Source organism: Paenibacillus sp. DCT19 (assembly GCF_003268635.1).
In the GTDB taxonomy this organism is placed as follows: domain Bacteria; phylum Bacillota; class Bacilli; order Paenibacillales; family Paenibacillaceae; genus Paenibacillus.
The window spans coordinates 262,844-310,000 of the sequence record NZ_CP029639.1; the positions used below are offsets into that span (position 1 = coordinate 262,844).

Sequence of the window (47,157 nt, forward strand, 5' to 3'; positions counted from 1 at the left end):
GTAATTGAATGCATATAGAGGAGGGCACTCCATGAAACGTCTGGAGAACTCACAGAAATTTTTGACCAAGATGATACCTGTGCTACGCACAACGGCAATTAGTTCGCTTCGAATGGATGACGTGGCCAGGCATATGGATATCAGCAAGGCAACGCTATATAAATACTTCTCTTCCAAAGAGGAAATTATCCAGAATATTTTGGAGGACTACATCGCAGAGATTCATGATTCCAGAGCTATGATGATGGATGACTCGATTCCATTCGAACGTCGCTTCCAGATTGCGTACCAGCATTCCATCTCACATGTGTTATATCTGCCTGAATTTTTCTGGAGTGATGTGAAGAAGCTGTATCCAGCAATTTTTGAGGGTTTTTCGACTGCATTGCGCCATCATAGTGAGCAGTTATGTCACTTTTTTGAAGAGGGAATGGATCGACGTGTATTTAATCGAATTAATCCCATTCTGTACATGATTCAGGATGAGGCAGTCATTCGAAAAGTGGCCGAGCCAACATTTTCAATTATGTATGATATGACCATTCGCCAGGCGCTGTATGATTATTATCTGATGAAGAAGAACCAGTTATTGAATCCAGAGCGCATTGCATCTCTCGATGATCAGCCTGTAAAAGCACATATTCACGAGTTGATTCAACAGCTATCACGAACGATGTAATACGGGGATTTAGGTAACCAATTGGGTTGAAATATATCTGAAAATGTAAGTACAGGATGGTTACGGGATAGGTTGATCCAAACATTTTAAATTTAATTTTAAATGGATTGTACAACTAGGTCTTTTGATATAGAATATCGGAGAAAACCGTACTATATTGGTACATATTACATATCCAATCGGAGGACAACAGATGAAACGGACTGGCAAATTCTTCACTTCGACAATGGTTGCTGCTATTGCAGCAGTATCGATCGTTGGCTCGGCTTCGGCGAGCGCAGTTTTTAACTCGAACACTTCGAGCATTAATGCGATCGACATCAGCAAAATGGACATCGAGACTGCGCTGATGATGGTTCAGCAAGAACGTACTAAATTACTGGATGCTCAATTGCAGATGCAAATTCAGGAAGTTCAGAAACGCAATCAACAGATTGCAGACTTGAACGCACAATTACACGTTGCTCAACAAAATGGTGATGAGGCTTTGGCTCAGCAGTTGAAGAACCAAATTGATGCAGCAAGTAATTCACAGCAAATGGACATGCTTCGTTTGCAGTCCATGTCGAACAAGCGCAATGAGGCTTTTGATCTGATGACTAATTTTGTGAAGAAAATGCAAGATTCCAGATCCTCCATCATCGGTAACATGCGATAAGCGCAACCGCAACCGCATTATAATCTATAACTAGGTAGGTTGGAGAATTCGAAGACCGGTTCTGGTTATAACCCAAAAGAGCGAAGCACGGAACTTAAGTTCCATGCTTCGCTCTTTTATTTGCATATATTCACCATGGTGAATGCTTTATCTTCTTATCACTACATGTTACATCACGGTGAAGGTGCATATGTTCTATATCCCATCGTCAGATGTGATACGAAATGAACATGACGGATCGGTTATCCTGACCAGTCCCGCCGACGTGTGAATAGATCTGTCAGCTCATCTGTCGAGAGCTCTGTTATCCAGTTCTCGGAGCTGGTAATGATATTGTCGCTAAGCTGTTGCTTGCTCTCCAGCATCTCGTCGATGCGCTCCTCCAGTGTGCCCAGGGAGATAAATTTGTGCACCTGAACATCCTTGGTCTGACCCATCCGATAAGCCCGATCAGTGGCTTGGTTTTCCACGGCAGGGTTCCACCAACGGTCAAAATGGAATACGTGATTGGCGGCTGTCAGATTAAGACCCACACCGCCAGCTTTAATCGAAAGAATAAAGACAGATGGCTGTTCTGCTGCAGGAAGTGTCCGTGACTGGAACTGATCGATCATGCGATCTCGTCCTGTTTTGGAAGTCCCACCATGCAGATACAACACAGGTTCTTGCAGTTCTTGTTGCAGCACTTGTTGTAACATCTGCCCCATACCAATGTATTGGGTAAAGATAAGGCAGCGCTCGCCCTCTTCTCGCAACTCACGGACAAGCTCCATCAACCGTTCCAGTTTAGCAGATCGGCTAACGAGCATTGCCATGTCTTGTGGGCTGTACACGTCGTACGTTGCACCTGAGTCCTCCGATGTCACGGTCTCTGGAAGAGCTTCCTTGGTCAGCAGCAGTGGATGATCGCAGAGCTGCTTCAATTGCGTCAGTGCAGAGAGGATCGCACCTTTGCGCTTAATACCTTCTAGCTCTTTCATCTTATCCATCAGAGCTTGAACGGATTGGTCATATAGAGCACTTTGTTCACCGGTAAGGTGAATGTAGGTTTTCATCTCGTTTTTGTCCGGCAGATCAAGCTGGATATTCGGATCTTTTTTCTTGCGGCGCAGCATGAACGGCTTCACTAATTGCTGCAGGTCCTGCATACGCTGCTCATCCTTATCCTTTTCAATAGCACTGATAAATCGGGTTTGGAATGCTCGTGCACTGCCCAGATAACCCGGATTAATAAAGTCATAGATGGACCATAGCTCAGCCAATCGATTTTCGATCGGTGTACCCGTCAATGCGATTCGGTGTTTCGCAGGGAAACTGCGAACGGCCATCGATTGCTTCGTTTGGGCATTTTTAATATTTTGTGCTTCATCAAGGCAGATGGATGCCCAGGTATAGGACTGCAGCATCTCTTGATCGAGCGTTGCCGTTGCATAGGATGTAATAATGATATCCACCTGCTCTGTAGCTGAGCGGAATGCTTCTTCGCTAAGTCGTTTGGCTCCATAATGCAGCATCACGTTTATGGAAGGTGCGAATCGGCTAATCTCTTTCTGCCAGTTGCCTAGTACGGATGTTGGACAGATGAGAAGCGCTGGTGCTTGCCCTGGGGAACGTGTTTCATTTTCCTTCAGATGCAGCAGATATGTGATGAACTGGATCGTCTTACCGAGTCCCATATCATCGGCAAGGCATGCACCGAGTCCGAACCGGCGCAAGAATCCGAGCCATGCAAAGCCTTCCTTCTGATAGGAACGAAGCTCAGCTTGTAGCCCTTCCGGAATAGGTAGGGAAGGTGCACCACCTTGTCCGCCTCCGAGCTGTGCAATCACCCTGTGTAGATGTTCATTCAGCTCTACCTCCAGCTGGATGTTTTCATTCGCTTGTGGCTGCTCTTCTTCCTCGGCTTGCTGCCCTTCCTTCCATTTCTGGTTGCGATATTCCCGTTGTTCATTGTGCAACAGATGCAGGTGCAGAATATCTTGGAAGGAGAGACCTTGCTCCCGATCCACGCCGCCCATCGCTCTTCGAATCTGCTCAAGCAGAGCAGGATCCAGAGGAACCCATTCTCCGCGAAAACGAACGAGCCGTTCATTACGAGCCACTAGATCAGCAAATTCCTCTTCCGTCAGATCTGAGTCGCCAATAGCTATGCGCCAGTCAAAATGAATGATGGAGTCCAGTCCGAAGAAGGACTGTCCGCGTTCACTGCCTTCCTCCGGCTTAACCTTCGCACGCAGCTTCGGCTTTTTCTTCCGTGCAGCTTCCCACCAGCCTGGCAGCAATACTTGCCAGCCTGACTCCAGTAGTCGTCCGCTGTCAATCGTGAGAAACTGCCACGCCTCCTGATCTCCTAGCGGATCGCTGAGTACATCACGGCTACCACTGACCTCACGGCTAATGCGTGGGAGATGTGCCCGCAATTGTTCCAGCCATGCGGCAGATCGATCTATAATGAAGGCTGTCCAGCCTTCAGGCCATTCCCCCTCTAGCCGGCCACGCGAATCCAGTCGCACTGGAATGAGTGAAGAGGCATCCAGCTTGTTTTGCAGCACCAATCGTAATCGCCATGAAGGCTCATCATCGTCTGGTTCCAGCAATTGTAGAAGTGGCCGGAAGGGAGCGGCATCTGCTTTCCAGCCGATAGAGACGAGCCATGATTGGGCATCCATGCCAAATGTCCGCGGAGGTTCGCCATTCTGCGGGAATAGCTGCGGGAACTCGCGTCTCAGATCTGTGGCTGCTTCCTCCGTGCTGTACCATCGCTGGAATACGGAAGCGGAGTAGGCAGCACCTAGACCTTCGGTATAGCTCTCATCGGTTTGCTCGATGGCTTTGGTCAGCGCGGCCCGATCCTGTTGCTTCAACCGGTCTAGATCCCAGATCCATTGCAATTGCCCTGTGCGATGAGCCGCAAAGCTAGGAATATATTTACGATCTTCAATCGTGGAAGCCAGCACTGGAGCAAGCTGAATCAGATGGGCAGCCTGCTCATCCCATCTCCATTCAATATGCAGTAAGGTGTGCATATCTGCGAAGAAAGGGATCACTTCTTCTGCGGGCAGCACGACAAGTTCAATGTCTTCAAGCTGGCGGATTTCGAGCTCCGTACCATAGAACGAAGGAGCATGCCAAGCGAATAACCGTTGCTTGAGTGATTGTCCGGATACAAAGTGGTGGGTATTGAGTGCGCCATAAAACAGGGCATCCCCGTATCCCGTTAAGGCAACGTGAACTTCAATCGTTTCGGTGTAAGGATGGTTAAGGCTCATGAGATTAATTTACCTTTCCGAAGCTCTTCCTGCAGCGCACGCAGTCTGCTATTGCGAACCGCGAGAGCCGTGATGAACTGCTCCCAGCGTTCTTCTTGCTTCAATTTTTTGTATAGTTTCGCCAGTCGTTTTAACAGCTTAACTGCTGCTTTGTACCCGTCTCTGTTTTTGTGTCCAATATAACGTTCGACGGCCTGATGGTAGAAAGGTAGAAGCAGTTCGGGTGCATCTTTCTCGATGGGTTGAAGTACAGCGACACGGAATTCGAGTGGCTCCGCCCCCGTACTAAGTTGAAAATCGATCCAACGCCGCCACTGGCTGCGACGATGAAGTGCATCCTCATAGGCAGGCCGAGAATGGGGCAACATGCTAACTAACGTGTTCCACATCGTATCTTCTGTTTCGGGAAGCTCCTGAATAACAGTGTCCCAGAGTTGCATGTAATCATGCAATGGATCATTGCGACGATTCGCGAGCAACGGTCCGAGCTCCGCCAGCCACTGTCCAAGCCTGTTCCAATCCAGTTGCTCAACCAGTACGTGCAGGAAGTGCAGTACATGCTCTGGTGGAATGCCATAGGCTGAGCTTCCGCTCGTTAAGATCTGCCAAGCTTCGGCATCCCGTTTCAGATGGAAGCAAATCCAGCCCTGTGCTAACACCAAAGGTAGTGGAAGCGAGGGTGGTCTTCTTTTCGTTATGCTGGTTCCTGTGCCTGAACTATTAGGGTTCATATTTAGTACACTGCCAGGAGTTGTACTAGTAGAAACGGAGTTATCACTTAATTTATGTTCAAGTTCGCGTAGAGTTGTCAATTCAGCTTCTAGCTCATCTTGTTGGTGTAGGTGAGGCACTAGCCAGTTTAACCACAAGTCGCGATAGATGGATGTAAATACCATGATGCTGGACGTTTCAGACATCATCTGCTTACGGAGATAAGTCACCGTTTCTTCAAGCCGTTTCCAATGCTCTGCATGCTGCTCCTCATCCAGATTGGATAGGTCAAGTGGGCGATTGAGCTCCTGTTCTATATTTCTCTGAAGGGTATCTACAGCAAGCTGTGCAGGATAACTAAGATAGACAGGCGAATTGGTGTTCGGATTACGGCCAGGAATACAGAAGCGCATAAGGTACATATGCACGTGTAGGTCAAATAGTTGATCCATGCCTGGAGACAGCTTGGGTTTAATCGCATAGAGCTCGTCCGTAGCTGCCTGTATATAGCTTGTATTTGCCGTGCCTATCCCTAGACGGCTGAGACAGCTTCGAAACAGTTTATGCCATTCCGGAATAGGTAGCTGAGCAAGATCCATAGCTTGTTCCTTTATTTGGCTGTACAGATTGTCTGGTGTCTCAAGCTCCTGTGCACGAGTTTCAAAATCCGAGCGCACCGATGATATAGCAGGGGTAGGCTTCACGGATTGTTTCAGTGCGGTGCTCGAATGTGCGTTCACAAGGGCATGAACAGGACGTCCCGTGCTTTCAGCGTAACTCATAAGAACAGCGATCATATGTTTACAAGAGGAATGTACTGGGCAAGAACAATCGCTTGTCGGTAAGGACTGCATACTCAGCAGCACTTCATATTCTTCAGTACCTTGAACCATGGCATGAATGCCTTGCTGTTCAGTAAATGTTAATGGGCCAACACGTTTCTGTTTATAATATTGGAATCCGCGCATAATGGTCAGGTTATCGAAATGATCCGCAATTTCACGAATCAATTGTTGCCACTGTGCATCATCCATGATCATTTCATTGGGTATGTTCATCATTCCATCTCCTGGGGAAATCATAGGTTCATCATTCAACGCGTTCTGACGTTAAAGGTGTGAATTTAATGTATATATCATATCAGTTATAGGACAATCCGTGCAGGAGTTCTGTAAATGAAACAGATATTTGGTGAATTCATTTCTCCGTAAAGACAAGTTCATCGTAGCCATATGTATGCGAAACTTGTGTGTATTGTGTATGCTTAGGGTATGTATTCTACTGAGGAACCATGCAGGAACAGACGATACCTAACATTAAAAGATCAGGCAGGAGAGAGCTTATGAAAATACTTACCTTAAACGCACACGCTTGGGCAGAAGAAAATCAATTGAACAAGATTAGCCAATTGGCTGAATTTATTAATACACATCAGTTTGACATCATCTCCATGCAGGAGGTCAATCAACCGATTCAGGAAGAAGCGTTAACTGCGGCAGAGCTGGAGCATTATTTTCGCATAGATTCGGACACCGTGGTCAAAAAAGACAATTATGCTTATGTGCTGTTAACACAATTATCTGAAACGTATTACTGGACCTGGATTCCTACGCATGTCGGATTCCGCACATATGATGAAGGACTGGCGATTCTGAGCCGAACGCCAATTACACAGGCTTTTGGGGAATATGTATCCCACATACAGGATTACAACAACTACCGAACACGCAAAATCGTTGGCATTCAGACGGTGGCTGATGGAGAAGAGGCGTGGTTCGTCAATGGACATTACAACTGGTGGGATGATGACCAGGAGCCTTTCAAAGGCCAATGGGATCTGACCGAGAGCAAACTTGCGCCATATATGAATGAACCTTTGTATATGATGGGGGATTTCAATAATGTAGCGGAGATCCGGGAACAGGGGTATGACTATATGATGAGTCATGGCTGGCATGATCTCTATACCATGGCAAAACAGAAGGACGATGGCGCAACAGTTGTGAAAGCCATTGCTGGATGGGCGAATAACAGTCAGCCACTGCGTATTGATTATATTTTCTCGAATCGTCCTGTTCAGGCGAAGTCTTCAACGGTTGTGCTTAACGGTAAGAACGGGCCTGTTGTATCTGACCATTATGGTGTTGCGGTCGAAATTGACATGAATAACTAAGGTAAACCAAGCAAAAAGCCTCCGCTGACTTCCAAATAAGGAATGGCAGGACGGAGGCTCTTTGGCGTCTAAGCATATATGTACATATAACTTCAAGGGTATCTTGCATGTTAAAACTGAGGTTATTCGAGCGATAACATCTTATGCACGAATGTTTTGAGATCTGCGCTGGTGTGGCTCAGCTTATCAATACTTTCCATGAACTCACTTACGAGCTGTGCTTGATCTACCGTTGCCGTTGTAATCTGACCAATCTCTTGTTCCATATGTTTCATAGAGTCCTGAACACTCCCGAGGGAGGTTTCAATATCGGCTGCCGCTTGTTTCGTATGATCGGACAATTTGCGGACTTCGCTCGCAACGACCCCGAAGCCACTACCCAGATCACCTACGCGAGCAGCTTCAATCATCGCATTCAAGCCAAGCAGGTTCGTTTGTTCGGATACTTCACGGATCACGTTGGTTACTTTGGTTACACTTACCGAATTCTCTACCGCTTGCTTGGAGTTACGCAGAATCTCTTCTGATGTCGCAGATAGCTCTTCTGAATGTGCAGCGATTTGTTGAATGCCACCAACGAGGGCGTTAATTGTACTTTCATTTTCACTAATTAGCGACTCTAGCGTCATGTGATTATCCAGTGCATAGTTTACACCCAGAATACCTACAACCTGATCATTTTCTTTAATGGGAATGAGAATGGCATCGAATGGTCTACCTTGCAGATCGCCAGGCATCCGTGCCACGGTACGTGTATCTTTGTTAACTAACATTTTGAAATTCTTATAGTCATCATGCAGCTCATCGCCGACTTTTACACCGATCTCCAGACTTTTTGCTTCGGAAAAATATAAAACTTTCTCATGATCATTAATAGAGATGGATACATCATCACGGAACATTTGACTGACAAAAGGCATTGCATTTACCAAAGATTCAAGCGTATTCAAATTTCATCTTTCCTTTCCAATACAAAAAGTGGAATTTCCAGTCTAATACCTATATCGGCAAGGCATTCCTTTTTTTAAACCATTGTTTAAATATTTGTAGAGGTTGTTCAAAAAGTTCGCTTTTGATTACGAAGGATGCACGAGCAGCATCTCAGTACCGAGAAGATGGAATTCAGCCGAAATGTCCGTTGCTCACGTAGTCCTGCCTACGCTCTGCTACTCCATTTCTATCTTCATCCCATCTTCTCGGTACTGAAAACCGCCCTTTTTGAACATGCACTTGTTAGGAAGTAATATTGTAAGCGTAAACAAAAATCTGTAGCCATGAGCAAACATGTCAGGTATACTGGGTGTAATATTGACCGATCACAAAACGATAAAGCAATCTATTGTATCGATAATTAAGGGGATATCCTACTTAGGTTAAGCGCTATACTTAATGGTTTTTCCCCCAGCATATTTATTATTTTATTCCACGGGAGAGGAAAGTGGGGATTTCATGACAACCTATTTCAGTGAACCACAGAGCATGTACTATCGTTTCGGGGATGATCAGGATCAGGTATTGAAGGTACTGGCTGAGCGATATATCGGAGCCAATGCCCAAGCTGATTTCGTATATCGTTTATTTCAGAAGTCGGGCATTATGCAGAATGACAAAGGCTTGTATGATCTGAATTTAGGTAAACGCTTTCCAGAAGCTGAGAAAGGGCAGATCGTCTACGCGGCAGCGCTGGTCTGGGGGGATGAACACCGTAACCTGGATGTACTTATCCGCTGTTATGGCCCTGTTCGATTTTATTTTAACGAGCAACTCGTGTACCGCTCTACAGTTATAGATGAGATTACCCCAGATGCAACGGTGAAATTGGGAATTGATATTAAACCAGGCTGGAATACGCTGCTGTTACAAATGAGCTGTACTCCTGCTGGCTTTGGATGTCAGTTTGGATCTGACGAGGGTAAGGTTCGCATTTTGAATGTGCTCTCTCCTTTTGAAGATAGACTGGGGCAGGCAGGCTGGGTTTATTCCAATCTCTCAAACCAAGATATTTCGTTAACACTCCATCCCTCCGGTGGTGGACAAACTGCGCTGAATTTAATAGGAAAAGAACAGGATACTGGGCTGACATGGTTCCCTAACCCAGAATGGTCAGAAGCACAACAAGCCATGCCTGCTCTGGAGCGCATATATGGACATCTTCCTGGTCACCGGGTGTATGCAAGAACTCATCTGAACAATAGTGATGCGACAGGGGCGAAGGTTCAACTATCTGGAGCCTGCTCTGGTCCGCTTCAAGTATGGTACCAAGGTGAGGAAGTGATCCGGCTCTCCGAAGCAGGTTCATTTAAGGAGGAAGTGGATGCTTCTTTTGGACGGAGCGAATTGTTGGTGTGCAGTGAATGTAGCGATGCTGAGACGCCATGGCAATTTACATTAACTGCCTCGGTAAATGGAAAAGAATTAAAGTTCGAACTGCCGCAGCGCGTACACGGTGTATCCGGAGAATCATGGTTATATGCTGGGCCGTTCAAGACTGGAGCTGAACCGGCGGCGCAGGATATGAACCGATTCGACAAGGTGTACGCAACGGGGGCATCCCCATCCGATCGTTTATCAGAGGAGAAAACGTATTGGCGACTGGATCGTCCAGATGCTTGGGTACGTCCGTACTATGAGAATGCGATGCTTAGTAACAAGTGGACGGTAGGTAGCGTGACCAACTATGGACGTTGGGATTATCCACTCGGTGTAACCGTATATGGCTTGTTACAGGCTGGTCGTCATTTACAGCGACCGGATATTACGCGGTATGCGGCTGAACATGTACAGACATGTACTCGAATGTACGAATATTCGTTGTGGGATCGTGAGCAATATGGATTCCCGGCGGTAAACCAGCAGCTCGTAATGCTCAAGATGTTGGACAATTGTGGTTCGTTTGGCTCAGCGATGCTGGAAGCGTATTCAGAGCATAGGGAACCGACAGCCCTCCCGATTGCGGCGCGGATTGCTGACTTTATGTTATCTCGCTTGGAACGCCGGGAGGATGGTGCTTTTTACCGCGAGTGCACTGGGGAGTATGCTGAGAACACGATGTGGGCGGACGATCTGTATATGAGCACACCGTTTCTGGTTCGTTATGCCCGTTTGACGGGAAATACAGCGGCTCTGGATGAGGCAGCAAGACAGTTTTTGTTATATCGTAAGTATCTATTTATGTCTGATTACAAGATCATGGCCCATGTATATGACTTCAAATATGGGCAAGCGACACGAGTACCGTGGGGACGGGGAAATGGTTGGACGCTATTCTCGTTAACGGAGGTGCTGGAGGCTCTTCCTGAAGGACATACGGATCGCCCAGCGTTGATTGATTTTTATAATGAACTGTGTGAGGGGTATGCTGCACTTCAAGACCCGAGTGGGTTATGGCACCAGGTACTAAATGATGCAGGTACGTACCTGGAGGCGTCATGTACAGCCATGTTTGCTTATGGATTTTCCCGAGGTGTTCGATTTGGATGGTTCCATCATCCCGAACGTTATATTCTAGCGGCGCAGAAGGCGTGGAATGGATTAACGAAGTATGCGATTGACCGCCAAGGTAATGTTCATGGGGTATGTAGTGGATCGAGATACGCATTCACAGCAGAATATTACAACAAGGATTTACTGACCGTCACCAACGACAACCACGGGATTGGAATTATGATGCTGGCGGGTACAGAGCTTGCTCGAATGAAAGGGCATTTAAGTCAATCTGCTGCGAGTCAGACCAAGACCGCACTGCATTCCTAGTTTGTTGAAGTGATACGTGGTATGTATCTCTGGGTACTATCTCAGTTTATGTGCTCCGTGTAGCTCTATATGTTCTATCTAGCCTGGTTACGGATTCTCTATTGGAGATCGGTGACAAGGCTATTTTTATAAAATAATTGACAAATTGTTCCATGGGTTGATATGATGCTTCCAACACGATTTAGATTTATAAATCGATTTAAACGCTGATTTAATTACTATATAGATTGACTAGACATTTACACAAGAACGAAGAGGACGGAAATAACGTGAAGAAGCGGAGCGTTCGTCTTTATCCCCGGATTTTACCCTTTGGAAAAGGGAATCAGAAAAATCTGGGGATAACAGCGATCGGAAGGTTGTTCTGTCATCGGAGTGGTCAGTGTGAATCTTTTTAGTTCAATTTATATAGTTTAATTACTGCTTTAATTTTCACATTATGAAAGTTATAGAGGTGAACGACTATGTCAGACGAAACATTGCAGCCGATGGATATCACGTTGGAGCAACAGAAGATTATTTCGCATCCGTTCCGGGTCGAGATCATTATTTTGTTATCTGAGCAGCCGATGACGTCCAAGCAGGTGGCAGACCGGTTGGATAAAGACCCCGGTACAACGTATTATCACATCCAGCAATTGTTTAAGCATGAGATTTTGGAGCTGGTACATACGGAGGTTTCGAGAGGAATCGTTGAGAAATTTTACAGAGCCAAAGCGACGTTGTTTCGAGTCAATGATTCAGAACTACAGGTGAAGAGACAATTTCGGGCTAAGCGTGATAACTACATCATGCTGTCAGAGGCAGAATTGGCTGCTTTAAGTGACGAAATCTCCGAGTTGTTCTACAAATATACACAGCAGTCACTAACGTCTAAACAAGACAGAACCGCATACCAGATCAGTTTTGAAGCCAAAGAGTATGATGAGGGGGAGATCACTTGAGTACGCGTTTGTTCAATCGGAATTTTAATATTCTATTGTCTGGTATGTTCGTTAAAGGCATTGGAACGGGTGTGTACGAGGTGGCTGGCATGCTGCTTGTCCTTGCGATCAGCGGCAATGTTTTTTATTCAGGATTAGCCTATTTTGCGATCAGTGCTGCGGATTGTTTAGGCTTCCTGATTGCCCCCTTTGCCAATTACGTATCGTACAAAAAAAGTCTCGTGTTCTGTGAATTTCTAAAGTCAGCCTTATTGTTCTCGATTCCGCTCTTTGCTGTATTATTTGGATTGAACGTATTTTACTGCATTCTCGTATTGTTTATCGTTGCTATGATCTCACAGTTTACCTACCCCGTAGAATCTACAGTCATCCCCAGTATCGTACCTCAGGACAGTCTGGTACAGGCTAACTCATATCTGAACACTCTCCGGGAAAGTATGAACATTGTATTTCTCGCTGTTGCGGGCATCGTGGTTGCATTCATCGGCCCCGTGCAAGCCATTCTTATTACGGCAATATGTCATTTGTGTACGTCCTTAATCTACACCCTGTATCGTTTTGATTTTCAAAATACCGATGAGAAGGAGCAGCCTGAGATCAGTAAATGGCTCCAAAATTACAAGCAAGACTTTATGGCTGGAATCCGTTATATCACCGGTTCATCGATTATCCCTCATCTGGTCGTGGCCTGCTTCTTTGTTAACTTTTTCATTGCTGCGATGTTCGCCACACTTCCGGCATTCGCCTTGATGCAAGGTGGGAGTGAATCCTACTATGGATATTATATGGCGGCAATGTCCGTTGGGCTGTTATGTGGAGCCATTATTACACCGCGTGTTGGTAAATTCCCTTTTGGCAAGCTGACGGTGCTTTGCGGCGTATCTTCAGGGTTATTATGGGTCGGTGCAAGCCTATTGCCAGTGATTCCATCCATCGCACTTTATGGTGCAGGGTTTGTAACGATTGGAATTTTCAATGTACTGATGTTCTCCGCCATTCAAAGACAGATTGAGACCTCTATGATTGGTAGAGTCATTACCGTTGTATCCAGTGCCGCAGCGTTTAGTATGCCAATTGGAGCTTTGGTGGGTGGAGCAATTGGTTCGATAAGCCCGCTGTATTCCATTTTACTTGGTGGCATTGCGATGGTGATCTTTGGTATGTATTGGCTCGTTAGCGGTGTGCTTCGGAAGTTACCGTCCATTGATCAGCTTGAATTATCAGAAACAGTCGCTACTCCAACCTCGTATCATGAACCTGTGAAGGATGCACATGCCTAATAAAGTCTACTTTCATCTATCTTCTTGGTACGAAAAAACGGGATGAATTGAACACGAATGATAAGTCAATTACGAGAAAAATGTAAAATTAAGTAATCAATATTATGAATTTGTAATTTCCTATTTCAATTATAGTAAAATATGGTTACAATAGGTCTTAAAGATATATTTGTATATTATTTCAAATAAATCTTATAGAGTACATCGCTGATGTACTCCGATGCATATGAATGTACCTATGAATACACTGATGAATGCACAAGGGTATTTTCGATGTTTCTGTAGAGTAGTCGTAGTCTTCGATGCTAAGTAGTCATGAATCACATAACTAGGTATGGTGAAGGGGAGAGATGTTTTTGTACACTCAACGTGAAATGCCAGATAAAGCCGCCCAGCACAGAAGACACTATCAGGAAGTCGAATTATGGGAGAACGTCGAAGAGAAGGACTGGAATGATTGGATATGGCAACTGACCAATACAATTAAAACTGTGGATCAACTCAAGAAAGTTATTCGTATAACACCGGATGAAGAAGAAGGTGTTCGGATTTCCGCTCAGACGATTCCACTCAATATTACGCCTTATTATGCTATGTTGATGGATCCAGATAACCCCGATTGCCCTATTCGTAAGCAGAGTGTTCCGATATCCCAAGAGATGAAGATGATGAGTTACGACCTCGAAGATCCTCTTGCGGAAGATGATGATTCACCAGTTCCAGGGTTAACCCATCGCTATCCTGACCGGGTGCTGTTCCTAATTACCAATCAATGCTCGATGTACTGCCGTTATTGCACACGAAGACGCTTCTCTGGTCAGATCGGAATGGGAGTTCCCAAGAAACAGATGGAAGATGCGATTGCCTACATTCGTAACACACCAGCCGTGCGGGATGTGCTTCTATCTGGAGGCGACGGATTGCTGGTCAATGACAAGATTCTAGAGTACATCATCAGTGAGCTACGCAAAATTCCACATGTCGAGATCATCCGAATCGGCACGAGAGCCCCAGTTGTATTTCCACAACGCATTACCGAGAATCTGTGCAACATGCTTAAGAAATACCATCCCATCTGGCTTAACACCCACTTTAATACACCAATTGAAATTACAGACGAAGCCAGAAGAGCCTGTGAGATGTTAGCAGATGCAGGTGTTCCATTGGGCAATCAGTCGGTACTACTCAAAGGAATCAATGATAGCAGCCACATTATGAAGAAACTAAATTTGGACCTCGTCAAGATGCGAGTTCGTCCTTACTATATGTATCAATGCGACTTATCGGAGGGAATTGGTCACTTTCGGACAACGATCTCCAAAGGAATTGAGATTATGGAGTCTCTCAGAGGACATACTTCGGGTTATTCCGTACCTACCTTTGTGGTGGATGCTCCAGGCGGTGGGGGCAAAATTCCGGTTCAGCCTAACTACATCGTTTCTCAATCACCTGGCAAAACCATTCTACGGAACTTTGAAGGTGTAATTACAGCCTACCCTGAGCCTCGCAACTATGAAGAGGGTACAGCAGATCGCTACTTCGATGCATATTATGGCAATTCAGTTGCCTATCGAACGACAGGCGTCTCTAGCTTCTACAACGGGGATGAACAGGAAAGTCTCGTTCCGGATGAGCTTGAGAGATATTCCAAGAGGGAAGCCTTCAGAAATAGTGGAGCTGAGACCTTGAAGGATAAACGGGAGAATCGTGATCGACTTAAGGAAAAGAAAATGAATAAAGATCTTCGTCCATCAGGCGAACATATCCTTGCTGATTAATGTCGGTAGATTTCAATGAGACAGATACCTCCATTCGTGTAATGGATCATCATAGTCAAGGGAGCGGATAGAGTTGATTTATTCTGAACGGAGCATCTCCTTTCTGGATGTGGATCATTCATTAATACAAGAGCTGCGGGGGATATGCCAGGCACAGGATACCTCTATGAGCATGATGATACTAGCAGCTGTACAGGTTCTCTTACATCGATATTCCGGTAAGGATGAGGTGGATATCGCTCTCGTTTTCCCGCGGGATGAAGCAACGGATTACACCTCGTATTCTGGAGACGATCTGAAGAATATGATTTCGGTAAACACCGTTTTTACAACAGACATCTCCTTTTCGAAGTTATTAACTCAGATTAATGAACGGTTTAGAAAGATTGCTGAACAAGCTAGCCTGTGTCTGGAGTCTTGGACAGAGGGGAATGCCACAACGGAGAAGTGTTCTGATACTTTGACGATGCGAGTATTTTTCAACATTGAGGATGCGCTAGGGTTAGTCAGGAAAGAATCGAAGCCAGCCGAAGTTAATACGCGATTATCGCCTGCACATTCATTCTCTGCTGAGCTGATATGGAATGTGACAGAGGCTTCGTGTAACGTACAGCTATTAAATCATGGTAGTACGTTAGATGAGGACAAGATAAGCAGCATGCGTGAGCATCTTGTATCGTTGCTTGCTCAGATTGCTAAGCAGCCTGACCTGGATGTAGATACGGTATCTTTTTTGACTCCATACGAGAAAGAGCAGCTATTATCGGAGTGGTCTGCGCCGCACCTTGAGTTTCCTCAGGATCAATGTGTACATGAGCTTTTTGATCTTCAAGCCCAGAGTACACCGGATGCGATAGCAGTGGAGTCACTGGATGCCCGCTTGAGTTACCGTGAGCTTGCGGAAGCGTCTAACCAGCTGGCAAATTATTTGGAGACCAGGGGTGTGGTTCCTGGTGATCATGTTGGCATATATATGAGTCGGTCCATACATATGGCTGTGGCCAAGCTGGCTGTTCTGAAATGTGGTGGAGCCTATGTGCCACTTGATATCAGTTATCCTGTAAGTCGGCTGGAATATATGGCAGGGCAAGCGGAGCTAGGATTTTTAATTATAGATGAGGCAGACCTCGAACTGGGAAGTGACGTAACCAAGATTCATTTAAGGACAGAACAGGACAGTATTGCTTCTCAAGCTATGACCTACCAGCACAAGGCACACGCTGATCTGCTTGCTTATGTTATTTTCACATCGGGATCAACCGGATTTCCGAAGGGAGTAGCGATTCGTCACCGCTCATTGACCGGTTATCTGTACTCCATTATTCATGCCTTGGACATATCATCAGCGGATCGAGTTTTGCAGTTTGCACCGATTAGTTTTGATGCCACGATTGAAGAAATCTTTCCGTTCTGGCTGAGTGGTGCAACGGTTGTATTTGTCCCTGATCCATATCGATATCCAGATTCCGATTTTACGAACTATATCATTGAACAGCACATCAGCGTATTAAGCCTACCTACTGCGTTTTGGCATAGTTGGGTGGAGGACTGCGGAGAATTCGGATTTCCTTTGCCTGATAACCTGCGTATGGTGTTGCTTAATGCCGAACAACCTTCTATGGTCATTTACCAAAAGTGGCTTCAGCTAGCCGGAGATCAGATCCGGTTGATCAATACGTATGGTCCCACAGAAGCAACGGTTACGACCACATTGTTTGACATGAGCCAGATGAAAGAGGAATATGGCCGCATTCCAGCGGGATACGCTATCCCTAACGCTCGGATGTATGTACTTGATGAGCGCCAGCAACTTATGCCGCCTGGGTTTGCTGGGGAACTTTACATCGGTGGAGAAGGCGTGGCTTATGGATACTTGCAACAACCTGACTTGAATCGTTCCGTATTTTTGGACAACCCGTTTGAACCGGGGGCTCGTATGTACAAGACCGGTGATCTAGTACGTTATCATCACGATGGTTGCCTGGAGATCGTAGGTCGTATCGATAATCAGGTCAAAATCCGTGGATTCCGCATCGAGCTTGGTGAGATTGAAGCTTTATTATCCCAGCATCCCTTACTGAAAAATATCGTAGCAACGGTTCATGAATTTTCGCCGGATGACAAAAGGATAGTGCTCTATTATGTTCCCAAAATGCCTCGCACCGGTGCAGTGAGTACAGAGGAACTATATGCTTTTTTGAAAGATCGCTTACCTGAGTATATGATGCCTTCCTTCTGGATGGAGCTAGACAATATCCCATTGTTGCCTAATGGCAAGCTGGATCGAAAGTCTTTGCCTTTGCCTGAGAGAAAACATGAGGATTCCTTGAAGCGAAACCTCTCGGAATATCGGCCTACGGAGCGACAGGTGCTTGCTATATGGTCTGATGTCCTTGGACTGAGTGAGATTGGGCTACATGATTCGTTCTTCATGCTTGGTGGGCACTCTCTATTAGCTACAAGAATTATTGCTCGCATGCGACAGTCCTATCCTATTGATATGACGATTGCAGAGTTCTTTGAGCGACCAACCATTGCGGGCGTATCAGAGCTTATTGATGGCAGACTGTTGAATGGTAATGAATCGGAGTTGCGACCAGCGCTGCTAGCCCAATCTAATCTAGCGAAGCCAGAGCCTTCTTTTGCCCAAAAGCGCTTCTGGTTCACACATCAGCTTCATCAGGATTCCTACAGTGATCATATGCCCTATGTGTGGGATGTGAGGGGATCGCTGAATCTTGATGCACTGAAACGAGCAATTCATCAAATCCTATCACGGCATCATATCCTTCGGAGTAAGTATCCGAATATCGGCGGAGAACCTGGTTATGCAACTGTACCTATATCTGCTGACGATTCAATTCTTACGTATGAAGATAAAGTTGTTACTCATAGCGAAGCCCTACAATGGATGGAGCAGGAGGTAAAGCGCCCTTTCGATTTGACCTTAGGACAATTAGTTCGTTTGCGTTTGTTCCGATTAGGGGAAGAGGAGTACCTGCTGTTCCTCAACATGCATCACATTGTATCCGATGAATGGTCCGTTCAGCTATTTGTTAGGGAACTAGGCTTGCTGTACGGAGATTACCTGCTGGGCCGTCCTACGTCGCTTGAACCGTTAAAGGTGCAGTATGAAGACTATGCCCATATTCAGCGGCAATGGTTAAGTGGCGATGTTCTTCGCAGACATGAGGAATATTGGGTAAAGCAATTAGCTGATCTGACACCTTTATCCTTGCCTACAGATAGAAGTAAGTCTAAGCAGCAGAATAAGCGAAGTGGGAAAATAATTGCGTTTCATATAAGTGATTCATTAAACAACGATTTGAAGCGTGTATGTGAAACGGCAGAAACGACTTTGTATATGACGCTGTTATCTGCTTTCAATGTGTTGTTGTATCGCTACACCTATCAGGAGGATATTGCAGTCGGTTCTCCCATTACGAATCGAAACTGGCCTGAGACCGAAGAGCTCATCGGACTTTTTGTGAATACACTCGTTCTCCGTACACATGTCTCGCCAGAGCAATCATTCTTGGATCTGTTAGCACAGGTGAAGAAGGTATCCATTGAGGCTTATGCCCATCAGGAGTATCCATTCGAGCAATTAGTTGAGAAGCTGCAACCGGAACGGAAGAGAGAGACCTCACCGCTCTTTCAAGTGTTTTTTGCACTACATAACACGCCGGACGAAAAGGTGATTATGCCTCATCTCAATATGGAATTATGCGAGATCGATTATGGCATTGCTCAATTTGATCTATCCCTCACGTTTAAGGAAACCGAGCACGGATTGACGGGGGAATGGGTGTACGATACGGATCTGTTCCATGAAGCAACCATTGTAAGAATGAAGGATCATTTCGTAACACTACTGGAGACAGTTGTTGCACAACCTCAGCTTCAATTAAAAGATATTTCGATTCAGTCAGAGGCAGAGCATCAGCTTATGATTCAGGAGTGGAATCAGACGGAACGAATCTTCCCGGGAAGAGTTGCATTGCCGGAATTGGTCAGTTTGCAGGCTATGCAGACGCCAGCTCAGACTGCGCTCACCTTTGGAGAGGACGGTATATCCTATCAGCAATTAGAGAGCTGGAGTAATCAGCTAGCCTTTCGATTGCTTGAGCGTGTGCAGTCAGGTGGCTGTATCGCTCTCTATATGGAACGTTCCATGGAGATGATGGTTGGCATACTTGGCATTATGAAATCAGGTTGTGCTTATGTTCCTATTGATCCTGCCCTACCGGCAGATCGGATTAGCTATATGTTAAGCGACAGTGGAGCCAGTCTTGTTTTATGTGATGGTTCGATGCAGGTTCCACAGGATTACACAGGTCATGTTATGTCAGTGCCGCCTATGGAAACGAATCACCAGGATGAGGATCGTCTTTCATTCACGAACCTGCAGGATTTGGCCTATATCATGTATACCTCGGGTTCCACAGGCAGACCTAAGGGGGTGGAAATCACCCATGAAGCACTTGCTAACTTTGCCCATAGCATGATCCGACTGCTTGATTTCAAGACGGGCGATCGCATTGCTGCGCTAACAACCGTATCATTTGACATATTTGCTCTAGAGGCACTCGTACCCCTTATCGCTGGAATGGAAGTAGCCCTAGCTTCAGGTAGAGAGCAGACGGATATTCATGCGCTGAACCAGTTTCTAGCGCGTACGTCACCAGACTGGATGCAGCTTACGCCTTCACGTCTGCAACAGATATGGGTGGATGAGCAGATGGAGCAACGGTTAAGTGGAATGACCGGAATTATGTTAGGCGGGGAAGCACTACCGATGGCTCTGCTGCAACAATTACAAAGCCGATTCCAAGGGAAAATCTTCAACCTCTACGGTCCTACAGAAACCACCGTCTGGTCGCTTGCTCGAGATCTGACGCATGCAGATACCGTAGATTTGGGCCGGCCGATTGATAATACAGAACTGTATATTCTTGATCCATACTTGAATCCGGTTCCGATCGGAGTAGCTGGTGAGCTGCATATCGGCGGCAAAGGCCTTGCACGAGGGTATCACAACTTGGAGCAGCTCACATCGGAGAAGTTTATTACGCATCCTTATAGATCGGGAGAACGTGTCTACAAGACGGGAGACTTAGCCAAATATCGAGCAGACGGACATGTGGAGTATTTGGGGAGAGCCGATTATCAGGTGAAGGTCAGGGGCTTCCGCATTGAGCTGCATGAGATCGAGCAGTACATGCACCAGCATACTGCAGTGGATTCCATGGTGGTTACTGTGAACGAAGTGGTGCCTGGGGACAAACAGCTGGTAGGTTATTTTGTAGTCAAAAGTGGACTGCAGGTTACAGTGTCCGAACTAAGAGAGTTTGCACGCCAGTCGTTACCTTACTATATGATCCCAACACTTTGGGTCGAGCTGGACTCTATGCCGCTCTCGCCAAGTGGCAAAATCAATCGTAAAGCCTTGCCGGAACCTGATGAATCACATGTTACGCCTTCAAATGATTATGTTGAACCAACCACAGATTTGGAGGCATTGCTATGCCAGATATGTGCTAATGTGCTGTCACTGGAACAAGTGGGAATCCATGATCACTTTTTTGAGATCGGCGGACATTCGTTGAAGCTTACACAATTCCTGTTCCAGGTAGAGCAGGCTTGCCATATCTCAATTCCGTTGGGTGATATTTTTGACCATCCTACCGTTCATGAACTGGCAACATATATCGAGGAAACGCACCATGACTGGCAATTGACGTCAACACCGCTCACAGCAATCCAACGCGAACAGACTACGGATATCGTTGTGGATGCATTAACTGAGAAGGAAGTCGAGGAATTACTCGCAGCTCTATTAGAGGAGGATCAGCATCTTGGATAAAATTGAGACCTCAATGGAACAAAAGAGAGAACTACTCAAAGCGCTTTTGCAAAAGAAAGGTGAGAAGAAGTACTTCCCACTTTCATATACACAGCAGCGACTCTGGTTCATACATCAGTTCGATCCAGTGAATGTCGGTTATAACATTTCATTAAACTGGCGTATTCGTGGTTCATTGGATTGGCAAGTGCTTGAGCGGTGTTTTCAGGTGATTGTGGATCGTCATGATTCACTCCGCGCTACGTTTCACAATATGAATGGTCAAGTTGTTCAATCAATTCAGCCTCAGCTGCAGTTCAAGCTGGAACGGTTATCCCTGGATAAGGAACAAGAGGTTGAACAGGCGATTGTGGAGCGTGTGGAGCAGGAGAAGAATCGTGTCTTTGATCTTGGAAAAGGTCCGTTGTTCAGGGCTGCTGTTCTCCCGGTTGACGAGAATGATCATGTACTGCTCGTCAATATGCATCACATTATATCTGATGGCTGGTCGATCCGTCTGCTGTCCGAGGAGTTAACAACACTGTACTCCACGATGGTGAAGGGAAGCTCGTACACACTTGCACCGCTCGATATCAAATACAGTGATTATGTGGTGTGGCAACGAGACTGGCTACAGAGTGAGCAGGCAAGTGAACAGATGAAGTTCTGGAAGGAGCGGCTGGACGGTGTACAGATGCTGCAGCTTCCAACTGACTTCCCCCGGCCTTCTGTACAGACGTATCGGGGAGATCATGCTAGATTTAGCCTGTCATCTACACTGGAGAAGTCTCTCCAGCAATACAGTCGTGAGCATAAAGTGACACTTTACATGATCTTTCTATCTGCGTTCAAAACCCTAATGTACCGTTACAGCCAGCAGGAGGACATTGCTGTAGGTACACCTATTGCCAATCGGGTACGACAGGAAGTCACACCTCTCATTGGATCGTTTGTGAATACACTTGTGATGCGAACTTCGCTTCAGGGAAATACAAGTTTTGCTGAAGTGGTGCAGAAGGTTAAGAACGAGGCAATGTTAGCATACAAAAATCAGGATCTACCGTTCGAGAAGCTGGTCGAGGAGCTTCAGCCCGATCGAGATCCGGGTGTGTCGCCACTATTTCAAGTGTTGTTCACGATGGAAGAGAACGATGATGTCACTCTACAGTTGGACACGCTTGAGATGGGAGCAATAGAGGTGGATTGGAGAACATCTTTGTTCGACCTGTCGCTGACGATGGAGCAGAATCACGACGGACTTCGTGGCTTATTCGAATATAATACCGACCTGTTTCACGAAGAAACGGTGGCTCGCATGGTAGGTCATTTCCAGCGGCTTCTTGAACAGGCCATGGCTAATCCAGAGCAGACTTTGGATCAATTTGAGCTATTGTCTGCCCCAGAACGCCACCAACTACTGGTCGATTGGAATGAGACGGATCAAGCCTATGATTGGAGCTGTCTTGTACATCAGCTGGTAGAAGAGCAAGCAGCTAGAGCGCCCGAAGCACTCGCTGCAACGGACAAGGATCGGCAGATCACGTATGGTGAGCTGAACGAACGGGCGAATGTCTTGGCGCATACTCTCCGTAAGCGGGGAGCGCATCCGGGGAGTTATGTGGGAGTCTGCACGGAGCGTTCTGTTGACTGGTTGGTTGGCATGCTTGGCGTGTTCAAATCAGGAGCCTGCTATGTGCCGCTCGACCCGACCTATCCAGAGGAACGACTGGCTTGTATGATGGCGGATGCCAATGTCCCGCTGTTGGTGACCCATTCGCAAGTGCTGAACCGGTTGACTATAGAGCCATCGGTAGAGGTACTCTGTTTGGATCGGGAATCGGATTGGGAAACGTGGGATAGCGGCGAGAATCTTGAGAGCAGTAAAAACAGTGATTACAGTGAGTACAGAGCTAATCCAGAGCCATGGTCAACTGCGCAAGATCCAGCCTATGTGATCTATACATCGGGTTCTACAGGACAGCCTAAGGGCGCAATCCTTCGTCATCAAGGCTTGCTGAATGTTGTTTTGTGGCACCAGGGTCGGTTTGGGACAAGCCCGGCAGACCGCGGCGCTCAGATCGCGCGGATGGGCTTTGACGCTTCCTTGCTGGAAACTTGGCCGTTGCTCTGCTCCGGAGGCAGTGTGCACCTGATGGAGCAAGAGATTGTGCTGAACCCGGAGGGATTGCAACACTGGTTGCTGGATCACCAGATCACACTGAGCTGCTTCCTGCCTCCAGTGGTCGCAGAGCAACTGCTGCCGCTTACCTGGCCGCAGGATGGGGCATTGCGAGCACTGCTCGCAGGTGGTGAACGATTGCAAATGCGTCCACCCGCGCATCTCACCTTTGATTACGTGAACATCTATGGACCAACGGAGTGTACGATTCTCAGTACTGTTTCTACGGTGGAGGCAGAGGATGGCAGCTTTACCCCTCCATCGATTGGCGGTGCGCTCCCGAATACACAGTTGTATGTGTTAGATGCTTACCAGAATCCAGTACCTCGGGGTGTGCCCGGTGAGCTGTACATTGGTGGGGTTGGGGTCGCTATTGGGTACTTGAACCGGGAGGAGCTGAATGCCGAGAAGTTTGTGGCACATCCGTTCCGATCAGGAGAGCGCTTGTATCGAACCGGAGACTTGGTGAAATACAACGCGGATGCCACCTTGAGCTACATTGGTCGTGCGGATCATCAGGTGAAGATCCGGGGATTCCGCATCGAATTGGGTGAGATCGAGTCGGTTTTAGTGGGTCATCCAGCTGTACATAGCGTCATTGTGCAGGCACGGGAGATTGGTGAAACAGGGATGCAACTGGTTGCTTACATTGCAACTCAGCCGGAGTCCTCCCGTGGCAAAGCCACTGTCGTACTGGTCAACGAGCTACGTGAATATATGAAGCCGAAGCTGCCACAATTCATGTTGCCTGCGGCATGGGTCGTATTGGATCGATTCCCTGTAACACCAAACGGCAAGGTGGATCGTAAAGCCCTGCCCGAACCAACGCCGAGTGAGCTGTATGGCGCACAGGACTATGTGGCTCCGCGACATCCGGTGGAAGAGATGCTGGCGGGAATCTGGTCAGACGTGCTGGGGTTACAGCGGATTGGTGCGCATGATCATTTCTTTGAGCTTGGGGGTCATTCCCTTCTAGCCACACAGATTGTATCTCGGGTGAAGAAGCTGTTTGGCATCGAGTACCCACTTGCCCAAGTCTTTCAACGCCCGGTGCTTTCGCAGATGGCGAAGTCCATTCGTGAGATTCAGGAAATTCAGGAAGAACGAATTGCCCCTGAAGAGATTGTTAGGACTTCTCGGGAGCAGGAATTGCCATTGTCCTATGCACAGCAACGGATGTGGTTCTTTGAACAGATGTACCCAGGCAATCGCAGTTATCATATTCCTTCCCTTTGGCGAATTCATGGGCAGTTGCGGCCAGATCTGCTTGAGAATAGCTTAGCGAAATTGATACAGCGGCATGAGTCGCTCCGTACCTGCTTTTTATCTGGATCAAACGGAGATCCGGTGCAGCACATTTTACCGACGTTACCTTCTGTGTTTACTTATCTGGATTGGCAGGGTCATTCTAATCCGCTTGAACAGGCGCTTCACAGGATTGATGAAGATCGCGATCAAGCCTTTTCACTGCAGGAAGGCCCACTTCTGGGCGCATTGTTAATTCAGATTGCACCGCAAGAATATCTGTTTAGTGTGACGATGCATCATATTATATCGGATGGCTGGTCTATGAGTATTTTTGCCCGGGAATTGGGTGAATTGTATTCCGCTTTGGATGGTTCAGCTGTCATTGCTGATGAAATTGACGAAACTGGTGTATCTGCTGGATTGGATGGATCTACTGGATTGAGAAATGTAGCAGAACGGGTATTGCCAGAGCTACCTATTCATTATGCTGACTTCGCGGTGTGGCAACGAAAGTGGATTGCGGATGGAATATTGGAACAACAGATGCAGTACTGGAGGCAGCAATTACTGGGGGTATCGGTACTGCAGTTGCCGACGGATTACCCGCGTCCTGCTGTTCAGACATTTGATGGAGCTGCGGTACGTTTCACGCTAGCGCCTTCTCTACTCCAATCCTTGCAGCAGCTAAGCCGCCGTGAAGGAGTAACGTTATACATGCTGTTGCTGTCTGCGTGGAATGTGCTCTTATACCGTTATAGTCAGCAAGAGGATATTACGGTAGGTACACCGATTGCGAACCGGAACCAAGAAGCAACCGAGGGGCTGATCGGTTTCTTTGCGAATACACTCGTGATGCGCGCACACCTGTCGGATGATTTACATTTTCGAGAGTTGTTGTCCCAGGTGAAGGAAATGGCACTGGGTGCCTACATGCATCAAGATGTGCCGTTTGAGAAGCTCGTAAGCGAACTCCAGCCTGATCGTGAACCGAGCTACACTCCGCTGTTTCAAGTGTTTTTTGCATTACAGAATGCACCTGGAGATGATATTCGACTTCCGAACATAAAGGTGACTTCAGTAGAGCAGGCAAGCACAACTGCATTATTCGACCTGTCTCTGATTATGGAGGAAAGCGGCGAAGGTATATCGGGAGAATTGATATACAATACAGGATTGTTCGATCAGCAAAGCATCCAGCGGATGGTAGGGCATCTACACATTTTACTGGAAGGTATCTCAAGTGCGCCGGAACAGGTTATTAGCCATTTACCTTTGTTATCCAAGGAAGAAGAGAATCTTCTGTTAGTGGAATGGAATCGCACTGAGGGGGATTATTCCCTTGAGCAATGTGTACATGAACTATTCGAGATGCATGCGGCAAGTGCACCTAATCAACTGGCAGTAGCTTACTTGAATGAGCAGTTAAGTTATGGAGAGATGAACCGTAAAGCGAATCAACTGGCTCATGAGCTTCGCAGACGAGGCGTTGTTCCTGGTACCAATGTAGGTGTGTACATCGATCGTTCTCCTGAATGGCTGACTGCGATGGTTGCTGTATTTAAGTCCGGAGGATGTTACGTTCCACTCGATCCGAGTTATCCCGAAGGAAGACTGGAATATATGATGCAGGATGCTCGTGTTCCACTACTGATTACACAGTCTGTTCTGATGGATCGTTTGCAATGGACGGCAGAAACGATCTGTATTGATCAGGAGGAAACGTGGCTCAGGAGTGGTAATGACAACAATCCTTCGATAACGGCAACGCCGGACGATGCAGCCTATATCATCTACACATCAGGCTCGACGGGTCTGCCCAAAGGTGTTGTGCTCAAGCATCGCGGTCTCCTCAACGTTGCACGTTGGCATCACGAGCGGTATAACGTAACCCCACGTGATCGCGCTGCACAAGCTGCACGGATGGGCTTCGATGCCTCGATTCTAGAGGTGTGGCCATTCCTAAGTGCTGGGGCGAGTATTCATATTTGGGAGCAGGATATCGTTGCGGATGCAGAGGCGATTCGAGAGCGGATTAACGCCGAAGGTATTACCCGTTGCTTCTTATCTCCTATTATTGCAGAACAGCTCTTGGATCAACGCTGGCCGTCCGATGGATCACTGCGCACAATGATGACTGGTGGAGATCGGCTTCAGGTTCAACCGCCAGCTGGTTTGCCTTTTGAATATACGAACCATTATGGTCCAACAGAATATACCATTCTCTGTACAGCAGGAACGGTAGCCCCGAAGAAGGCAGATACGCTGAATGTGGCTCCTTCCATCGGGAGTGTTCTGCCCAATACCGAGTTATACGTGCTGGATCGTCAGCGTAATCTGGTACCGGTTGGTGTACCGGGTGAATTGTATATCGGTGGTGTAGGACTGGCTGTTGGTTATCTTAACCGCGAAGAGCTAACAGCTGAGGCATTCATTCCACATCCGTTCAAGGCTGGAGAGCGTCTGTATCGAACGGGGGATCTGGTTCGTTATCGAACAGATGCTACATTGGAATTTGTTGGACGAGCAGATCATCAGGTGAAGCTTCGTGGCTTCCGAATTGAACTGGGTGAGGTTGAGTCCGTGTTGGCAGGGCATCCAGCCGTGAATTCTGCCATCGTTCAGGTAAGAGAGACTGCAGGTACAGGCAGACAATTGGTCGCTTATTTTACATTACAGGGTGAGCAGGAGCAGATGGTGTCAGAGCTTCGGAGCTATATGAAGCAAAAGCTGCCACAGTATATGATCCCAGCCGCTTGGGTTCATCTTGATGAGTTGCCTCTTACACCGAATGGAAAGGTAGACCGCAAAGCATTACCTGAACCGAATACACAAGAGAATGACAATAAGGAGAATCATGTAACGCCTCGTACACCTGTTGAAGAAGTGCTGTGTGAGATCTGGAGTGAGGTTCTGGGGTTACACAGATCGGTGTGGCAGATAATTTCTTCGAGCTAGGCGGCGACTCTATTGTCAGTATCCAGATGATTTTCAAAGCGAATGAGCGTGGCATTGCTCTCAAAAATCAACAGGTCTTCCTCTATCCTACCATCGCCGAACTTGCTGTTCGGGCTGGAGAGGTACGGAGCTTAAATGAAGATCAGGGATCGGTGACTGGTACAGCGCCGCTAACTCCGATCCAGGAATGGTTTTTTGCACAACAACATGCGAGCCCGAATCACTGGAATCAGTCCGTAGTGATCAAGGTAGGAGAGCCACTGCAGCTGGATATCCTGCACCAGTCGCTAGAGCTGCTGGAGTCTCATCACGATGCATTGCGTATGACGTTTAGCCTGGACAACCAACAACAAGCATGGACGCAGACCTGTCGTGACTCAGGTACCGAGGTACAACTTACGATTCGTGATTTATCTCATGTACAGGATGCGGATATCCAAGCGACAGTAACGTCTGAATTGAATCAGATTCAGTCCAGTTTGGATATTGAAGCAGGCCCATTGTGGCATTCCCTTTACATGCGTATGGGTTCCACACGGCCAGATCTACTGGCAATCGTAATTCACCATCTGGTCGTGGACAGTGTATCGTGGCGAATTGTAATGGAGGATCTGGAGAATATCTACATGAAGCTGGCGTCCCAGCAGAAAGTTCGTCTTCCGTTAAAAACGACGTCGTACCTGAAATGGTCAGAGCGACTGGCTGACTATGCAAGCCATAACATTCCCGAACAAGTTGAGCAGTACTGGACACATGTCAGTGAGCAGATTAAATGGCATGAATTCCAGCTTAAATTAGACGATGCACAAGGTAGCAATCAGGTAGTAGATACGGCAGTTGTCCTCAGAACGTTGAAGGTGGAGCCAACGACTGTATTGCGAGAGGAAGTTACTCGGCAGTTGCATGTTCAGGTTAATGAGGTCTTATTTGCTGCTTTTGCCAGCACGTTAGCGAATTGGAGTGCAAGCGACCATGTATGGATTCATCTTGAAGGGCATGGCCGTGAAGAGATCGCTGAGGATCTGAACCTGAACCGTACGATTGGATGGTTTACCAGTATGTATCCTGTGTACGTCAATCTCAGTGGTGTTCATCAAGTAGACGGACTGATCAAGCATGTTCAGGAGCAGCTTCTCCGTATTCCGAACAAAGGCATGGATTATGGCATTTTGCGCTATTTGAAGCACCATCCCGTGTTAACTCAGAATGCTGTAGCACCCATAGCCAGCTTTAATTATCTGGGTCAATACCAGACGTCCGGTAAATATTCCGGATTTGAGGAAACGGAAGAGTATACGAGCCTTGACTGGGGTTCAGATAATGAACGAGGTCATCTGATTGATGTGGTGTGCTGGATTTCAGGTGGAGAACTTCATTTGAAATGGATGTATAGCAGCCGTCAATTTTCACAGAGTAGCGTGGAAAGAGCAGCAGATTATTTTAATGAAGTGATCCAAGAGGCTGTGGCACTAGTCCAACATACTGGAATGGTCAATAAGCTGTCCCAAGTGCTCCAAGATAACCAATTATCCGAATTCGAACTGGAGAGTATTGCAAACGAACTAGAGGAGGAGTACTGACCGTGAAGAACAAAGATGTTGTCGATATCTATCCTCTGTCGCCGATCCAACAGGGAATGCTGTTCCATTCCCTGTACGATCAGGGTATACAGGCTAACGATACGTACCTTACTCAGATCAATCTTGAAGTGGAGGGTTCGCTGAACCCGGACAAGATGGAGGAAGCTTGGAACATTTTGATTGAGCGGCACTCCGTTTTTAGAACCCGATTTCTCTGGAATAGCACAGCAGAACCTTTGCAGGCTGTATATCGTCAAGCACGGATTACACTTGAACGGCATGATTGGCAAGCGCTTGAAACCTCAGACAGAGAAGCTGCTCTGGCACGTTTTCTTACCGAGGATCAGGAGCGGGGCATTGATCTAAAAAAGGTTCCTTTAATGCGTGTATCCCTAATTCAGTGGGAAGATGAGCGCTACAATATGGTGTGGATGTGCCACCATCTGTTGTTTGACGGATGGAGCTTCTCGGTTGTACAGGCAGAGTTGCTTCATATATATCAATCGTTGGTACGTGGGCAACACATGCAGTTACCCGAGGTGCGTCCTTATAGAGACTTCATTCATTGGCTTCGAAATCAGGATGCTGGGGCGGCTGAAACGTTCTGGAAACAGGAGTTACGGGGCTTTGATTCACCAACTCAGCTCGGAATGAACCTTGGCGGAAGTGCAGAAGAAGGGACTTCATCAGCTCAGCATGATCTAATCATTCCGGAGGAGTACACTACTGCGATCAAAAAACTAGCTACTGAGAGCCGTATCACTGTGAACACCGTGCTTCAAGGTGCCTGGGCTCTTATGTTAAGCCGGTACAGCCAGGAATCGGACGTGCTGTTCGGTGTAACTAGCTCAGGACGTGGAGCAGAGCTTGAAGGCGCTGAGCATATGGTAGGTCTCTTCATCAATACGTTACCATTACGTATCCAAGTGGATGGGGAGCAGGTTGTCCGTGATTGGCTCCAGTCTGTCCATCGCAGACAGTCGACTATTAGACAGTATGAGCACACCTCTCTCGTAGATATTCGTAACTGGAGCGAGGTGCCAAAGGATCAACCGTTATTCGAGACATTGTTTGTTTTTGAGAATTATCCTACACCGATTGACGACCAGCCAGGAGAGGAATTGGTAAGGATTACGGAAATCAAGGCTGCGGAGAAAACGAACTTCCCGATCACCGTATCTCTCTCACCTGCAGAATCGGAGTTACATATGAAGGTGATGTATAAAAGCGACCGATTTAATGCCGAATGGATCGAGCGTTTATCCGGTCATTTCATGGAACTGCTGCGCCAAATGGCGGCAACGCCGGATCGTTCACTTGCTCAGTTAGGTATGGTGACCGCTCCAGAGCGCCAGCAATTGCTGGTCGATTGGAATGAGACGGATCGAGCCTATGATTGGAGCTGCCTTGTACACCAGCTGGTAGAAGAGCAAGCGGCTAGAGCGCCCGAAGCACTCGCTGCAACGGACAAGGATCGTCAGATCACATATGGTGAGCTGAATGAACGAGCGAACATCTTGGCGCATACTCTCCGTAAGCGGGGAGCGCGTCCGGGGAGTTATGTGGGAGTCTGCACGGAGCGTTCTGTTGACTGGTTGGTTGGCATGCTTGGCGTGTTCAAATCAGGAGCCTGCTATGTGCCGCTCGACCCGACCTATCCAGAGGAACGACTGGCTTATATGATGGCGGATGCCAATGTCCCGCTGTTGGTGACCCATTCGCAAGTGCTGAACCGGTTGACTATAGAGCCATCAGTTGAGGTGCTCTGTTTGGATCGGGAATCGCATTGGGGAACGTGGGATAGCGGCGAGAATCTTGAGAGCAGTAAAAACAGTGATTACAGTGAGTACAGAGCTAATCCAGAGCCATGGGCAACTGCGCAAGATCCGGCCTATGTGATCTATACATCGGGTTCTACAGGACAACCCAAGGGGGCAATCCTTCGTCATCAAGGCTTGCTGAATGTTGTTTTGTGGCACCAAGGTCGGTTTGGGACAAGCCCGGCAGACCGCGGCGCTCAGATCGCTCGGATGGGCTTCGATGCTTCCTTGCTTGAGACCTGGCCGTTGCTCTGCTCGGGGGGAGTGTGCACCTGATGGAACAAGAGATCGTGCTGAACCCGGAGGGATTGCAACACTGGTTGCTAGAGCAGCAGATTACCTTGAGCTGCTTCCTGCCCCCTGTGGTCGCAGAGCAACTATTGCCGCTCACCTGGCCGCAGAATGGTTCATTGCGAGCACTGCTCGCAGGGGGTGAACGATTGCAAATGCGTCCACCCGCGCATCTCACCTTTGATTACGTGAACATCTATGGACCAACGGAGTGTACGATTCTCAGTACTGTTTCTACGGTGGAGGCAGAGGATGGCAGCTTTACCCCTCCATCGATTGGCGGTGCGCTCCCGAATACACAGTTGTATGTGTTAGATGCTTACAAGAATCCAGTACCTCGGGGTGTACCCGGTGAGCTGTACATTGGCGGGGTTGGGGTCGCTATTGGGTACTTGAATCGGGAGGAATTGAATGCCGAGAAGTTCGTGGCTCATCCGTTTCGTTCAGGGGAGCGGTTGTATCGAACGGGTGACTTGGTGAAATACAACGCGGATGCCACCTTAAGCTACATTGGTCGTGCGGATCATCAGGTGAAAATCCGGGGATTCCGCATCGAATTGGGTGAAATCGAGTCGGTTTTAGTGGGTCATCCAGCTGTACATAGCGTCATTGTGCAGGCACGGGAGATCGGCGAAACAGGGAAGCAACTGGTAGCTTATATTGCAACTCAGCCAGAGGCCTCCCGTGGGAAAACCAATGCGGTACTCGTCAACGAGCTACGTGAATATATGAAGCCGAAGCTGCCACAATTCATGTTGCCTGCGGCATGGGTGGTACTGGATCACTTCCCTGTAACGCCAAACGGCAAGGTAGATCGTAAAGCCCTGCCTGAACCAACGCCGAGTGAGCTATATGGCGCACAGGACTATGTGGCTCCGCGCCATCCGGTGGAAGAGATGCTGGCGGGAATCTGGTCGGACGTGCTGGGGTTACAGCGGATTGGTGCGCATGATCATTTCTTTGAGCTTGGGGTCACTCGCTCTTAGCCACCCAGATTGTATCCCGAGTGAAGAAGCTGTTTGGCATTGAGTATCCACTTGCTCAAGTCTTCCAACGTCCGGTGCTTTCGCAGATGGCGAAGCGGATTCAGGAACTTCGCAGTACCGAAGGTAGGCAGGATGTTGCTGCGACATCCAGTATGGTGGGTGTCACACGTGAACAGAATGTACCGTTATCCTTTGCACAACAGCGGATGTGGTTCTTCGAGCAAATGTATCCAGGGAACCGAAATTATCATATCCCTTCCCTCTGGCGTCTGAATGGTTCTGTTCAACGGGAGGTGTTGGAGCGCAGCATCCATGATCTGATCCAAAGGCATGAGTCACTACGAACCCACTTCCTTGCGGGAGAGGGAAACGAACCGTTACAGGTAGTGCAGCCTGAGATTCCGTCTGTACTAACCTATATGGATCTGCAAAATCACCCAGATGCACTCCAACAAGCAATGAATTGGATTACAGATGAAGGAGATCGGGAGTTCTCGCTGCGTCAGGGGCCGTTGCTGCGTGCAGCCTTAATTCAGTTAGCGCCTCAAGAGTACGTGCTGGGGGTGACTATGCACCATATCATCTCTGATGGATGGTCTATGGGAGTCTTTATCCGTGAGTTGAGTGCATTATACACAGCTCATTTGCTCGGAGAGGCTACGCCTCTTGCAGAACTTCCGATTCAATATGCAGACTATGCGATCTGGCAGCGGAAGTGGCTTGGTGAAGGCGTGATGGATCGCCAACTGGACTATTGGAGGCATCAGCTACAGGATGTGTCCGTTCTCCAATTGCCAACGGATTATCCACGTCCGGCTGCTCAGACATTTGAAGGGGCGACGGAACGATTCCATATTGCAGAGCCCCTTCTGGCTGAACTAAAGAAGCTGAGTCGCCGTGAAGGCACGACATTGTATATGACACTTTTATCTGCATGGAAGATTCTACTGCACCGGTATACCCAACAGGAGGATATTGCCGTGGGTACGCCGATTGCCAACCGGAATCAGGAGGAGACCGAAGGGTTGATTGGCTTCTTTGCCAATACACTTGTACTCCGATCTCAATTTGCAGGGAACATGAGCTTCCGCCAATTGCTAACCCAAGTGAAGGAAACGGCGCTACAGGCTTATATGCATCAGGATGTTCCTTTTGAGAAGCTTGTTGAAGAATTACAGCCTGATCGAGATACCGGTCATACACCATTGTTTCAAGTGCTCTTTACTTTGCAAAATACACCTGCAGATGAATTCAGTATTCCTGATGTTCATGTACATTCCATTGAGCTTCAGGGCAATACAGCACTGTTTGATCTTTCTCTTATTATGGAGGAGAAGGAGCAAGGGCTGGGTGGTGACCTGATCTATAATACGGCTTTGTTTGCTGGTGCAGGAATGAAGCGACTCGTACAGCATTTTCACATTTTGTTAGAAGGAATTGTGGCGAATCCTGATCAAGCAATGAATGAGCTTATTCTTCTATCCTCGGAAGAACAGCATCAGCTTATTGTGGAATGGAATCAGAACCAACGTGATTATTCCTGGGAACGTTGCGTTCACGAACTGTTTGAAGCACAAGCCGCTACAGCACCTGACGCGCTTGCCATATCTGACGGAGACGAGCAGCTACGTTATGGGGAATTAAATCACAAGGCGAATCAACTCGCTCATGAGCTGCGGAACAGAGGAGCTAGACGGGGAATGAATGTCGGCGTTTGCATGGAACGTTCTGCAGACTGGCTAATTGCCATGATCGCTGTATTCAAATCAGGTGCATGCTATGTACCGCTGGATCCAACCTATCCAGAGGATCGTCTTCGTTTCATCATGGAGGATGCCCAGGTAGGAATACTGATTACAGGAACGACCCTTATGGATCAGCCTTCGGCAACTGTAGCTGAGGTTATCTACGTAGATCAAAGTGAGACATGGATGCAAGGCAATCACGGAAATCCTGTGCCAGCATCCACTGCCGACGATATCGCTTATATCATCTATACATCCGGTTCAACGGGCAAACCGAAGGGAGCTATGTTGAAGCACAAAGGGTTGCTTAATGTGATCTTCTGGCATCACGAACGCTTCGGTATTACACCTTCGGATCGAAGTGCGCAGGTTTCACGGATGGGCTTCGATGCTTCGTTGCTGGAAGTGTGGCCGTTCCTGACCGCTGGTGCGAGTGTTCATCTGATGGAGCAGGAAGTGGTTATGGATGCACAAGTATTACAGCAGTGGTTCCTGTCCCAAGGCATCACGATAGGTTGTTTTTTGCCACCTGTTATTGCCGAGCAATTGCTTGATTTAACGTGGCCTCAGGACGGTGTATTCAGATCTATTATGGTTGGTGGGGATCGTCTTCAGCTTCGTCCACCTGCGGATCTTCCGTTTGAATATATCAATATCTACGGGCCAACCGAGTGTACGATCTTTAGTACAGAAGGACGTGTGGCTAGTCGTGAGACCAATAATCAAGCTCCATCCATTGGGTGGGGATTGCCGAATATCACGTTATATGTGTTAGATCCGCAGCTTCATCCGGTTCCGATTGGTGTTCCTGGAGAATTGTACATTGGTGGAGTTGGCGTTGCTGCTGGTTATCTGAATCGTGAGGAATTAACGGCCGAGAAGTTTATTCCACATCCATTCCAGGTTGGAGAAAAGCTGTACCGCACAGGGGATTTGGTGAAATTGAATGAGGATGCTTCCCTTGAATTTGTCAGCCGGGTAGATCATCAGGTTCAGCTTCGAGGGTTCCGGATAGAGCTTGGGGAGATTGAGTCCGTGATATCAAGCCATTCATCCGTGCAGGCAGCTCTCGTATTAGTGAAAGAAACCAAGCAGCATGGTTCGCAATTGGTCGCTTATTTGACAGGTAGGGACGCTCAGGTTCCTGTGATTGAGGATATAAGGGATCATGTAAAACGCAAGCTTCCGCACTTTATGATTCCTTCGGCATGGGTGGTTATGGACGAGTTTCCGTTAACTCCGAACCGGAAGTTAGATCGCAAAGCATTACCTGATCCAGTGGGTGATGAGGCTTATGGCGTGAAGGAATACGTTGCTCCTCAGAGCCCTATGGAACAGGTAATGGCGGAAATTTGGTCAGAGGTGTTAGGTGTATCCCGAGTAGGAATTCATGACGATTTCTTTGCACTTGGGGACATTCGCTCCTTGCTGTACAGATGATCTCAAGATTGAATGCAAGACAGGGCATTGATGCCAAATTAGCCGATTTATTCAGTCAGCCGATTCTACAAGCGTTCGCAGGTAAGGTAGAGCAACAACCTCCTGCCTCCAGCACACTTACTCCGATCAAACGCATATCACGGAAAGTCCAGACGGTTCGGCCTTAAAGTGTACGTTCGAAAAGTCCGCCAAAGCGGACTTTTTGAATAACCTTTTAAACCTAGCGACAGGAGGAACTGTATTGAATACACATCTGAGTGATGAAGTGCATGATGATGTCTACGTTTTTCCACTATCCTTTGCCCAGCAGAGACTATGGTTTATTCAACAGCTTGACCCGGATAGCTCCGCTTATCATATGAATTCGTTATGGAGACTAGAAGGGGAGCTTGACCTAGAGGTGCTCCAACGCAGTGTTCAAGAATTGGTCGATAGGCATGAATCGCTGAGGACGTTTTTTCGAGAAGAAGAAGGAACGGCTGTCCAATGTGTGGCGGAACGTCTACGTGTGTGTGTCGATGTCATTGAAGTAGCTCATGCGGATGAGCAGGCTGCTGTGGAGTGGGTATCAAGAAGAGCGGCTGATCCTTACGAGATGTCGGAGGGTCCACTGTTCAGAGCGGTATTAATCCCGTTAGAGCGAGAGCCTAAGAAGTTCGTTTTCTCAATGATGATGCATCATATTATCTCTGATGGCTGGTCCATGAATGTACTCATGAATGAATTGAGGGCTCTTTACAGTGCTTTCCTTCATCATCAGCCTTCACCTCTCCCGGATCTACCTTTACAGTATGCGGACTATACGATGTGGCAATGCGAGCTATTAGAAGGGACATTATTAGATACCCAGTTGGACTATTGGAAAAATAAACTCAAGGGAGCTGAAGTCCTTCAGCTTCCAACCGATGCACCCAAACTTCCTTTTCAGTCTGCCCGTGGCGGAAAACTGGAATTTACCGTTGATTCACCTCTGATTCAATCACTAAGACAGATCGCTCAACAAGAAGGCGCAACGCTATATATGGCTATGTTGACAGCCTTTAAGCTGTTACTCCAACGATATAGTGGGCAATTTGATATATCGGTGGGTACCGTGAGTGCGAATCGGAATCGGGAGGAACTCGAAGGAGTATTCGGCTTTTTTGCCAATACACTTGTTATTCGTTCGCTGCTCTCTGCGGACAACGATTTCAGATCGCATTTGCGGCAGGTGAAGCAGAGTACGATTGAGGCTTATGCTCATCAGGAGGTTCCTTTTGAGAAAATAGTAGAGGCACTGCAGCCGGATCGTTCTACGACCGATAATGCGCTGTTTCAGGTTTTTTTCAGCATGGCATCCTTTGCCGAGGCATCGATCGATATGGCAGGAGTACAGTTGGTAGAGCTCGAACCGGAGGTCGATACCGTTTCCTTTGATCTGACGCTAAGCCTTCAGGAGCAAGGCGATTGTGTAAAAGGCACTTTTTTATATCATGCTGATCTATTTAAAGAGACGACCATAAGTAGAATGGCTGATAGTTTGGGCGTGTTGTTACAGAGTATTGTGCATTCGCCTAATGAGGCCGTTGGTCATCTCCCCATACTATCTCAGCAAGAATTGCATAAGCAGCTTGTGGAATGGAATGACACGGAGCGTGATGTGCCAGAGATCAGCATTCATGAGTTGTGGCAGCAAAAGGTGAAGGAAACTCCGGATGCACTGGCCGTGACGTGTGGTGCAGTGCAACTAACCTATATTCAATTGAATCAGCAAGCCAATCAATTGGCGAGGTATATGCAGGAACGTGGTGTGTGTGAACATGATCTTGTAGGGATATGTCTCGACAAATCTGTGCAGATGGTTGTATCCATTCTGGCTGTGCTCAAAGCGGGTGCAGCTTATGTGCCTATAGATCCTAGTTACCCTGCAGAACGGTTGTCATACATGCTTCAGGACGCTAGTCCACATACCATGGTGGTCAACAGTGCTGATCTGGAGCAGCTATCTTTGGATTCGATGAATGTCATTTGTTTAGATCGTGAGTATGAGCAGATTAGTCTGAAGTCTACCGAAGATATGGAATCTACGGTGGCTTCCGACAGCCTGGCGTATGTGATCTATACCTCAGGATCAACGGGGAAACCAAAAGGGGTAATGATTGCTCATCGGGGTGTTGTTAATCTAGCGCTCGACAATATCGAGACCTTTGCGGTAACACCAGCAGACCATGTCATGCAGTTTGCATCATTCAGCTTCGATGGATCGGTGTTCGAGACGATGACGGCTTTATTGTCTGGGGCGAGTCTTCATATCTATCAGCGTGGTGAAGACCTTGGGGCATTTTTACAAAGACAGCATATTACCTTCGGAGCCTTCCCGCCATCTGTCCTTGCCACATTGGAGGAGGAAGAGGTTGCGAATCTACGTGTGATGATTGTAGCTGGGGAGAAGTGTCCCGCAGAGCTGATTGAAAAATATAACCAACATAACCGGATGTATAATTCATATGGTCCGTCTGAATCAACCGTAGCAGCCACGGTATATCCATACCGAGTGGAACAGCCGGATTCCATCGGGCGACCGATTGCCAACAGTCGTGTATATATATTGGATCAGTATCTACAGCCAGTGCCTGTTGGTGTGCAGGGTGAGATTTATATCGCTGGTCGCGGACTGGCTCTTGGGTATCTGAACAAGCCTGATTTAACTGCCGAACGTTTTGTAGAGTCCCGTTTACATACCGATGAGCGGCTGTATAAGACAGGTGACCTGGGACGTTATTATACGGATGGAAGTATTCAATTCCTAGGAAGAACCGATTATCAGGTGAAAATTCGTGGATTTCGGATTGAACTCGGTGAGGTGGAAACAACGCTCGCAGAGCATCCCCATGTGGACGAGGTATTGGTGGATGCACGAGCCAACCATCTGGGAGATCGCACATTGGTTGCTTACCTTGTGCTTAAAGAAAATTATACGTGGGAGTATGGACCGCTGGAGAAATATGCACAGGAGCGATTACCTGCTCATATGGTGCCTAGTCATTGGGTGTTTGTGTCACAATTCCCGCTTACGCCGAATAATAAAATTGACCGCAAAGCATTGGCCGACCCTGTATGGGATGACGAAGCTACAATGGATACAGAGCTAACTCAAGACGAAGCGCGGCTACGTGACTTATGGGTGGAGGTACTCGGATCAGGCATTTCCATTGGGCCGAGTAGTAATTTCTTTAAGTTAGGTGGACATTCGTTGAAAGCCATGCAGCTGATTAGCAAAATCAATAAATCGTATGGCGTGCAACTTGCAGTGAAGCAGCTGTTCATGTATCCAACATTGTCTCAATTGGCAGTCAGTATTCAGAAAGGGATCATCCACGAAACGAATCAGATTCGTGTTCCTTTGCAGGCAGGAAGAGGGGAGAAAACCCTATTTGTGATCCACCCCAAGGTGGGGATGTGCTGGGTTATCTGGACCTGGTACGTCAATTGGAGGATGATGTAACGGTCTATGGCTTGCAGGCTCGGGGATATAACTCGGAAGAGACACCCTTAACGACCATTGAAGATATGGCTCAAGCCTATCTGCAAGAAATGGATCAGGTTCAATCCCGTGGACCGTATCATATCCTAGGTTGGTCGTTCGGTGGTTACATTGCAGTAGAGATCTCCCGATTGCTGGAGCAGCGTGGGGATGAGGTGGCACTACTGGGCATCGTCGATGTTCCTGCTGAAGCGATAAAAGCCGGATCAGACTCTCGGTCCAACCCAGTGCCGTCGCTCAGCATGTGTGCGGCAACACAGCTTGGATTGACCATGGAAATGCTGGATGATGAAGTCGAGGAACATGATCTGAACCAGGTTTATGCAGTAGCCAAGAAGTGGAACAGGCTTCCGCCAGGTTTAACGATCGAGCAGATGACACGTAATGCACGCATTATGGTTGTGAACCAGAGAGCGATTGAGAAGTATATATTGAAAGGCAAACTACGGACTGATATTCACCTATGGTATGCTTTGCAACCTACGGATACGCATCAAGTTATCCATCCCTCGGGGTGGCATGGTTTGAGTCTAGGCAAGGTGTATGCGCAGGAATTGGCGTGTAATCATTTTACGATTGTAACCACACCGCATGTCCATGTTATCGCGGAAAGGTTGAATCACTTTGTTATGATGGTGCACTCGTAGGCACTAGGTAGGTTAGGATACTCATAGCCCTGTAGTATGTCATAGGGTGCTATGGGTATCTTTGTTTTTCTATTTTTGGTTACTTATCTCTTGAAAATGCCTTAAACCTATTGCTTAAATGAACCTGCTATAATACCATATCCATGAAGATTAACCTCCACTTAAACACACATGCTGATCTCATCAGTGGTGCATAGGTTCATGAGTGATTTGAAATTCCTCTTTGTATAATAACCTCTTACTTTTTTGACAGGAAAGCTTACTTTTGTTTATGTCATGTGCAGCAATGGATCGTTACAATAGGCTTTGTAAGCGATTTCATAAATGCAAATAGGGGAGGAATTTCATTCATGATGATCACGAAAAAGTGGGTAACCCTGTTCTGTCTGTCCCTGTTATTGTTCGCTACAGCCTGTTCTGGAGGGTCTTCCGGTACAACGGCTTCTTCTGATGAAGAAGGCAAAGAAGACACCTCAGGTAAGATTGAACTACGTATGACCTGGTGGGGATCACAGACCAGACATGATTTAACAACCAAAGTGATCAAATTGTTTGAAGAGAAACATCCGGGCATCACCATTAAACCTGAATATTCAGGCTGGGATGGTTATTTTGATAAGCTGACCACGCAGGTAGCCGGTTCTAACGCCCCAGATATCGTACAGATGGATTACGCGTTTTTGACAGATTTTGCTCGGCGCGGTGCTTTGCTTGACCTGACTCCGTATGCAGATAGCGAAGAGCTGCGGACTAAGGATCATGATCAGAGTATGATCACAGCCGGATCGATTGATGATAAATTATACGCAATTACATTAGGAGTCAATGCACCAGGTGTCGTTTATGACGCTACCATATTTCAGGAGTTAGGTATTGAAGAGCCACAGGAGAGCTGGACATGGAAGGACTTTGAAGATATTGCGACCAAGATTGCTGCAGCCAAAGGGGATGGATTCTACGGTTCTGCCGACATCTCTGGCGCGACCAATATGTTCGAGGTATTTATCCGGCAATCGGGAAAAGGACTGTTTGACGGAGGTACATTAACAGCGACTAGTGAGGAGTTACAGCAGTGGTTTGAGATGTGGGCTGCTCTACGTGAGAGCGGAGGCGCAACTTCTGCGGAGGTGACGGCTTCCACAACGAACGCACTGGAGACAAGACCTATTTCACTTGGAACAGCGGCAATGGATTTTGCATGGTCTAACCAATTGCTGACATTCCAGCAGGTGAACAAAAATCAGGATCACAAGCTCGCTATCCAAGTGCTTCCTCACGGCGTGAATGAAAAGCAAATCGGTGAATATCTGAAACCAGGTCAATTTCTCTCCGGATATGCCAAAACGAAACATCCAAAAGAAGTCGCCATGTTCATAGACTTTATGGTAAATGATCCTGAGGCAACGGCAATTCTGGGCTCAGAACGTGGTGTGCCAGTCAACGCAAGCATTCGTGAGCAGATGCAGCCAACTCTGCCAGAAGCAGAACAAGCTATTTTCCAATTCATCGATACCGTATCGAAGCATTCCAGTGAGATTGACCCGCCATACCCGCAAGGATTCGCTGAGGTGGACACAAGCTTCAAGAGCACAAGCGAGCAGATCGCCTTTGGTCAGGGCAGCATGCAGGATGTCATTGCCCAATTTATTGAAGGTGCCAAAGCTACGCTTGGTTCGAGTCAATAACGAGTGAAGCCGTTCCAGACTTTCTAATTCTGCGGGGAGGTTACGATAGGATGACTACATCACAGGTCAGTCAAGCCCGAGTCGAGAGTGTGGCCACCCGGCGAGTGAAACGAAGATATGCACATAATGGAGCTGCCCTTCTGTTTCTCGCCCCATGGCTTGTTGGATTATTATTTCTGACCCTAGGTCCCATGCTGGTATCGTTGTATATTTCGTTTACTGATTATAGTATCCTGGCCGCCCCTTCCTGGGTCGGTCTGGATAACTACATGACGATGTTTACATCGGATAAGCTGTTTATCCAGTCGCTCAAGGTCACGTTCACGTATGTTGCTGTATCCGTACCGGTCAAGCTTATCTTCGCATTACTTGTCGCCATGCTACTCAACAAAGGCATACGTGGACTTGGCATTTATCGAACAGTGTATTACATCCCGACGCTGCTTGGAGGCAGTGTGGCGATTGCTATGTTATGGCGCAAAATGCTAGGTGGCGACGGGCTGCTTAATGGTGTGCTTGCCATGGTTGGCATAAAAGCCCCGGATTGGGTTGCTAACCCGAAGTATGCTCTATATTCAATCGTACTGTTATCGGTATGGCAGTTCGGTTCATCCATGATTATTTTCTTAGCAGGCTTGAAGCAGATCCCACCTGAGTATGATGAGGCTTCAGCGGTGGACGGTGCGGGGCCTTTACGGAGATTCTTCTATATAACATTGCCGATCCTATCACCTGTCATCTTCTTCAATCTTGTCATGCAACTCATTACATCCTTTCAGTCGTTCACACAGGCTTTCGTTATTAGTAACGGTAGCGGAGGGCCAGTGAATTCAACATTAATGTACTCTCTGTATTTGTACAAAAAGGGATTCTCCTTTTTCCAAATGGGCTATGCTTCCGCAATGGCGTGGGTGCTGGTTGTTCTGATCGGGGTATTTACATTGCTGGTATTCCGCAGCAGCAAGCTGTGGGTGCACTATGAGGATGGTGGAAAATCATGATCGGACAACGAAATTCCGTTACGTGGGTGGTTGCCAAACATGTGCTGATCTCAGGCATTGCATTTGTCATGTTGTATCCCATCCTCTGGATGTTGGGCAGTTCGTTCAAGCCAGGACATATGATTTTCACGGAAACCTGGTTTTGGCCGAAAGAATGGAATTGGCAAAATTATATGACTGGTTGGTCGGGAATTCAGGGTAATCCATTCTCGCGCTTTCTGACCAACTCCATCGTGCTGTCGCTGGGCGCTGTGCTTGGCAACGTTATCTCCTGCTCCATGGCAGCATATGCTTTTGCCCGGCTGAACTTTCGCTTCAAAGCAATCTGCTTCGGCTTGATGCTAATGACGATTATGTTGCCGCATCATGTCACGCTGATCCCACAATATATCCTTTTTAATCATCTGGAATGGGTAAATACGTATCTACCTCTCGTCGTGCCCAAATGGCTCGCAACGGATGCGTTCTTCATTTTCCTCATGGTTCAGTTCTTCCGGGGCTTCCGAAAGAGCTGGATGAGGCAGCAACGATTGATGGATGTGGCCCTGTGAGAATATACACCAAGATCATTATTCCACTTGCGTTTCCAGCACTGGTCACCACGATGATATTTACATTCTTATGGACATGGGACGACTTCTTCAGTCAGTTGATCTATCTGAGTGATGTAAGTAAATATACGGTGCCGCTAGGTTTGCGTCTGTTCCTGGATTCCAGCTCTCAATCCGATTGGGGTCCGATGTTTGCCATGTCAGTGCTATCACTTGTGCCGTGTTTTATCGTATTTATCGTGTGCCAGAAATACTTTGTGGAAGGAATCGCAACCTCCGGGCTTAAAGGGTAACTCCAACACGAAACGAGTGATTCCATGAGGAAACGTGCATTATCCAGATGGTTTAATCAGAAGCTGCAACAAAGCAAGCTCTCCACGTTGATGGTGACTTGCTTTGTTGTATTTAACCTGTTGCTGGTGTCTGTCATTGTGTGGTTAGCGTATCAATCCTTCTCCGCAGTCACTTTCACCGAGATTAGTAAGGCACGGCTAGCCCTTCTTAATGAGAGCACCCGTCGAGGATTTGATTTTATAACAGGGGTAACGGGGACTGCTTATTCACTTACCAGCAATAGGGAGTTGTCTGCTCTCTTGGAGATGTCTGGCAAAGGACGATTGACACAAATTCATCAGCGGCGTGAAGTCTCCAAAATATTGGATCATACGGTTGTAGTTAGCGAGGGCATTACGTCGGTAGAGCTGTACACGGATGCTTTTAATGGTGTGACGATAACGACAGAAGATCGGATCTACCCAGTAAATACGATTGCTGACGCTGAGTGGTTTGTGGCGTTAGAGCAAGCAGATGGAGCCTGGGTGCCTCTAAGGGAGAATGAGTCTGGTCACTCGCTGATCGGGTATGCTCAGCGGATATTTAACAGCCGTGGCAACACGGTAGCTTACGTTCTCATTCGATTAAGTCGCGCCGACATTGTACGCCGATTCGCAGATATGCCTATGGTGTTAGAGGGGCAGGTGCTGCTGGTTGATACGGCGGGTAACGTGATTATGCATATGGGGGATTCTCCACCTGAGGAGCAGGCATCTTCCACAGCAGCTACACAGAATGTTATTCCGCTGATTGATAGTGCCTGGATTCAAGAGCATGCCGAGCGTGGAGATGACGGGTTCGAAGTTGTATCTGGGCAATCTGGTGGTGCACAGCTTGTCCTGTATTCCCGCCCAGCGATGCTTCAATGGCGCTTGGTGCAGACCATCCCTGTTCATATGCTGCTATCCCCGGTTAGAGGAGCAGGGTGGAAAGTGCTGGCGATTGCTGTGACGGGTCTGTTGTGTTCAGCGATACTTGCATGTTTATTCGTACGACGCATTGTTCATCCAATTCGTCAGCTAATCAAACGAATGCGGCAACTGGAGAAAGGTGATTTTGAGACCCGGGTACAGCTTTCATTTACGGAGGAATATGCTCATTTAGCATATGGTTTTAACCATATGGCCTCACAACTGACAACGCTGATGGAGCAGGTGAGGGAAGAGAGTCGTGCCAAACGGGCAGCGCAGACAGGTTTACTTGAAGCACAGATCAAACCTCATTTTTTGTACAATACACTCGATATGATCCATTGGCGTGCACTTGATTATGAAGCGAAGGATATCAGTCGTATGATCGTGCAACTCAGCAAGCTGTTGCGAATCGGACTGAGCGGGGGCAGGTTGTTTATTCACGTTCGTGATGAATTAGAACATGCCCGTTGTTATGTCAGCATTCAAGCAGAACGATTACCGTCGATTATGAGGAAAGGATTGACCCGCGGGTTAGAGGTTATTACATCCCGAAGATTATTTTGCAGCCCTTTATCGAGAATGCGGTGATCCACGGACACACGAAGGAAGACATGCTTCGAATTCGAGTGCATATCCATGAAGACATTAGAGAAGAAGGGAGCCGAGTTTCATCAGGTATCGTAATTCGTATTTTGGATAATGGACAGGGTTTGCCAGAAGGCTGGAGGATGGAAGATACGTCAGGAATAGGCGTGCAGAACGTACATCAGCGAATTCAGCTTTATTGCGGAACACACTACGGGGTACGTATAGGTGCTAGTGAGCTAGGTGGAGTGGAAGTGATCATTAGGTTGCCACGCATCGAAACCGAAGAGCAGCTAAATCAGTGGTTGGGTGGTGAGAACAAATGAAGACAATAATGCTCGTAGATGATGATCCGCATATTATCAAAGCCTTAACGGATCACATTCATTGGTCTTCCCTCGGTCTTCGTATTGCCGGAACAGCTGCCAATGGAATAGATGCACTGGAACTGTTCCACCGTCTTCAACCTGATCTAGTGATGACGGATGTGTATCTGCCAGGAATGACAGGACTTGAGGTGACGCAAGCATTGCGGAAGGAACATCCTCATCTGCCGATTATCATTCTAAGCGGATACGATGAATTCGAGAATGCCCGAGCAGCTATGCGCTGGGGTGTGAATCACTTTTTGCTAAAGCCTGCAGAGGTGGAGGAGATTGAGTCTGTGCTGCGTGATGTATTGCTGGAGCAGGATGTACGGGAGCGGCATGAGCGACTAGAGCGGACATATAAACAGGAGATTGGCCGAGTGCTTCCCTATTTGCGCAAACACTTTCTGCATGAATTGCTAACGACGCGGTATCGAGCAGACGAGCTTCCAGATGAACGTATCAGTTATGTAGGGATTCAAAAGGGCTCCCCAGTACGCGCCATCAGCTTACAACTAAATCGGCCGGGATTTCTAACGCGGATGAAAGAGCGGGATTGGCAGTTGCTACGCTACGGGGCAGCAGATATTATTCAGGAGACCATCAAGGTGCAGATTCCACATATGCCTGATTGTCAGGTCGAAATTGTAGACTATTCCGATCGCGTATTTGTGCTGCTGTTATTTGCCGAGAATGACTACCTTGAGCAGGTTCAATCCCTCGTGGAGCAGATGATCGATCAGATTTTTACGTACCTTAAGCTAGAATTGAGTGCTGGAATCGGGAGTGTGAAGGGTCACCTGTGCGAGGTAATGGATTCTTATCTGGAGAGTAGAGAGGCGCTGGAAGCGGCAGAATTCCAGGGAGGCAGCCGTGTCTATCGTTATCAATCGTCAGAGGCAGTAGAGTCTAGTGTGACGGATTACTCGCTTTTGCTGCGACAATGGAATGAAGCGTGGGTGGATATTCGGCCTGATCTGGCAGAAGAGGTATGGCATCATATCCGTAGTTTGCTGGATGAAGGGAGCTGTAATGGGATTCAGGATGTGCAGGTTGTGGCTGTGAGTCTGTTTGATACGCTGATTCATAGTTGGAATCGACATTATCCGATGCTGGCACCTCCGCTCGCTATGGGTGGTTTTTTGCAAGAAATTCAATCGAAGTATGCTCTGCAGAACCTGATAAGCTGGCTAGACGACATTATTCATAATTGGCTGGAGCAGACGAGGAAAGAGATGGCGAGAAGAAGAGCAATAAACTCGTGGAACAGGTCAAACGATACGTGGAATTGCATTACGCTGAAGAGATCAGTTTTGAAGCGATCGCTAAGGGTCTGTTTGTGCATCCTAAATATCTGAGTCAGTTGTTTAAAAGGGTGAGTGGGGAAAACTTTGTGAGTTATCTGAACGGCTACCGAGTCCAGCAGGCCATGGAACTTTTGCAGTCGGGCAATTACATGGTGTATGAAGTCAGTGAGATGACAGGGTTCCGGAATGCGACGTATTTTAGCCAGGTGTTCAAAATGCTCACAGGTAAGAGTCCATCGGAAGTTGGATAGCGTATGTAAATCATGAGTGTCGCTACAGTAGAGAGGAAGGGTTATATTTTTATGATTGTTGAACAACAGGTATTTAACGTAAAAGGAATGAACTATTCGATCAGATCGGCAGAGGAAAAAGATGCTGGAGAATTATCCTCACTTCGTGTGCAGATTGATGGAGAAACGGATAATATGGATCGCGAACAGGGTGAAGCATATATTGATGAGGCAGGATTTGCGGATATCATCCATGTGGATGCACAGAAGCCGAGAAATCTATTTCTCGTTGCAGTGGTACAAGGTCGGATTGTGGGTTATGCGAGATGTGAGGGAGTGGACTTAAAACGCTTTGCACACAAGATTGAATTTGGCGTATGTGTTGCGAGAGAATTCTGGGGATACGGGATAGGGAAGAAGCTGCTGGAGATATCTATTCTGTGGGCGGATACAACCGGAGTACAGAAAATGACGTTGAACGTGTTAGGAACGCACGATAAAGCGGTAGAACTATATAAGAAAGTAGGTTTTGAAGTCGAAGGAATTATGAAGAGAGATCGATTGCATGCAGACGGGCAGTTCTATGACACCATTGTGATGGGTAGGTTTAGATCTCAGGCGTAATAATAAGTGTGTTGGAAATGAGAATGTAACGGGCTGTGTGTATTGGAGTCTAGAG

At 47.3% G+C, this 47,157-nt stretch carries 25 protein-coding genes and 2 pseudogenes; 24 read left to right on the forward strand and 3 right to left on the reverse strand.

Annotated features, from left to right (window positions below; all coding sequences use genetic code 11):
• Positions 1-31 precede the first annotated feature (31 nt).
• Together DMB88_RS01205 and DMB88_RS01210 are read left to right on the forward strand one after the other, a co-directional pair.
• Positions 32-679 carry a TetR/AcrR family transcriptional regulator gene (locus DMB88_RS01205; protein WP_128099896.1) on the forward strand — a complete coding sequence of 216 codons (648 nt, stop codon included), beginning with the start codon at positions 32-34 and terminating at the stop codon, positions 677-679.
• A 193-nt stretch (positions 680-872) separates the two neighbouring features.
• A complete protein-coding gene (locus DMB88_RS01210) occupies positions 873-1,337 on the forward strand; it encodes a hypothetical protein (RefSeq protein ID WP_128099897.1) in 465 nt (154 codons plus the stop codon).
• A 242-nt stretch (positions 1,338-1,579) separates the two neighbouring features.
• Here the strand turns inward: DMB88_RS01210 and DMB88_RS01215 are convergent, their stop codons facing one another.
• Together DMB88_RS01215 and DMB88_RS01220 are read right to left on the reverse strand one after the other, a co-directional pair.
• Positions 1,580-4,606: a DEAD/DEAH box helicase gene (locus tag DMB88_RS01215; RefSeq protein WP_128099898.1), complete on the reverse strand. Its 3,027-nt coding sequence runs from the start codon at positions 4,604-4,606 to the stop codon at positions 1,580-1,582.
• Positions 4,603-6,378 (reverse strand): SWIM zinc finger family protein, encoded by a 1,776-nt coding sequence (locus DMB88_RS01220; protein ID WP_128099899.1) that lies wholly within the window; start codon positions 6,376-6,378, stop codon positions 4,603-4,605. Before DMB88_RS01220 ends, DMB88_RS01215 begins: the two co-directional genes overlap by 4 nt.
• A 281-nt stretch (positions 6,379-6,659) precedes the next feature.
• Here DMB88_RS01220 and DMB88_RS01225 point away from each other — a divergent pair, with 281 nt between their 5' ends.
• On the forward strand, positions 6,660-7,490 hold the full coding sequence (locus DMB88_RS01225; RefSeq protein ID WP_128099900.1) for an endonuclease/exonuclease/phosphatase family protein: 831 nt from the start codon (positions 6,660-6,662) through the stop codon (positions 7,488-7,490).
• 122 nt (positions 7,491-7,612) lie between these two features.
• On the opposite strand, the gene DMB88_RS01230 is transcribed toward DMB88_RS01225, so the two are convergent.
• Positions 7,613-8,440 carry a methyl-accepting chemotaxis protein gene (locus DMB88_RS01230; RefSeq protein ID WP_128099901.1) on the reverse strand — a complete coding sequence of 276 codons (828 nt, stop codon included), beginning with the start codon at positions 8,438-8,440 and terminating at the stop codon, positions 7,613-7,615.
• A gap of 499 nt (positions 8,441-8,939) precedes the next feature.
• Here DMB88_RS01230 and DMB88_RS01235 point away from each other — a divergent pair, with 499 nt between their 5' ends.
• The 21 genes and pseudogenes from DMB88_RS01235 to DMB88_RS01330 all read left to right on the forward strand — a co-directional run bounded on the left by DMB88_RS01235 (position 8,940) and on the right by DMB88_RS01330 (position 47,102).
• Positions 8,940-11,243, forward strand: a complete 2,304-nt coding sequence (locus DMB88_RS01235; RefSeq protein WP_128099902.1) for a glycoside hydrolase family 88/105 protein — start codon at positions 8,940-8,942, stop codon at positions 11,241-11,243.
• 464 nt (positions 11,244-11,707) lie between these two features.
• The gene (locus DMB88_RS01240; RefSeq protein WP_128099903.1) at positions 11,708-12,187 is read left to right on the forward strand and encodes an ArsR/SmtB family transcription factor; all 480 of its coding nucleotides are present in this window, start codon (positions 11,708-11,710) and stop codon (positions 12,185-12,187) included.
• Positions 12,184-13,467, forward strand: a complete 1,284-nt coding sequence (locus DMB88_RS01245; protein ID WP_254438413.1) for an MFS transporter — start codon at positions 12,184-12,186, stop codon at positions 13,465-13,467. The genes DMB88_RS01240 and DMB88_RS01245 overlap by 4 nt, the downstream gene beginning before the upstream one ends.
• A 374-nt stretch (positions 13,468-13,841) precedes the next feature.
• Positions 13,842-15,245, forward strand: a complete 1,404-nt coding sequence (ablA, locus tag DMB88_RS01250) for a lysine 2,3-aminomutase (RefSeq protein WP_128104258.1) — start codon at positions 13,842-13,844, stop codon at positions 15,243-15,245.
• A gap of 73 nt (positions 15,246-15,318) precedes the next feature.
• Positions 15,319-21,111, forward strand: coding sequence for a non-ribosomal peptide synthetase (locus DMB88_RS01255; RefSeq protein WP_128099904.1), 5,793 nt, complete (start codon positions 15,319-15,321; stop codon positions 21,109-21,111).
• Positions 21,104-27,472, forward strand: a complete 6,369-nt coding sequence (locus DMB88_RS01260) for a non-ribosomal peptide synthetase (protein WP_128099905.1) — start codon at positions 21,104-21,106, stop codon at positions 27,470-27,472. The genes DMB88_RS01255 and DMB88_RS01260 overlap by 8 nt, the downstream gene beginning before the upstream one ends.
• Entirely contained in the window at positions 27,448-29,052 is a 1,605-nt protein-coding gene (locus DMB88_RS01265; protein ID WP_128099906.1) for a condensation domain-containing protein, read from the forward strand. The genes DMB88_RS01260 and DMB88_RS01265 overlap by 25 nt, the downstream gene beginning before the upstream one ends.
• A gap of 2 nt (positions 29,053-29,054) precedes the next feature.
• Positions 29,055-31,498, forward strand: a pseudogene (locus DMB88_RS01270) (condensation domain-containing protein); the annotation flags it as partial.
• A gap of 195 nt (positions 31,499-31,693) precedes the next feature.
• Positions 31,694-32,149 (forward strand): AMP-binding enzyme, encoded by a 456-nt coding sequence (locus DMB88_RS30650; RefSeq protein WP_368028360.1) that lies wholly within the window; start codon positions 31,694-31,696, stop codon positions 32,147-32,149.
• Between the two features lie 20 nt (positions 32,150-32,169).
• Positions 32,170-35,334, forward strand: a complete 3,165-nt coding sequence (locus DMB88_RS01280; RefSeq protein WP_128099909.1) for a non-ribosomal peptide synthetase — start codon at positions 32,170-32,172, stop codon at positions 35,332-35,334.
• A gap of 8 nt (positions 35,335-35,342) precedes the next feature.
• Positions 35,343-35,501, forward strand: a complete 159-nt coding sequence (locus DMB88_RS30080; RefSeq protein WP_164848574.1) for a hypothetical protein — start codon at positions 35,343-35,345, stop codon at positions 35,499-35,501.
• A 74-nt stretch (positions 35,502-35,575) separates the two neighbouring features.
• The gene (locus tag DMB88_RS01285) at positions 35,576-38,818 is read left to right on the forward strand and encodes a non-ribosomal peptide synthetase (RefSeq protein ID WP_128099910.1); all 3,243 of its coding nucleotides are present in this window, start codon (positions 35,576-35,578) and stop codon (positions 38,816-38,818) included.
• Complete coding sequence (locus DMB88_RS01290) at positions 38,773-39,504, forward strand: thioesterase domain-containing protein (RefSeq protein WP_164848575.1); 732 nt, start codon at positions 38,773-38,775, stop codon at positions 39,502-39,504. Before DMB88_RS01285 ends, DMB88_RS01290 begins: the two co-directional genes overlap by 46 nt.
• Positions 39,505-39,854: 350 nt before the next feature.
• The gene (locus DMB88_RS01295; protein ID WP_128099912.1) at positions 39,855-41,189 is read left to right on the forward strand and encodes an ABC transporter substrate-binding protein; all 1,335 of its coding nucleotides are present in this window, start codon (positions 39,855-39,857) and stop codon (positions 41,187-41,189) included.
• Positions 41,190-41,239: 50 nt separating this feature from the next.
• A complete protein-coding gene (locus DMB88_RS01300; protein WP_251384485.1) occupies positions 41,240-42,190 on the forward strand; it encodes a carbohydrate ABC transporter permease in 951 nt (316 codons plus the stop codon).
• Positions 42,187-43,034: pseudogene (locus DMB88_RS01305) on the forward strand (carbohydrate ABC transporter permease). The gene DMB88_RS01300 and the pseudogene DMB88_RS01305 overlap by 4 nt, the downstream one beginning before the upstream one ends.
• A 24-nt stretch (positions 43,035-43,058) precedes the next feature.
• Positions 43,059-44,576 carry a cache domain-containing sensor histidine kinase gene (locus DMB88_RS01310; RefSeq protein WP_128099913.1) on the forward strand — a complete coding sequence of 506 codons (1,518 nt, stop codon included), beginning with the start codon at positions 43,059-43,061 and terminating at the stop codon, positions 44,574-44,576.
• A 23-nt stretch (positions 44,577-44,599) separates the two neighbouring features.
• Positions 44,600-44,899 (forward strand): sensor histidine kinase, encoded by a 300-nt coding sequence (locus DMB88_RS01315; RefSeq protein WP_128099914.1) that lies wholly within the window; start codon positions 44,600-44,602, stop codon positions 44,897-44,899.
• Positions 44,896-46,299, forward strand: coding sequence for a response regulator (locus DMB88_RS01320; RefSeq protein WP_128099915.1), 1,404 nt, complete (start codon positions 44,896-44,898; stop codon positions 46,297-46,299). The genes DMB88_RS01315 and DMB88_RS01320 overlap by 4 nt, the downstream gene beginning before the upstream one ends.
• Before the next feature lie 17 nt (positions 46,300-46,316).
• The gene (locus DMB88_RS30085; protein ID WP_254438600.1) at positions 46,317-46,499 is read left to right on the forward strand and encodes a helix-turn-helix domain-containing protein; all 183 of its coding nucleotides are present in this window, start codon (positions 46,317-46,319) and stop codon (positions 46,497-46,499) included.
• A 51-nt stretch (positions 46,500-46,550) separates the two neighbouring features.
• The gene (locus DMB88_RS01330) at positions 46,551-47,102 is read left to right on the forward strand and encodes a GNAT family N-acetyltransferase (protein WP_128099917.1); all 552 of its coding nucleotides are present in this window, start codon (positions 46,551-46,553) and stop codon (positions 47,100-47,102) included.
• Positions 47,103-47,157: the final 55 nt, after the last annotated feature.

Excerpts from the sequence above, each read along its gene's own strand:
- DMB88_RS01205 (WP_128099896.1), top strand. The coding sequence starts at position 32 with ATGAAACGTCTGGAGAACTCACAGAAATTTTTGACCAAGATGATACCT.
- DMB88_RS01210 (WP_128099897.1), top strand. The coding sequence starts at position 873 with ATGAAACGGACTGGCAAATTCTTCACTTCGACAATGGTTGCTGCTATT.
- DMB88_RS01215 (WP_128099898.1), bottom strand. The coding sequence starts at position 4,606 with ATGAGCCTTAACCATCCTTACACCGAAACGATTGAAGTTCACGTTGCC.
- DMB88_RS01220 (WP_128099899.1), bottom strand. The coding sequence starts at position 6,378 with ATGATGAACATACCCAATGAAATGATCATGGATGATGCACAGTGGCAA.
- DMB88_RS01225 (WP_128099900.1), top strand. The coding sequence starts at position 6,660 with ATGAAAATACTTACCTTAAACGCACACGCTTGGGCAGAAGAAAATCAA.
- DMB88_RS01235 (WP_128099902.1), top strand. The coding sequence starts at position 8,940 with ATGACAACCTATTTCAGTGAACCACAGAGCATGTACTATCGTTTCGGG.
- DMB88_RS01240 (WP_128099903.1), top strand. The coding sequence starts at position 11,708 with ATGTCAGACGAAACATTGCAGCCGATGGATATCACGTTGGAGCAACAG.
- ablA (WP_128104258.1), top strand. The coding sequence starts at position 13,842 with ATGCCAGATAAAGCCGCCCAGCACAGAAGACACTATCAGGAAGTCGAA.
- DMB88_RS01295 (WP_128099912.1), top strand. The coding sequence starts at position 39,855 with ATGATGATCACGAAAAAGTGGGTAACCCTGTTCTGTCTGTCCCTGTTA.
- DMB88_RS01300 (WP_251384485.1), top strand. The coding sequence starts at position 41,240 with ATGACTACATCACAGGTCAGTCAAGCCCGAGTCGAGAGTGTGGCCACC.
- DMB88_RS01310 (WP_128099913.1), top strand. The coding sequence starts at position 43,059 with ATGAGGAAACGTGCATTATCCAGATGGTTTAATCAGAAGCTGCAACAA.
- DMB88_RS01315 (WP_128099914.1), top strand. The coding sequence starts at position 44,600 with ATGCTTCGAATTCGAGTGCATATCCATGAAGACATTAGAGAAGAAGGG.
- DMB88_RS01320 (WP_128099915.1), top strand. The coding sequence starts at position 44,896 with ATGAAGACAATAATGCTCGTAGATGATGATCCGCATATTATCAAAGCC.
- DMB88_RS01330 (WP_128099917.1), top strand. The coding sequence starts at position 46,551 with ATGATTGTTGAACAACAGGTATTTAACGTAAAAGGAATGAACTATTCG.